Annotated in this window: 53 protein-coding genes, 1 tRNA gene and 2 pseudogenes (1 of these 56 cut by a window edge); 29 read left to right on the top strand and 27 right to left on the bottom strand. The window is 72.5% G+C overall.

What is annotated here, in order from left to right; genetic code table 11:
* On the bottom strand, positions 1–480 hold the 5' portion of the coding sequence (gene phoU / locus BM076_RS30085; RefSeq protein ID WP_093716895.1) for a phosphate signaling complex protein PhoU. The gene continues 207 nt to the left of window position 1, outside the view; only the first 480 of its 687 coding nucleotides appear in the window; it begins with the start codon at positions 478–480; its stop codon lies beyond the left edge, outside the window.
* A 182-nt stretch (positions 481–662) separates the two neighbouring features.
* On the opposite strand from phoU, the gene BM076_RS30080 reads away from it, so the two are divergent.
* Both BM076_RS30080 and BM076_RS30075 read left to right on the top strand, forming a co-directional pair.
* Entirely contained in the window at positions 663–2,048 is a 1,386-nt protein-coding gene (locus tag BM076_RS30080; protein ID WP_093716894.1) for a sensor histidine kinase, read from the top strand.
* Complete coding sequence (locus BM076_RS30075) at positions 2,045–2,725, top strand: response regulator transcription factor (RefSeq protein WP_093716893.1); 681 nt, start codon at positions 2,045–2,047, stop codon at positions 2,723–2,725. The genes BM076_RS30080 and BM076_RS30075 overlap by 4 nt, the downstream gene beginning before the upstream one ends.
* 100 nt (positions 2,726–2,825) lie before the next feature.
* Here BM076_RS30075 and BM076_RS36850 read toward each other — a convergent pair whose 3' ends face one another.
* Both BM076_RS36850 and BM076_RS36250 read right to left on the bottom strand, forming a co-directional pair.
* Entirely contained in the window at positions 2,826–3,434 is a 609-nt protein-coding gene (locus tag BM076_RS36850) for a hypothetical protein (RefSeq protein WP_093716892.1), read from the bottom strand.
* Between the two features lie 46 nt (positions 3,435–3,480).
* On the bottom strand, positions 3,481–3,702 hold the full coding sequence (locus BM076_RS36250) for a hypothetical protein (protein ID WP_143120673.1): 222 nt from the start codon (positions 3,700–3,702) through the stop codon (positions 3,481–3,483).
* Positions 3,703–4,062: 360 nt separating this feature from the next.
* Between BM076_RS36250 and BM076_RS30060 the strand changes: the two genes are divergently transcribed.
* From BM076_RS30060 to BM076_RS30035, 6 genes are all read left to right on the top strand, one after another.
* On the top strand, positions 4,063–4,545 hold the full coding sequence (locus tag BM076_RS30060) for a CarD family transcriptional regulator (RefSeq protein ID WP_031525269.1): 483 nt from the start codon (positions 4,063–4,065) through the stop codon (positions 4,543–4,545).
* Positions 4,546–4,863: 318 nt separating this feature from the next.
* Complete coding sequence (gene ispD / locus BM076_RS30055; protein ID WP_093716968.1) at positions 4,864–5,595, top strand: 2-C-methyl-D-erythritol 4-phosphate cytidylyltransferase; 732 nt, start codon at positions 4,864–4,866, stop codon at positions 5,593–5,595.
* On the top strand, positions 5,585–6,088 hold the full coding sequence (ispF, locus tag BM076_RS30050) for a 2-C-methyl-D-erythritol 2,4-cyclodiphosphate synthase (RefSeq protein WP_093716891.1): 504 nt from the start codon (positions 5,585–5,587) through the stop codon (positions 6,086–6,088). Before ispD ends, ispF begins: the two co-directional genes overlap by 11 nt.
* A 60-nt stretch (positions 6,089–6,148) precedes the next feature.
* Positions 6,149–7,540 (top strand): cysteine--tRNA ligase, encoded by a 1,392-nt coding sequence (cysS, locus tag BM076_RS30045; protein ID WP_093716890.1) that lies wholly within the window; start codon positions 6,149–6,151, stop codon positions 7,538–7,540.
* 105 nt (positions 7,541–7,645) lie between these two features.
* Positions 7,646–8,605 (top strand): 23S rRNA (guanosine(2251)-2'-O)-methyltransferase RlmB, encoded by a 960-nt coding sequence (gene rlmB, locus BM076_RS30040; RefSeq protein ID WP_093716889.1) that lies wholly within the window; start codon positions 7,646–7,648, stop codon positions 8,603–8,605.
* Positions 8,606–8,810: 205 nt separating this feature from the next.
* Entirely contained in the window at positions 8,811–10,442 is a 1,632-nt protein-coding gene (locus BM076_RS30035; protein ID WP_322936661.1) for a DoxX family protein, read from the top strand.
* Between the two features lie 134 nt (positions 10,443–10,576).
* Here the strand turns inward: BM076_RS30035 and BM076_RS30030 are convergent, their stop codons facing one another.
* The 3 genes from BM076_RS30030 to BM076_RS30020 form a co-directional block, all read right to left on the bottom strand.
* Positions 10,577–11,407 (bottom strand): nucleotidyltransferase family protein, encoded by an 831-nt coding sequence (locus tag BM076_RS30030; RefSeq protein ID WP_093716887.1) that lies wholly within the window; start codon positions 11,405–11,407, stop codon positions 10,577–10,579.
* Between the two features lie 112 nt (positions 11,408–11,519).
* Positions 11,520–11,948, bottom strand: coding sequence for a hypothetical protein (locus BM076_RS30025; RefSeq protein WP_093716886.1), 429 nt, complete (start codon positions 11,946–11,948; stop codon positions 11,520–11,522).
* 207 nt (positions 11,949–12,155) lie between these two features.
* Positions 12,156–13,283, bottom strand: coding sequence for an ABC transporter ATP-binding protein (locus BM076_RS30020; protein WP_093716885.1), 1,128 nt, complete (start codon positions 13,281–13,283; stop codon positions 12,156–12,158).
* A gap of 182 nt (positions 13,284–13,465) precedes the next feature.
* On the opposite strand from BM076_RS30020, the gene BM076_RS30015 reads away from it, so the two are divergent.
* A tRNA-Thr gene (locus BM076_RS30015) sits at positions 13,466–13,539 on the top strand.
* 366 nt (positions 13,540–13,905) lie between these two features.
* Positions 13,906–14,721 (top strand): serine/threonine-protein kinase, encoded by an 816-nt coding sequence (locus tag BM076_RS30010; protein ID WP_177246684.1) that lies wholly within the window; start codon positions 13,906–13,908, stop codon positions 14,719–14,721.
* Positions 14,722–15,103: 382 nt separating this feature from the next.
* Here BM076_RS30010 and BM076_RS30000 read toward each other — a convergent pair whose 3' ends face one another.
* A complete protein-coding gene (locus BM076_RS30000) occupies positions 15,104–16,387 on the bottom strand; it encodes a hypothetical protein (RefSeq protein WP_093716884.1) in 1,284 nt (427 codons plus the stop codon).
* Positions 16,388–16,521: 134 nt separating this feature from the next.
* The gene (locus BM076_RS29995; protein WP_093716883.1) at positions 16,522–16,992 is read right to left on the bottom strand and encodes an arsenate reductase ArsC; all 471 of its coding nucleotides are present in this window, start codon (positions 16,990–16,992) and stop codon (positions 16,522–16,524) included.
* Positions 16,993–17,156: 164 nt separating this feature from the next.
* Here BM076_RS29995 and BM076_RS37735 point away from each other — a divergent pair.
* A pseudogene (locus BM076_RS37735) lies at positions 17,157–17,327 on the top strand (aquaporin family protein); the annotation flags it as partial.
* Between the two features lie 87 nt (positions 17,328–17,414).
* On the opposite strand, the gene BM076_RS36245 reads toward BM076_RS37735, so the two are convergent.
* The 3 genes from BM076_RS36245 to BM076_RS29980 all read right to left on the bottom strand — a co-directional run bounded on the left by BM076_RS36245 (position 17,415) and on the right by BM076_RS29980 (position 19,494).
* Positions 17,415–18,065 carry a hypothetical protein gene (locus BM076_RS36245; protein WP_143120672.1) on the bottom strand — a complete coding sequence of 217 codons (651 nt, stop codon included), beginning with the start codon at positions 18,063–18,065 and terminating at the stop codon, positions 17,415–17,417.
* Positions 18,058–18,477, bottom strand: a complete 420-nt coding sequence (locus BM076_RS36240; RefSeq protein ID WP_143120671.1) for an alpha/beta hydrolase family protein — start codon at positions 18,475–18,477, stop codon at positions 18,058–18,060. Before BM076_RS36240 ends, BM076_RS36245 begins: the two co-directional genes overlap by 8 nt.
* A 99-nt stretch (positions 18,478–18,576) precedes the next feature.
* Positions 18,577–19,494 carry a LysR family transcriptional regulator gene (locus BM076_RS29980; RefSeq protein WP_093716881.1) on the bottom strand — a complete coding sequence of 306 codons (918 nt, stop codon included), beginning with the start codon at positions 19,492–19,494 and terminating at the stop codon, positions 18,577–18,579.
* A 94-nt stretch (positions 19,495–19,588) separates the two neighbouring features.
* On the opposite strand from BM076_RS29980, the gene BM076_RS29975 reads away from it, so the two are divergent.
* Positions 19,589–20,368: an SDR family oxidoreductase gene (locus BM076_RS29975; protein WP_093716880.1), complete on the top strand. Its 780-nt coding sequence runs from the start codon at positions 19,589–19,591 to the stop codon at positions 20,366–20,368.
* A 34-nt stretch (positions 20,369–20,402) separates the two neighbouring features.
* On the opposite strand, the gene BM076_RS29970 is transcribed toward BM076_RS29975, so the two are convergent.
* From BM076_RS29970 to BM076_RS29950, 5 genes are all read right to left on the bottom strand, one after another.
* On the bottom strand, positions 20,403–20,741 hold the full coding sequence (locus tag BM076_RS29970; RefSeq protein ID WP_245796515.1) for a hypothetical protein: 339 nt from the start codon (positions 20,739–20,741) through the stop codon (positions 20,403–20,405).
* Complete coding sequence (locus tag BM076_RS29965) at positions 20,738–21,802, bottom strand: aldo/keto reductase (protein WP_093716879.1); 1,065 nt, start codon at positions 21,800–21,802, stop codon at positions 20,738–20,740. The genes BM076_RS29970 and BM076_RS29965 overlap by 4 nt, the downstream gene beginning before the upstream one ends.
* A 149-nt stretch (positions 21,803–21,951) precedes the next feature.
* Positions 21,952–23,955: a LamG-like jellyroll fold domain-containing protein gene (locus BM076_RS29960; RefSeq protein WP_093716878.1), complete on the bottom strand. Its 2,004-nt coding sequence runs from the start codon at positions 23,953–23,955 to the stop codon at positions 21,952–21,954.
* 209 nt (positions 23,956–24,164) lie between these two features.
* The gene (locus BM076_RS29955; RefSeq protein ID WP_093716877.1) at positions 24,165–25,829 is read right to left on the bottom strand and encodes a beta-1,3-glucanase family protein; all 1,665 of its coding nucleotides are present in this window, start codon (positions 25,827–25,829) and stop codon (positions 24,165–24,167) included.
* 94 nt (positions 25,830–25,923) lie between these two features.
* Complete coding sequence (locus BM076_RS29950) at positions 25,924–27,285, bottom strand: ricin-type beta-trefoil lectin domain protein (protein WP_218160130.1); 1,362 nt, start codon at positions 27,283–27,285, stop codon at positions 25,924–25,926.
* Positions 27,286–27,528: 243 nt separating this feature from the next.
* Here BM076_RS29950 and BM076_RS29945 point away from each other — a divergent pair, with 243 nt between their 5' ends.
* A complete protein-coding gene (locus BM076_RS29945; protein WP_093716875.1) occupies positions 27,529–28,383 on the top strand; it encodes an inositol monophosphatase family protein in 855 nt (284 codons plus the stop codon).
* Positions 28,384–28,412: 29 nt separating this feature from the next.
* On the opposite strand, the gene BM076_RS29940 is transcribed toward BM076_RS29945, so the two are convergent.
* Positions 28,413–28,832 (bottom strand): PIN domain nuclease, encoded by a 420-nt coding sequence (locus tag BM076_RS29940; RefSeq protein ID WP_093716874.1) that lies wholly within the window; start codon positions 28,830–28,832, stop codon positions 28,413–28,415.
* Positions 28,832–29,086, bottom strand: a complete 255-nt coding sequence (locus tag BM076_RS29935; RefSeq protein WP_093716873.1) for a type II toxin-antitoxin system VapB family antitoxin — start codon at positions 29,084–29,086, stop codon at positions 28,832–28,834. Before BM076_RS29935 ends, BM076_RS29940 begins: the two co-directional genes overlap by 1 nt.
* A 132-nt stretch (positions 29,087–29,218) precedes the next feature.
* On the opposite strand from BM076_RS29935, the gene BM076_RS29930 reads away from it, so the two are divergent.
* Positions 29,219–30,079 (top strand): endonuclease/exonuclease/phosphatase family protein, encoded by an 861-nt coding sequence (locus BM076_RS29930; protein WP_093716872.1) that lies wholly within the window; start codon positions 29,219–29,221, stop codon positions 30,077–30,079.
* 60 nt (positions 30,080–30,139) lie between these two features.
* Entirely contained in the window at positions 30,140–31,297 is a 1,158-nt protein-coding gene (locus tag BM076_RS29925; RefSeq protein WP_093716871.1) for a serpin family protein, read from the top strand.
* A 731-nt stretch (positions 31,298–32,028) separates the two neighbouring features.
* Here BM076_RS29925 and BM076_RS29920 read toward each other — a convergent pair.
* From BM076_RS29920 to BM076_RS29900, 5 genes are all read right to left on the bottom strand, one after another.
* Complete coding sequence (locus tag BM076_RS29920) at positions 32,029–32,793, bottom strand: bestrophin-like domain (RefSeq protein WP_245796514.1); 765 nt, start codon at positions 32,791–32,793, stop codon at positions 32,029–32,031.
* Between the two features lie 39 nt (positions 32,794–32,832).
* Entirely contained in the window at positions 32,833–33,042 is a 210-nt protein-coding gene (locus tag BM076_RS36235) for a hypothetical protein (protein WP_143120670.1), read from the bottom strand.
* Between the two features lie 821 nt (positions 33,043–33,863).
* Positions 33,864–34,319, bottom strand: coding sequence for a tellurite resistance TerB family protein (locus BM076_RS29910; RefSeq protein ID WP_093716869.1), 456 nt, complete (start codon positions 34,317–34,319; stop codon positions 33,864–33,866).
* 151 nt (positions 34,320–34,470) lie between these two features.
* Complete coding sequence (locus BM076_RS29905) at positions 34,471–35,472, bottom strand: zinc-binding dehydrogenase (RefSeq protein WP_093716868.1); 1,002 nt, start codon at positions 35,470–35,472, stop codon at positions 34,471–34,473.
* Positions 35,473–35,578: 106 nt separating this feature from the next.
* Positions 35,579–36,067 (bottom strand): hypothetical protein, encoded by a 489-nt coding sequence (locus tag BM076_RS29900; RefSeq protein WP_093716867.1) that lies wholly within the window; start codon positions 36,065–36,067, stop codon positions 35,579–35,581.
* Between the two features lie 154 nt (positions 36,068–36,221).
* Between BM076_RS29900 and BM076_RS29895 the strand changes: the two genes are divergently transcribed.
* Positions 36,222–36,815 (top strand): Uma2 family endonuclease, encoded by a 594-nt coding sequence (locus tag BM076_RS29895; protein ID WP_407640730.1) that lies wholly within the window; start codon positions 36,222–36,224, stop codon positions 36,813–36,815.
* A gap of 94 nt (positions 36,816–36,909) precedes the next feature.
* Here the strand turns inward: BM076_RS29895 and BM076_RS29890 are convergent, their stop codons facing one another.
* Positions 36,910–37,485 (bottom strand): TerD family protein, encoded by a 576-nt coding sequence (locus BM076_RS29890; protein WP_093716865.1) that lies wholly within the window; start codon positions 37,483–37,485, stop codon positions 36,910–36,912.
* Between the two features lie 166 nt (positions 37,486–37,651).
* Here BM076_RS29890 and arfB point away from each other — a divergent pair, with 166 nt between their 5' ends.
* On the top strand, positions 37,652–38,086 hold the full coding sequence (gene arfB, locus BM076_RS29885) for an alternative ribosome rescue aminoacyl-tRNA hydrolase ArfB (protein ID WP_093716864.1): 435 nt from the start codon (positions 37,652–37,654) through the stop codon (positions 38,084–38,086).
* 53 nt (positions 38,087–38,139) lie between these two features.
* Here arfB and BM076_RS29880 read toward each other — a convergent pair whose 3' ends face one another.
* Positions 38,140–38,688, bottom strand: coding sequence for a flavin reductase family protein (locus tag BM076_RS29880; RefSeq protein WP_093716863.1), 549 nt, complete (start codon positions 38,686–38,688; stop codon positions 38,140–38,142).
* A gap of 310 nt (positions 38,689–38,998) precedes the next feature.
* On the opposite strand from BM076_RS29880, the gene cdgB reads away from it, so the two are divergent.
* The 3 genes from cdgB to BM076_RS29865 all read left to right on the top strand — a co-directional run bounded on the left by cdgB (position 38,999) and on the right by BM076_RS29865 (position 43,128).
* The gene (cdgB, locus tag BM076_RS29875; protein ID WP_093716862.1) at positions 38,999–40,678 is read left to right on the top strand and encodes a diguanylate cyclase CdgB; all 1,680 of its coding nucleotides are present in this window, start codon (positions 38,999–39,001) and stop codon (positions 40,676–40,678) included.
* A 519-nt stretch (positions 40,679–41,197) separates the two neighbouring features.
* Entirely contained in the window at positions 41,198–42,400 is a 1,203-nt protein-coding gene (locus BM076_RS29870) for a sensor histidine kinase (protein ID WP_094030737.1), read from the top strand.
* Positions 42,401–42,447: 47 nt separating this feature from the next.
* The gene (locus tag BM076_RS29865) at positions 42,448–43,128 is read left to right on the top strand and encodes a response regulator (protein WP_093716860.1); all 681 of its coding nucleotides are present in this window, start codon (positions 42,448–42,450) and stop codon (positions 43,126–43,128) included.
* Between the two features lie 11 nt (positions 43,129–43,139).
* Here BM076_RS29865 and BM076_RS29860 read toward each other — a convergent pair whose 3' ends face one another.
* Entirely contained in the window at positions 43,140–44,294 is a 1,155-nt protein-coding gene (locus BM076_RS29860) for a threonine aldolase family protein (RefSeq protein WP_093716859.1), read from the bottom strand.
* 702 nt (positions 44,295–44,996) lie between these two features.
* Between BM076_RS29860 and BM076_RS29855 the strand changes: the two genes are divergently transcribed.
* The 6 genes from BM076_RS29855 to BM076_RS29830 all read left to right on the top strand — a co-directional run bounded on the left by BM076_RS29855 (position 44,997) and on the right by BM076_RS29830 (position 51,207).
* Positions 44,997–45,911 carry a Rossmann-like and DUF2520 domain-containing protein gene (locus tag BM076_RS29855; RefSeq protein WP_093716966.1) on the top strand — a complete coding sequence of 305 codons (915 nt, stop codon included), beginning with the start codon at positions 44,997–44,999 and terminating at the stop codon, positions 45,909–45,911.
* A gap of 50 nt (positions 45,912–45,961) precedes the next feature.
* The gene (gene panC, locus BM076_RS29850) at positions 45,962–46,783 is read left to right on the top strand and encodes a pantoate--beta-alanine ligase (RefSeq protein WP_218160131.1); all 822 of its coding nucleotides are present in this window, start codon (positions 45,962–45,964) and stop codon (positions 46,781–46,783) included.
* Positions 46,780–48,591, top strand: coding sequence for an L-aspartate oxidase (locus BM076_RS29845; RefSeq protein ID WP_093716857.1), 1,812 nt, complete (start codon positions 46,780–46,782; stop codon positions 48,589–48,591). The genes panC and BM076_RS29845 overlap by 4 nt, the downstream gene beginning before the upstream one ends.
* On the top strand, positions 48,588–49,619 hold the full coding sequence (gene nadC / locus BM076_RS29840; RefSeq protein WP_093716856.1) for a carboxylating nicotinate-nucleotide diphosphorylase: 1,032 nt from the start codon (positions 48,588–48,590) through the stop codon (positions 49,617–49,619). The genes BM076_RS29845 and nadC overlap by 4 nt, the downstream gene beginning before the upstream one ends.
* A 12-nt stretch (positions 49,620–49,631) precedes the next feature.
* A complete protein-coding gene (locus tag BM076_RS29835) occupies positions 49,632–50,426 on the top strand; it encodes a type III pantothenate kinase (protein WP_093716855.1) in 795 nt (264 codons plus the stop codon).
* 121 nt (positions 50,427–50,547) lie between these two features.
* The gene (locus BM076_RS29830; protein WP_245796512.1) at positions 50,548–51,207 is read left to right on the top strand and encodes a hypothetical protein; all 660 of its coding nucleotides are present in this window, start codon (positions 50,548–50,550) and stop codon (positions 51,205–51,207) included.
* A 170-nt stretch (positions 51,208–51,377) separates the two neighbouring features.
* Here BM076_RS29830 and BM076_RS29825 read toward each other — a convergent pair whose 3' ends face one another.
* Positions 51,378–52,205 (bottom strand): hypothetical protein, encoded by an 828-nt coding sequence (locus BM076_RS29825; protein ID WP_093716853.1) that lies wholly within the window; start codon positions 52,203–52,205, stop codon positions 51,378–51,380.
* Between the two features lie 126 nt (positions 52,206–52,331).
* Between BM076_RS29825 and BM076_RS36845 the strand changes: the two genes are divergently transcribed.
* The 3 genes and pseudogenes from BM076_RS36845 to BM076_RS29815 form a co-directional block, all read left to right on the top strand.
* On the top strand, positions 52,332–52,508 hold the full coding sequence (locus tag BM076_RS36845; RefSeq protein WP_177246683.1) for a hypothetical protein: 177 nt from the start codon (positions 52,332–52,334) through the stop codon (positions 52,506–52,508).
* A 227-nt stretch (positions 52,509–52,735) separates the two neighbouring features.
* Positions 52,736–53,695: an FG-GAP repeat domain-containing protein gene (locus BM076_RS29820; protein ID WP_107416999.1), complete on the top strand. Its 960-nt coding sequence runs from the start codon at positions 52,736–52,738 to the stop codon at positions 53,693–53,695.
* 40 nt (positions 53,696–53,735) lie between these two features.
* Positions 53,736–55,072: pseudogene (locus tag BM076_RS29815) on the top strand (hypothetical protein); the annotation flags it as partial.

Here is a 55,072-nt window from a genome sequence, read left to right as displayed (position 1 = left end):
CAGCTCGTCCATGCGGTCGTCGTCCGCCTCCAGTTGCAGCGCGTCGTCGACGTCCTTGCTGATGATGACCTCGCCGGCCTTGGCGACCAGGCGCTGCGCGAGCTGGCCCATCTCCAGGATGGTGCTGTGCAGGTCGCGCGGCACGGCCGATTCCGGAAAGCGCAGGCGGGCGAGCTTGGCGACGTGCCGGGCGAGGTCGCCGGACCGCTCCAGGTCCGCGCTCATCCGCAGCGAGGTCACGACGATGCGCAGGTCGGTGGCGACCGGCTGCTGCCGGGCCAGCAGGGCGATCGCCCGGTTCTCCAGGTCCCGCTGGATCTCGTCGACCTTCTCGTCGGCGGCGATGACGCTCTCCGCGACATTGAGGTCCGCGTCGAGCAGCGCGGTGGTGGCCCGGCCGATCGCGGATCCGACGAGCCGGGCCATCTCGACCAGACCGTCACCGATCGAGTCCAGCTCCTCGTGGTATGCGTCGCGCATCGCTTTCCTTCCGTCCGAACAGAGGTTTCTCCTCCACGCTGCCACGCTGATGGCCGTACGCGTCCCGACCGCGCACCTGAAGTGAACCACTGCTCACGTGAAGGTGAACTCTTGGCAACGGGGATCCGAGAGCTCGCTCCCAGGGTTGTGGACCGCTCGATCGAGCCGCCTAACCTGGGGATATGAACGTGAACGCGGCAGTCGCCGCAGCCAGTGCGATCGCCGGTCTGCTGACCGGCGTGATCGCCGTGCTCGCGTTCCGCTGGAGCGAGCGGGAACAGGCCCGCCCGACCCGTACGGCCATGCGGCCCGACAATGTGACCGGCACACTGCCGCCGGGCGTGGACACCGTCCTGTCGGTCCTGCGCTCCTCCGCGGTCGTCCTGGACGAGGGCGACACCGTGGTCAAGGCCAGCTCGGCGGCGTACGCCCTCGGGCTGGTACGGGGCGGCCGGCTGGCCGTCGACCAGATGCTGCAGATGGCCCGCGAGACCCGGCGGGACGGGGAGATACGGCAGGTCGAACTGGACCTCCCGCGCCGGGGCGCGAGCCGCGGCGAGGGCCTGGCGGTCTCCGCCCGGGTCGCCCCGCTGGGCTCCCGGCTGGTGCTGCTGCTGGTCGAGGACCTGACAGAGGCCCGGCGGATCGAAGCGGTGCGACGCGACTTCGTGGCGAACGTCAGCCACGAACTGAAGACCCCCGTGGGGGCGCTCTCCCTGCTGTCGGAGGCCGTCATGGACGCCTCGGACGACCCCGAGGCGGTGCTCCGCTTCGCGGGCCGGATGCAGATCGAGGCCACCCGGCTGACCAGTCTGGTCCAGGAGATCATCGACCTCTCCCGGGTCCAGAACGACGACCTGCTCGACGACGCCGAGCCGGTCGCCGTGGACGACCTCGTCGCCGAGGCCGTCGACCGCTGCCGCCACCAGGCCAACACCAAACAGATCACCATGGCCACCGGAACCACCCCTGACCTGCACATATGGGGAAACCGGGGCCAGCTCGCCGCCGCCTTGGGCAATCTCGTGGAGAACGCCGTCAACTACAGTCCGGCCCGCACCCGGGTCGGCATAGCCGGGCGCAGGATCAACGCGCCCGGGGGCGACCTCATCGAGATCTCCGTCACCGACCAGGGCATCGGCATCTCCGAGAAGGACCGCGACCGGGTCTTCGAGCGCTTCTACCGGGTGGACCCGGCGCGCTCGCGGGCCACCGGCGGGACCGGGCTCGGGCTGTCCATCGTCAAGCACGTGGCCGCCTCGCACGGCGGGGAGGTCACCGTGTGGAGCGCCGAGGGTCAGGGCTCCACCTTCACCCTGCGGCTTCCCGAGGCCGGGATCGCCCGCGACCGCGCACTGCCGCCCGGCACCGATCCCGATGCCGAGGCGGACCTCGACCCCGACCTCGAACCCGACGCGGACCGCGACTCCGATTCCGAATCCGTGTCGGACCACCGCTCCGACAACGACTCCGACGCCGCGTCGATCGACGAGGTCGAGCGGCCGTCGGACGACAGGCTCTTCCGCTCTCTCCCCGAACACATCCCCGCCCCGGAGGTCCTTCCGTGACACGCGTACTCGTCGTCGAGGACGAAGAGTCCTTCAGCGACGCGCTGTCGTACATGCTCCGCAAGGAGGGCTTCGAGGTCGCCATCTCGGCGACCGGGCCCGACGCGCTGGACGAATTCGAGCGCAATGGCGCCGACCTGGTACTGCTCGACCTGATGCTGCCGGGCCTGCCCGGCACCGAGGTCTGCCGCCAGCTGCGGCTGAAGTCCAATGTCCCGGTCATCATGGTGACCGCCAAGGACAGCGAGATCGACAAGGTCGTCGGCCTGGAAATAGGCGCGGACGACTATGTGACCAAGCCGTTCTCCTCGCGGGAGCTGGTCGCCCGGATCCGCGCGGTGCTGCGGCGCCGCGGCGAGCCCGAGGAGATCTCGCCGGCCGCCCTGGAGGCCGGTCCGGTCCGGATGGACGTCGACCGGCACGTGGTCACCGTCTCCGGCGGCAAGGTGGACCTGCCGCTCAAGGAGTTCGACCTGCTGGAGATGCTGCTGCGCAACGCGGGCCGCGTGCTGACCCGTATGCAGCTCATCGACCGGGTCTGGGGCGCCGACTACGTCGGTGACACCAAGACCCTCGACGTGCACGTCAAGCGGCTGCGCGCCAAGATCGAGCCGGACCCGGGCGCCCCGCGCTACCTGGTGACGGTCCGCGGCCTGGGCTACAAGTTCGAGCCGTAAATCCCGCACGAGCCCGTACCGGCTCGTATACGTACGAAGGCCCGGTGACATGTCCGTCACCGGGCCGTTCCGCGTCGCTCAGAATGGCCTGAAAGCAGCCTCAGGAGGTCGGCGTCGCCGTACCCGTCGGGGTGGCCGTACCGGTCGGGGTCGCGGTGTCCGTGGGCGTCGCCGGCGGGGTCGTCGGGGCCTGCGTGGTGGGCAGCGAGCCGGGACCGTACTTCTTGTAGTCGCCGGTCGCCGGGATCACATTGAGCTGGATGGCCACCGGTCCCGTGGAGCTGAACTGGAAGACGGCCTTCTGCACGTCGCCGTTGCGCAGCCCCTCGGAGCCGCTGTCCACGACGGCGGAGGGGTTGCCCTTGCCACCGAGCAGGACGCTGCCGTGCGCGGGGACGCTGACGGTCTGTCCGCCGTCCTTGTCGGCGAGCGTGACATTGACCTGGCCGCCGAGCTGGACCGACTGGAGGGTCTGCGCCGAGTCGCCATTGTTGAACAGGCGGGCCGAGACGGTGGCGGGTCCGGTGCCGTTGCCGTCGGTGAGGACCACGGCGTTCTGCACCTTGATCTTGCCGACGGTCACGGAGTCGCTGTCCGGACGGACCTTCAGGGTCTGCGCGTCGTTGCCCGCGCCGCAGGCGGCGGCGAGCGGGACGATCGAGAGCGCGAAAACGGCGGCGAGGGCGCCGCGTCGGAAGCTGCGGACCACGGCGGCGGCATCTCCTTGAGCAGGTTCGGAAGATCTTCCAGCGGGCTTAGATTACCGAGCCGTTGAAGCCGCCGCGCACCGGGTGGCCCCTTGCGGCGCCGCGACTCACCCGGGCGGTGGCAGTGCTGCCCCGGCCGTTGACCGCACCGATGATCCGGCCGCGGCTTCTCACGCATTGCATTCCGGTCATTCCCGCAGCGTGATTACCCGGGCGGTTCATGCCGTGGTTCATGCCGTGGTTCATGGCCTGGTTCATGCCGGCGTTCATGATCGCTTCTGCAACGCGACCGCGCGTTTTCGAAGAGTGTTCGGCCGTTGTTCCATGACTGTGCAAAATTGGATCATCTGCCGCCGGGTTCCCGAACGGAGTAGCGAGGATCCACTCGTCCGGGAGTGACAAATGTGGACGTACTGCCCCTTGTTCGGCGCTCGATGAGCCTGTAACGGGCGCGTTTCAGCCCGCCCGTATACCCGCTCCGACCTGCGGATACCCCGCGAAGGGGGCACCCTCCAGCACGTTCCGGGGGCCCTTGTCAAGCCCTGAGATATGCTCTGACCTGCGAAAACGCCATTCAGATGAGGGCGTTCACGTGTTACCCTGGATAGCCACGGAAGGGGTACCTGTCACATGACGTTCAAGGTTGGCGACACCGTGGTCTATCCCCATCACGGGGCCGCGCTGATCGAGGCAATCGAAATTCGCCAGATCAAAGGCGTGGACAAGACCTACTTGGTGCTCAAGGTCGCCCAGGGCGACTTGACCGTACGTGTACCCGCGGACAATGCGGAGTTCGTCGGCGTACGCGACGTGGTCGGTCAGGATGGTCTGGACCGGGTCTTCGAGGTGCTGCGCGCGCCGTACACCGAGGAGCCCACGAACTGGTCCCGGCGATACAAGGCAAATCTGGAGAAGCTCGCCTCCGGCGATGTCATCAAGGTCGCAGAAGTGGTCCGCGACCTGTGGCGTCGTGAGCGCGAGCGCGGCCTGTCGGCCGGCGAGAAGCGCATGCTCGCCAAGGCCCGGCAGATCCTGGTCAGTGAACTCGCCCTCGCGGAGAACACCAACGAGGACAAGGCCGAGGCGCTGCTCGACGAGGTTCTCGCGTCCTAAGATCCTCGCGCGCGCCCACCACGTGCCATCGAGGTTCTCGTTTCCCGTCTCATCGGCGTGGCCACGCCGATCCTGAGTCGTACGGCGACGCAACCGCCCCCGGAGCTCCCCGAGGCATCCGAGGCAACTGCCGTGGCACCCGGTCGGGCATGACGACCGGGTGCTGCGGCATGCTTGTGCCCGCGCACGTTACTCACGTACGCGTCGCCCATCGGTCGTACCGGGCGCGGCACATCCCCGCGGACTTCACGGAAGGGGTCCGCGGAGAGCTGTGCCCGGCACTGCCCCTGGCCTCGCGGCCGGGGGTACTCCCAGGCGATACCCACCTCATACAAGGACACAAACCTGCGTACCGCAGCAGTCATTCCCGCCGCCGGCCGTGGACTTCGGCTCGGCCCCGGCGCGCCCAAGGCCCTGCGCACCCTGGGCGGGGTGCCGATCCTGGTGCACGCCGTCCGTGCGATGGCCCGCGCCCGCGCCGTCGACGTGATCGTGGTCGTCGCGCCCTCCGACGGCGCCGCCGAGGTCAGGTCGCTGCTCGACGCCCACGGCCTGCCGGGATCGGCCGACATAAAGGTGGTGCCGGGCGGTGACGTACGGCAGGAGTCCGTACGCCTCGGGCTCGCCGCGCTGCCCGACGACGTCGATGTGGTGCTCGTGCACGACGCGGCCCGCCCGCTGGTGCCGGTGGAGACCGTGGACGGTGTGGTCGAGGCCGTACGCGCAGGCGCGCCCGCCGTCGTCCCCGCGCTGCCGCTGGCCGACACCGTCAAGCGGATCGACCCGGGCACGGATCTGGTGACCGGCACGCCGGAACGCGCGCTGCTGCGCGCCGTCCAGACCCCGCAGGGCTTCGACCGGGCGACCCTGGTCAAGGCGCACGCCACCGTCACCCGTGACGTCACCGACGACGCGAGCATGGTCGAACAGCTCGGCGTGCCCGTCCTCGTGGTGCCGGGCCACGAGGAGGCGTTCAAGGTGACCCGCCCGCTGGACCTCGTCCTCGCCGAGGCCGTACTCGCCCGCAGGAGGGCCACCGATGCCTACTGAACCGTCACCCGTGGGGGTCGTGCTGCCCCAGGTCGGCATCGGCACCGACATCCACGCCTTCGAGGAAGGCCGCGAGCTGTGGTGCGCCGGGCTGCTGTGGGAGGGCGAGGGGCCGGGCCTGGCCGGGCACTCCGACGCCGACGTCGTCGCGCACGCGGCCTGCAACGCGCTCTTCTCGGCCGCCGGGCTCGGCGACCTCGGGGCGCACTTCGGCACCGGGCGGCCGGAGTGGGCCGGCGCCTCCGGGGTCACGCTGCTCACCGAGGCCGCGCGGATCGTCCGCGAGGCCGGTTTCGTCATCGGCAATGTCGCGGTCCAGGTCGTCGGGCAGCGCCCCAAGATCGGCCGCCGCCGCGACGAGGCCCAGCGGCTGCTGTCCGACGCGGTCGGCGCCCCCGTCTCGCTCGCCGCCGCCACCACCGACGGCCTCGGCTTCCCCGGCCGCGGCGAGGGCCTGGCCGCGATCGCGACCGCTCTGGTGGCCCGCGCCTGATCCCCGGGCGGCGGTGGGAAAGCGGCTCGGGCACGGGCGCGGGGCCACTACCCTTGAGGGGTGACCATTCGCCTGTACGACACCGACGCCCGCCAGGTCCGTGACTTCGTCCCCCTCACCGAGGGCTGTGTCTCGATCTACCTGTGCGGTGCGACCGTGCAGGCGGCCCCGCACATCGGCCACATCAGGTCGGGCCTGAACTTCGACATCATGCAGCGCTGGTTCCGCTACCGCGGCTATGACGTCACCTTCATCCGCAATGTGACCGACATCGACGACAAGATCATCACGAAGGCGGCCGACCAGGGCCGCCCGTGGTGGTCCATCGGCTACGCGAACGAGCGGGCGTTCACCAGCGGCTACGACGCGCTGGGCTGCATGCCGCCGACGTACGAGCCGCGGGCCACCGGCCATGTGCCGGAGATGATCGAGATGATGCGCGGCCTGATCGAGCGCGGCCACGCGTACGAGGCCGACGGCAACGTGTACTTCGACGTGCGCTCGTTCCCGGACTATCTGGAGCTGTCCAACCAGGAGCTGGACAATCTGCGCCAGCCCGAGGGCGAGGGCGAGACCGGCAAGCGGGACCAGCGGGACTTCGCGATGTGGAAGTCCGCCAAGCCCGGCGAGCCGTCCTGGGAGACCCCGTGGGGCCGCGGCCGGCCCGGCTGGCACCTGGAGTGCTCGGCGATGGCCCACAAGTACCTGGGCACCGTCTTCGACATCCACGGCGGCGGCATCGACCTGATCTTCCCGCACCACGAGAACGAGATCGCGCAGGCCAAGGCGTACGGCGACGAGTTCGCCCGCTACTGGGTGCACAACGCCTGGGTGACCATGAGCGGCGAGAAGATGAGCAAGTCGCTCGGCAATTCGGTGCTGGTCTCCGAGATGGTGCAGCGCTGGCGGCCGATCGTGCTGCGCTACTACCTGGGCACCCCGCACTACCGATCGATGATCGAGTACAGCGAGGACGCGCTGCGCGAGGCCGAGTCGGCGTTCGCGCGGATCGAGGGCTTCGTGCAGCGGGTCATCGAGAAGGCCGGTCCCGTCGAGCCCGCCGCCGAGGTGCCGCCGGCCTTCGCCGAGGCGATGGACGACGACCTGGGGGTGCCGCAGGCGCTGGCCGTCGTGCACACCACCGTCCGGCAGGGCAACAGCGCGCTGACCGCGGACGACAAGGAGACCGCGGTCGCGCGGCTCGCCGAAGTCCGTGCGATGCTCGGAGTGCTGGGCCTGGACCCGCTCGACGCCCACTGGACGGGCGCCGACCGCGGCGACGACCTGCACGGCGTCGTGGACTCCCTGGTCCGGCTGGTCCTCGAACAGCGGCAGTCGGCCCGCTCCCGCAAGGACTACGCGACCGCCGACGCGATCCGCGACCAGCTCGTCCAGGCCGGTCTGGAGATCGAGGACACGCCGTCGGGCGCCCGCTGGACGCTGCGCGGCTGATCCCGCACCCCGGGAGCCCTGAGCCCCCCTTTCATCCGTAACGCCGGACCGGCCGCGAGAGCCGGTCCGGCGAGCATGACCGAAGCGAAGAAGTGAGAGTGCCCCATGGCCGGGAACAGCCAGCGCAGGAACCGCCGTACGTCCAACAAGAAGGGCGCCACGGTCGGCAGCGGCGGGCAGCGGCGCAAGGGCCTGGAGGGCAAGGGCCCGACGCCGCCCGCCGAGGCGCGCAAGGGCCACAAGAAGAACCGCATCGCCAACGCGGCGGCCAAGCGGACCGTCTCCGCGCAGTCCCGCCGCCCCTCCGGGCGCGGTTCGAAGTCGACCTCCGAACTGGTCGTCGGCCGTAACCCGGTGGTCGAGGCGCTGCGCGCCGACATCCCGGCGACGGCCGTCTACGTCCAGCAGTTCATCGAGAACGACGAGCGGGTGCGCGAGGCGCTGCGGCTGGCGACCGACCGGGGCGTACCGCTGCTGGAGGCGCCGCGCCCCGAACTGGACCGGCTCACCGCGGGCCTGAACCACCAGGGCCTGGTGCTGCAGATCCCGCCGTACGAGTACGCGCACCCCGACGACCTGGCCGTGGCCGCGCAGGACGCCGGCGAGGACCCGCTGATCGTCGCGCTGGACGGCGTCACCGACCCGCGCAATCTCGGCGCGGTCGTCCGGTCGGTCGCGGCCTTCGGCGGCCACGGCGTCGTGGTGCCCGAGCGCCGCGCGGCCGGGATGACGGCCGGCGCCTGGAAGACGTCCGCGGGCACCGCCGCCCGCGTCTCGGTGGCCCGCGCCACCAACCTCACCCGCACCCTGGAGTCGTACCAGAAGGCGGGCCTCACGGTGGTCGGCCTGGCGGCCGACGGCGACGTCGAACTCCACGAGCTCGAGGTCCTGTCGGGCCCGGTCGTGATCGTCGCGGGCAGCGAGGGCAAGGGCCTGTCCCGGCTGGTGAGCGAGACCTGCGACCTGCTGGTGCGGATCCCGATGCCGGGCGGCGCGGCCGAGTCGCTGAACGCCGGTGTGGCGGCGGGTGTCGTGCTGTACGAGGCGTCGCGCCGCCGGGCCTGAACGTTCGCGCCGCCGGGCCTGAGCCGCCCGCGTCCCCGCGGACCGGCCCCCGGCCGGGGGCCGTTGACGGGTCTCGGACATCGCGGGTGCCGTGAGGCAGTGTCCTAAACGTCCGTCACTCGGTTAGATGAGTGTGGACACCAGAACACCCCGCACTCCTACGGGGGGAGGGTTGCCCGGCTTCGACGAGCCCGCTCCGTTGAGCATGGCCAGGGTGCCGAGCGATCCCGCCCAGGTCATCGTCAATCACGCGAGCTTCCGGGTGCAGCTCGGCGCGACCTCGGGCCGTGCCCTCAGCCTCGGCAGCCTCGGCGGCAGTCTCGACGACACCGCGCGCATCCCCGTAGTGACACAAGCGCAGCCCGGTACGGCCGGGCGGCGGAAGCTGTCGCCCGTGGTGTGGTCGGGCCACTCCGCGCCGGGCGACCCGGCGGCAGGCGAACTCCTCCAGGCGGTCCGCCGCGCGGGCGCGGCCGTCGGGGGCTCCGTGGGAGCCTCCGTGGGCGGCGGCGACGCCTCGGCCGGAGCGGCGACGCAGCTGCTGCCGCGGATCGGCGACGACGCGGACGGCACCGACACCACGGTGCTGCCCCCCGTGCCGACCGTCGTGGGCCAGCGCGCCGGGCAGCCGCCGACCGGCCTGCTCAGCGGCGTACGCCCGGCCACCGGCGCGTACGACGACGACCCCGACGAGCCGCGGGTCGGCTACGTCGGCGGCCCCCCGGACGCCCCGTCCGACGGCGAGCGCCGGCCGCGTACCCGCAGCGGCGAACCCGCCAAGCACGCCTGGTACCCCGACCGCCGGATGAACCTCGGCATCGTGCTGCTGCCGCTGCGGATCTTCCTCGGCTTCGTGTCGATCTACGCGGGCATGGGCAAGCTCTGCGACCCCGTCTACTTCGACGGCGGCAAGCGCGGCTCCATGGTCACGTGGCTCAACTCGCTGCACCCGTGGGCGCTGGCCGAGCCGCTGCGCGACTCCGCGCTCAACCACCCGGTGGGCGCGGGCCTGAGCATCGCGTTCCTCCAGGTGGTGGTCGGCGTGCTGACCGTCTGCGGCCTGTGGCAGCGGGTGGCGGCCTTCTTCGGCGCCGGCCTGTCGATCGCGCTGCTGGTCACGGTGAGCTGGAAGACCGTCCCGGTCTACGACGCCCCGGACTTCATCTATCTCGCCGCCTGGAGCCCGCTGGTCATCGCGGGCGCCCCCGTCTACTCCATCGACGGCCACCTGGCCGGCGACGCCTGGCGGCGGCTCGGCCCGCGCGTGACCGTGTGGGACCTGCGCCGCCGGGTGCTGCGCCGCGGCGCGGTGCTCGCCACCGTGATCGCCGGTCTGACGCTGCTGATCGGCTCGGTGCTCGGCGCGGCCGTCCGCGCCTCCAGCACGCACGACGACAAGCCGCTGCGGCCGCAGGTCGTACCGACCAACAATCTGCCCGGCTCGCCGCTGCCCGAGGTCTCCGGCGGCGACAGCTCGAAGGGCGCCTCGCCCAAGCCGTCCGCCTCGGCGTCGGCGAAGGCGAAGAAGGACCGCAAGAAGGCCCAGGAGCAGCAGCAGACGACGGCGCCCGCGGCGGGCGCCCCGTCCTCCTCCTCGTCGTCGTCCTCGCACACCGCGGGCTCGACGCCGAGCCACTCCTCGTCCTCCGGCGGTTCCTCCTCCGGCGGCTCCTCGGGCGGCGGTTCCGACGCCCCGCCGCCGTCGGCCCCGCCGTCCCAGCCGTCGGCTCCGCCGCCGTCCGCGCCGGCCGCCAAGCCGACGCAGGGCGCGATCGGTGGCCTGCTCGGGCTGCATGTGCTGGGGGAGCCGCCGGCGCCGTCACCGGCCAGCTCCTGATCATGTAGCGCTCGACATACGCCGGAGCCCCCGGAACCTGGTGAAGGTTCCGGGGGCTCTCGCGTGCCACGGGGCCCGCGGCCGGGAGGCGGGCCTGCGGCCGGGAGGCGGGCCTGCGGCCGGGCGCGGGGGACCTACGGCCGGGAGGACAGCTCCTTCGCCGCCTCCGTGAGGTCCTTCGCGGTGTCGATGGCCCGCCAGTACGCGCCCTGCGGGATCGGGAAGCCGGCCAGGCGCCGCTCGCGGGCGAGCCGCGGGAAGGTCGTACGTTCGTGGTCGCCGCGGTCCGGGAGCTGCGCCGTGAACGACGGCGCGAAGACGTACACGCCCGCGTTGATCAGGAAGGGCGAGGGCGGCGCCTCGATGAAGTCCAGCACCTGCCCGAACTCATTGGTCTCGACGGCGCCCCACGGGATGCGGGGCCGCGCCAGCGCGAGCGTGGCGGTCGCGTCCCGCTCGCGGTGGAAGGCGGCCATCTCGCGCAGCGAGAAGCGCGTCCAGATGTCGCCGTTGGTGGCGTACCAGGGCTCGTCGGCCCGCGGCAGCGACGCCGCCGCGTACTTCAGGCCGCCGCCACGGCCGAGCGGCTCGTGCTCGACGACGGTGGTCACGTTCAGCGGCAGCGGGGCGCTGTCCAGCCACTCCTGGAGCACCTCGGCGAGGTGACCGCAGGACACGACGGCGTCGGTGACGCCCTCGGCGGCGAGCCAGGCGAGCTGGTGCCCGATGATCGGGGTGCCGGTGCCGGGGATCTCGACCATCGGCTTGGGCCGGTCGTCGGTGTACGGGCGCAGCCGCGAGCCCTGTCCGCCGGCCAGCAGCACGGCCTGGGTGACCGGGGGGCCGTCGTGGTGCGGCGCTTTGGCACCGGCCGGCCGGGCGGCGGCTTTTCCTTCTGCTTCTGCTGCTTCTGCTGCTTCTGCTGCTTTTTCGGTCGCTGCGGGTGCGTGGTCGGCGCGCGTCATGCAGCGCACCTTATGCGACGGCGGCGTGCGGCCCGCACAGGGCGGGGCGCACGCCGCGGGTTCCTCCGGGACGCTCCGGACGGGTGCCGGGGACGGCCGTCGTCGGCGGGCGTCAGCCGACGGACGCGACGCCGGTCGCGAAGGCGGTGTCGCACACCGGACGCGACCACGCCTGGGCGCGCTGCGTGGCGCCGTCGTACTTGGCGACGGCGGCGCGGCCCAGCGAGCGGGCGATGGACGCGCAGTACTTGGCCAGCGACGGCTGACGGGCCATCTCGACCTGCAACTGGGTCAGGGCGGCGCCCGGGTCCTTCTCCTGGAGTTCGTCCAGCAGCTTGCGGCGCAGCACCTCCTGCGGGGCCTTCTTGGCGTCCTGTGCGGCCACTTGCTCCTTGGTCTTCGCGGATGCGGTGAGCACCTGCGCCTCGGAGGAGGAGGCCGCCCACGGGACGCGGGTGACGGCCAGCGTTCCCGACAGCACGAGAACGACCGGAAGAACGAGCGCGAATGTCTTGCCGAGACGGCGAGCTACCTGGTTCACGCATCGGATCGTAGCGAAGGGTGATGATTTGGCGACATTTAGTCACTCTGACGAGGGAGTGAAATTCCGGAAGCGGCCGTTCGGACGTTGACGAACAGACCCGAAAGGCCGGATATGCGCATGTATTTGTCGACAACGCGTACGACCCGGCCGTACGCGCGGGGTGCGCGTACGGCCGGGTCGCCGACGTGTCTTCGGGCCTTCGGCTCAGCTGTCGGTGAGGCGCTCGCCGGAGGAGGTGGCGAAGACGTGGGTCTCGCCGGCGCGCGGCACGACGTGCAGCACGGAACCCTTCTCGGGGATGGCGCGGCCGCCGACGCGGATGACGATGTCCTTGTGCTCGTCGCCGACCTTGGCGGAGCCGTACACGTAACCGTCGGCGCCCAGTTCCTCGACGACGTTCACGGTGACGGCCAGGCCCGCCGGGCCTTCCTTCGTCAGCGACTTGGACTCGTCCTCGGGGGAGACGATGTCGAAGTGCTCGGGGCGGACGCCGACGGTGACGGTGCTGTCGCCCTTGTCCGCCGCGGCCTGCACCGCGTCGCGCTGGACGTTGACCACCGCGTTGCCGAACTTCACGCCGCCGTCGATGATCGGCACCTCGATGAGGTTCATCGCGGGGGAGCCGATGAAGCCGGCCACGAAGAGGTTCGCGGGGCGGTCGTACATGTTCCGCGGGCTGTCGACCTGCTGGAGGATGCCGTCCTTGAGGACCGCGACGCGGTCGCCCATGGTCATGGCCTCGACCTGGTCGTGCGTCACGTACACGGTGGTGACGCCGAGGCGGCGCTGCAGGCTGGCGATCTGCGTACGGGTCTGCACACGGAGCTTGGCGTCGAGGTTCGACAGCGGCTCGTCCATGAGGAACACCTGCGGCTCACGCACGATCGCGCGGCCCATCGCGACACGCTGCCGCTGACCACCGGAGAGCGCCTTCGGCTTGCGCGCCAGGTACTCGGTGAGGTCCAGGATCTTCGCGGCTTCCTCGACCCGCTTGCGGATCTCGGCCTTGTTGACGCCCGCGATCTTCAGGGCGAAGCCCATGTTGTCCGCGACAGTCATGTGCGGGTACAGCGCGTAGTTCTGGAACACCATCGCGATGTCCCGGTCCTTCGGCGGCAGGTGCGTGACGTCGCGGTCACCGATCCGGATGGCGCCGGCGTTGACGTCCTCCAGACCCGCGAGCATCCGCAGGGAGGTCGACTTTCCGCAGCCCGAGGGGCCGACCAGAACCAGGAACTCGCCGTCCCCGACCTCGATGTCGAGCCCGTCCACCGCGGGCTTGTCGCCACCCGGGTAGATCCGGGTCGCCTTGTCGAACGTGACAGTAGCCATGACTGTTGCAGTCCCTTCACCGGCAGGAACGTGCCGGACGATCCGAGTAAAGGAGGATTGGTCCAGTCCACATGCGCGGACCTTCCCGTGACGCTACCTCCCCTTCCGCCCCTTGTCACCAGCCCCTGACCCCCTATTTCCCCTCCCGCCCCCCGATCCGTGCCCGCTACACTTCCCCCGTTGCCTCCTTAGCTCAGCTGGCCAGAGCACCGCTCTTGTAAAGCGGGGGTCGTCGGTTCGAACCCGACAGGGGGCTCTTCGTCAAGGCCCAGCCCGGACTCGGTCCGGGCTGGGCCTTCGCGTCCGTGGACGCGGTTGGCCCGCGCGGCGCGGGCTTGACCGGGGGCGGTGCGAGGAGCCGACTCCGGCGAGGAGTTCCCGCCAGCCCCGGTGATCTGCTGCCGAGCGAGAACACCGACCTTGTCTCTCCCGACGGGGGGAAATACCACCGCCGCGACGACGCCGACTTCGGTGAAAGCCTCCGCATCCCCCAACCGTTCGGCTTCGACCTGGAAACCGGGACGCTGCTGCCGTACTCGTGAGCCTTCCGGGGCTCTGACGGCGCGGCCGAGGGATCCTGGCATGCTCGTCCGGGCCTGGCTTTCGCGTGTGAGGGGGTCGTATGAGCGTTCTTCGGCACTCCGTGTCCGTGGTCGCGCTGAGCGCCGAGAGGTTTCAGGAGGTCACCGGGCTGGTCCTCGACCTGGCGGAGTCGTCCCGCTCCCGGGGTGAGGAGGTCCTCCTCGCGGACGGACGGCCGGTCGAGGGTCTGCGGCTGGTGGAGGGACGGCATCTGCGGCCCGGCGCGCGGTACGAACTGGTCGACGACGCCGCCGGGGACCGGGTGCTGGTGCTCGTACGCGAGTGGCGGCGCCGCAGCGCGATCGTCGTGGAGACGACGCTGACGTCGGAGGACATGACGCTGACCCTGCGGGTGGCGCTGCGCCTGCGCGCACCGGACAGGCCCCGGCTGGTTGAGGCTGAGGGGTGGGTGCGGGGCGTGGAGGGAACGGGACGGCTTCGCCGGGGTTCCGGCAAGGGGCGGTTCGACCCGGTGGCCTGGTGGGATGCGGCCGGGCCGGCGGCCAAAGCGCCGAGGACGACGCGCGCGCCGGCGACCGTACGGCTGAAGCATCTGCTGGGCGAGGCCGCGCTGCAACTGCGGCCCGAAGCGGGCGCCGAGGGGCGCTGGCAGGTCGATGTCACCGCGCGCCTGCGCGGCCGGTGGCTGCTGCGGCCGGTCGTCGCCCTGGCCCTGGCGACGACCGGGAGCCTGCTCCGGCGCAACTTCCGGACCTCGGTGGACGACGTGGCAGCCGCGTGGAATGAGGCGGTCGACCGCCTCATGACGCTCAGCCCTGACGAGTTGCGGGCCCGCCTGACCGAGGGGACCACGGGTCCCAACCTCCCGCACCCACCGGGCGATGCCGCCGGCTGAACAGCCTTGTCGTACCGACGGCGGGAAGTGCGGCGTCAGAGGGGCAGTCGGGCGCCCGGTGCGGGGGAGCAGGCGTTCGTGATGCTGCTCGGGCGGGAGAAGTTCGCGGAGTCCGCGAAGCTGCCGGTGGCCGACGCCAGGACGCACACGCCGGCGCTGTACTGCTTCGGCGTGGGGAGCCGGGCCGAGGTGGACAAGGTGGTGGAGGCCGCGCTCGGGGCCGGGGGACGGAGGCGGACGGGCCCGAGGACCACGGCTTCATGTACGCGCGCGGCTTCTACGACCTGGACGGCCACGGCTGGCAGGTCATGTGGATGGACCCGTCGGTGATGTCGGCGCAGGGTGCGGCGTCCTGAGCCGGCCGGATGACGGAACGCGTGCGTTAGGGCCGTGCCGCGTCCAGTCGTTCGAACCAGCGCAGGACGGCGGGGAGTCCGGTCAGTGCGGTGTGCTGATGGTCGAGTGCGCCGAGGTCGGTGAGGCGGGGGCGGGCGCCGGAGGTGTGCAGGGCGGCGCGGCAGTGCTCGCTGTTGAGGAAGGCGACGTCGCCGTCGGCGTGGGCGGCCCAGAGGCGGACGGGCGCGGCGGGGCGCCAGCCGGTGCAGGTCAGGTCGTTGGTGTGCAGGGCCCGGGCGAGAGTGCCGGTGGGGTGGCGCAGGCGGGCGAGGTAGGCGGGGGTGAGCATGTCGGTGACGTCGGCCGGGAGGGCCCGGTAGATCGCGGTGTAGTCGTGGGCGCCGTCGAAGACGGTGGGGATCAGGCGGGCGTAGCGGCCGCGGAACACCTCGGCGGGGGAGTCGTACAGGTGGTAGACGTGGTTCCAGGCGACGGTGAGATAGGCGAGGTAGAAGCTGACCTCGACGCCGTCGAGCTGGTCCGTGTCCAGGGCGGCGGGGAGTTCCGCGCCGGCCACGTCGTACGGTCCGCTGACGGCGCCGATCGCGGTGACCGAGGTGCCGCGCACCGGGTGTTCGCGCAGGGTCTTGCCGAGGTCGAGCGCGGCGGCCGCGCCCTGGGAGAAGCCGGCGATCCGGATGCCGGGGGCGAGGCGGCGGCCCTCGCGGGCGGTCAGGGTGCGGGCGGCGGTGAGCAGGTCGAGGGCCGAGGTCGTCTCGGCGGCGTGCACCATGTACGGGTGCGGGCCGGGGCCCGAGCCGAGCCCGAGGTAGTCCGGTGCCACCCCCGCGTAGCCGGCCGCGGCGAACATCGGGCCCGCCGCCGCGTCGTAGTTGTCCCCGGTGGCGCTGGCCACCGCGTCCTTGGGCACGGTCGTGCCGTGCAGGTACACGACCGGTGCGAGCGGCGTACGTCGTCCGGTGTCCGGCAGCGCGAGGACGCCGCTTGCGGTGGTGGGACGGCCCGCGGGGTCGACCGTACGGTACGTGACGCGGTATTCGGTGAAGCCGTGGCGGGCGGCGGGGGAGCCGAAGCCCTGGTCGGTGAGCCAGGTGGCGGCCTGCGCGCGGTCCAGGGTGCGCAGCGTCGTGACGCCGAGGAGGGTGCCGCGGCCACCGGAAGCCGGGGGAGCGGGAGTTGGGGCCGAACCGGTCGTGGACGTCGTCGCGGAGGCGGGCGAGGACGCGGCCGTGGTCGTACCGGCCAGGAGTGCCGTCACCACGGCCGCGGCGGCCAGGGGCGCCGCGCGCCGTGCGGAGAGGATTCTCATGCCTCCGACGCTAGGGAGCGGCCGCTCGGAACGGCATCCGGCGCGCACCACACCCGCGGTGGGGTTATCCCTACGAGCCCCGGTGAGGGCGCCAACCGGCTTGTGGTGGAACGGAGTTGCCGCGGCGCCGGTCGTTACGGAGCGGGCTCCGGCGCGATCTCCGCGATCAACTCCTCGACGAGCACCTTGATCGCGTCACGGATGGGCCGTACGGCCGCGACGTCCTGTCCCGCCGGGTCGTCCAGCGTCCAGTCCAGGTAGCGCTTGCCGGGGAAGACCGGGCAGGTGTCGCCGCAGCCCATCGTGACGCACACGTCGGACTCGCGTACCGCGTCCACGGTGAGCACCTTCGGCACCTCGGCAGCGATGTCGATCCCGACCTCGCGCATGGCCGCCACGGCGGCCGGATTCACCGCGTCCCCGGGCCGCGACCCGGCGGAACGCACCTCGACGCGGTCGCCCGCGAGGTGCGTGAGCCAGGCGGCGGCCATCTGGGACCGGCCGGCGTTGTGCACGCAGACGAAGAGCACGGATGGCCGGGGCTTCGGGGGCTGCGCGGGCCGCGGGGACTTCGCGGGCGACGGTACGGGCGGCTTGTCGGGCATGGTGCTCCGCGGCTCTCTGCTCGGGGGAGGCGGGAAGGGACGGGAAGGCGGGGGCTGGTGGCGGGCTCCGCCGATGTGAAGGTACTGGAGGGGCCGGCCGGGTCCTTCGCCGAACTGGCCGCCGCCGCACGGCGAACGGCGGCCGGTGACGTCAAGCGGTCCTGCCCGTAGCCGCCGCCGAATTCGTCAGCACCGCCTACTGGTTCACCTCCTCCACCAGCTTCGCCAATCCGGCGGTCACCGTCGGCCGCGCCTTCACCGACACCTTCGCCGGGATTGCCACAGGCTCGCTCCTCGGCTTCGTCGCGGCTCAACTGAACGGTGTGGCGGTGGGCGGAGGCCACCCCCCGACGGCCCCCGCACCGTCCGCACCGACCTCACCCCGCGCCCGCCGAGAGAGGAACGTGCGCCGGAGATCCCGACTACTTCCCGTCGGGTATTTCCGCCCACAAGGCGCGTGTCTTTGCGAACTCGGACTCGGCGAGCGCACGCGCGGCATGAATCCGGTCGGCAGCTTGCTTGCCGATCACCAGGAATCCGAGCAGCCCTGCCATGAACCCCGCCACGCCGGAACTGAACCTTGCGATGCGGACGAAGGTTCTCGCATACCGGAGATTCAGGACAGCCGCTGCCCGCTGTCCCTGGGCCCACCGTTTCATCGCCGAGTCGGCAGCATTGGCCGTGCCCGCGGCGCAGACCTCCGTGACAGTGAGAAAGACGAATCCCGACGCCAGCGTCCCTCCACTGGCAAGGAGCACGGCGGCGACGAGTTCGCCGGGGATTGACTGCGGATCCCCGAGGAAAGTTTTCACAATGCAGTAGCCGGACGCGCCGAACGTCAAGAAGGTGACCCACGCCCATCCCAGCAGCGCCAGGCCGGACCTCGTCCCCATCGCTCCACCGGGGCGTTTTCCGTAGCGGATCGGGCGTCCCTGGTAGGCCATTGGTCCGGCAGGTGGCCACGGGTTGGCAGGGGGCGTCTGGTGATTGTTGATGTCCCCGTACACATCTCCGGCGATGAACACTCCGGGCCCGTGGTTGTGCTGTTGGCCCGGTACGTGGGGATCAGCCATGTCTGGTTCGTGCTGCGCCGACGTTGATGGTCACGCCGCCTTCGACATTTCCATTGATGAAGGTGCCTTCGCCGTGGTTGTGCTGGTTGACGACGGAGGAAGCAGCATTCTGGCGGGCCAGGGCCAACAGTTCCGCGTACACCGCGGGTTCCGACGCCGCGAGGCGATCGAGTACCGGCGCCCACGCGAGAGCGGCAGCCTGCAAGACGGTGTCGCGATCACCGGCCGGGGCATGCGTCACGGCGACCCGATGCCGGTCCAGACGTTCGAGCTGAGGCACTGTCCCGGGAGGCTGATCGCTGCGTCGGATCAGTCGGCCGACGGCGTCACGGACCCTCTCGTAGACCTCCTCCGTTGCCCGAGTAAGAAAGGTTGCGGCCACGGTGGTCGCCGCCAATGTCACTTCGTCCACTGAACTTCCCCCCAACTGGTCGCAGTACTGTATCCGCGCGTTCGGCAGGGTGCAGTCGGAACGGCTCGAATCCCCTCGGCCGGGAGTCGGTCAACTTGGCTACCTGTCATGGGTGTTGGCGAGGGGCTCGGCTTCTCGCCGGACGGCGGGCGGGCAGAGGCGGGTTGCCGTGGCGATCAGGGTGGCCAGGGGGAGGGAGTGGGAGTGGGCGGGCCAGGCGATGTGGGTGGTGACTTGGGGGGCATCGGAGAGGGGGACGGCGGTGTGGGCGGGCCAGAGCCAGGCGCGGGCGGAGTCGGGGAAGACGGCCATGGTGCGGCCGAGGGCGATGAGGTGGGCGAGCTGGGTCTGGTCGCGGATCTCGGGGCCGGGCCCCGGCGCGTAGGTGCCGTGGCGCGGCCAGCGGGCGGGCGGGAGGCCGGGGATGTCGGTGACCTCGGCGAGGGTCAGGGAGGCGCGGGCGGCCAGCGGATGGCCGGCCGGGAGGATCGCGATCTGGCCCTCGGTCATCAGCGGCTCGCTGTCGAAGCCGGCCAGGGAGTTGAAGGGCGCGTGCATGAGAGCGGCGTCCGCGCGCCCGTCGCGGAGCAGCTCCTCCTGCTCGCACAGCCCGCAGGGCAGCACCTCGACCTCGACGGCGCCGGGCTCCGCCGCGTACGCGTCGAGCAGCTTGCGCAGCATCTCGTGGACGGCGGCGGCCTTGACCGCCAGCACCAGGCGCGGCCGGCCGGCGCCCGGCCGGTCGGCGCCCGCGGCGCGGCGGGTGCGGCGCGCGGCGGCGGCCGTCGCGTCGAGGGCCGCGCGGCCCTCGTGCAGCAGCACCTCACCCGCACCGGTCAGGGCGACCCCGCGCCGGTTCCGTACGAGCAGCGTGACGCCGAGCCGCCGTTCGAGCCGCTGGATCGCCCGGGACAGCGGCGGCTGGGCCATGCCGAGGCGTTCGGCGGCCCGGCCGAAGTGCAGTTCCTCGGCGACGGCCACGAAATAGCGCAGTTCACGGGTGTCCGGAGCGTCCACGGTCCCAGCGTACGTCGGCTGATACCCGCCGAGTATCACAGCGCACCGGATCGGTGTTGGCCGCGCCTCCCGGGCCCGGGCGAGCATCGGCGGCATGAGCGAGAACGAGACCGAGAACGAGACCGAGAACGTAAAAGACCGCGGGCCGCGCGTCGCCCTCGTGACCGGCGCCAACAAAGGCATCGGCTACGAGATCGCCGCCGGCCTCGGCGCCCTCGGCCACCGCGTGGGCGTCGGCGCCCGGGACGACGCCCGCCGCGAGACCGCCGTCGCAAAGCTGCGCGCCGCCGGCGTGGACGCCTTCGGCGTACCGCTGGACGTGACCGACGACCGGAGCGTCGCGGAAGCCGCCCGCCTGGTCGAGCGGCGCGAGGGCCGACTGGACGTGCTGGTCAACAACGCGGGCATCTCCGGCGAGACCGGCCCCGGCTGGGTGCAGGACCCGACCGCGCTCGACCTGGACGCGGTCCGCGCCGTCGTGGACACCAATGTCCTCGGCGTCATCCGCGTCACCAACGCACTGCTCCCGCTGCTGCGCCGCGCCCCCGCGCCCCGCGTCGTCAACGTCTCCAGCGCCGTCGCGTCCCTGACCCGGCAGGCGGACCCGGCGGTCGAGGTCGGCCCGGTCATGGCGGTCTACGCGCCGACGAAGTCGTTCCTCAACGCCGTCACCGTGCAGTACGCCCGGCACCTCGCCGGTACGGGCATCCTGATCAACGCGGCCTGCCCCGGCCTGGTCGCCACCGACTTCACCGGCTTCCAGGCGCCCCGCACCCCGCGGCAGGGCGCGGCCACCCCCATCCGCCTGGCCACCCTTCCCGACGACGGCCCGACCGGCGGCTTCTTCGAGGACGCGGGCGTCGTGCCCTGGTAGACGTGCCCAGGCAAAGCAGCGCCTGCCGGAGCCGTCACCCGATCCCGTACGCGAGCGGACTCACCGCCGTGTCCGCGATCGTGTCCTCCAGGGGGCGGGCCCGCCGGCCCAGGACCCGTTCCGCCGTGGCGCCCGTCGCGTCGAGGTCACGTCCCAACTGGCGCCTGGGCAGCCGGAGTTCGGGATTGACAGTGGCCAGGGCACGGGTGGCCCGCACCGGGAGTTCCCGGGTCGGGGCCTTGACGGCCCGCTCACCCAGTCGGTCGCGCAGGATCCGCGCGATCCCCACGACCCGGACGCCGTGCCCGGCGACGGCGAGGAAGCGCTCGCCGGCCGCCGCCGGTGACCAGGACGGCTGGCACGGCCGGCTCACCGTTCCCTTCGATAGACGGGAGCGCCGACGCCGTTGATCTCGGTGCCGCCCTGCTGGAGCGGTGTGGCGATGGTCGCGAGCCACGGGTAGGGGTAGTTCAGGTCGGGCGCGCTGACCTCGTCCAGTTCGCGCAGCACCTCGGCCGGCAGGGTGACGTCGAGGGAGGCGAGGTTCGCGGCGAGCTGGCCCGGGCTGCGGACGCCGAGGATCGTGGCGGTGGTGGCGGGCTGCTGCCGTACCCACGCCAGGGCCGCCGCCGCGACGTCGCAGCCGAGGGCGCCGGCGGCGCGGTGCAGGACGTCGAGGATCGCGAAGGTCCGCTCGCCGAGCTGGGCCTCGGCCAGCGCGCCCCGGCCCGAGCCCTCCGGGCGGCGCAGCTCGCGCGAGTACTTCCCGGACAGCACACCGCTGGCGAGCGGGCTGTACGCGAGCGTGCCGAGGCCCAACTCACGGGCGGCGCCGAAGAGTTCGCCCTCGACAGTGCGGCGCACCAGCGAGTACTCGACCTGGAGGGCGACGATCGGCGACCAGGAGCGGAATTCGGCGACGGTCGCCATCCGGGCGACGGCCCAGGCGGGCGTGTTGGACAGCCCGATGTAGCGGATCTTCCCGGCTGTGACCAGGTCGTTCAGGGCGGCGAGGGTCTCCTCCAGCGGGGTGTGCCGGTCCCAGCAGTGCTGCCAGTACAGGTCGATGTGGTCGGTGCCGAGGCGCGTCAGGGACGCGTCGACCTGCTGGAGGACGGCCTTGCGGCCGGCGCCACCGCCGTTGGGGTCGCCGGGGAACATGCCGCGGGCGAACTTGGTGGAGATCACCAGCCGGTCGCGCAGCCCGGGGCGGTCCTTCAGATACGCGCCGACGATCCGTTCCGACGCACCCTCGGTGTAGCCGTTGGCGGTGTCGATCAGATTGCCGCCGCCTTCGACGTAGGCCGAGATCAGGGCGGCGGAGGTCGCTTCGTCCGAGCCCCAGGCGGGATCGCCGAACGCCATGGTGCCGAGCGCCAGCGGGCTGACGCGCAGTCCGGAGCGCCCGAGGGTGCGGTAGGAGTCGAGTCGCATGGGTGGTGCCGTGCCCTTCGGTGCGCTGCGCGTCGATGACGCTGACGTGCGAGGATGCTAAACGGAGATCTCTCCGTCTCCCTGTGGGACGATAATGGAGAGTTCTCCGTTTAGCAACCGGACGGCTTCGCCCAGGGGCACCCGGAACGTCACTTCGCCGTCAGGAAATCCTTCAGGCCGAGGGGCCGGTTCACGATGCGGATGTCGCCGACATTGCCGTGGAAGACGATGTCGATGGCGCCCGCGTACTCGTGTGCGCCCAGCAGCCAGGGGAGGCCGAGGGAGGTGAGGCCGACGGAGAGGCGGGAGGGGTTGTCGACGACGGGGGCGCCCTCGACGTAAAGGCGGGTGTGACGGCCGTCGTTGACGACGGCGAGGTGCCACCACTTCAGCTCGACCATGCCGTGGCCCCAATTGGTGGTGGGGTACGTGTCGTTGAGCGGGTAGTGGTTGAACTGCGCCTCGCGGCCGTTGTTGGTGACGGCGAACTGCGCCAACGGCTCGTTCGGATCGGTGTTCTTGCCGTGCTTGCCCGCGGCGGCGGCCGAACCGCGGCGGCTGAGGAAGGACGCGTTGCCGTTCTTCCCCGCGTCCCAGTCCAGCGGCAGCCGCACGAACGCCTCGATGGTGTAACCGCCCCTGAACGTCTCGGTGTTCAGCGGCGCCGTCGCCGCGGTCGTGAGGTACGAGCCGTGCACGGGATCGCGCCCGCCGACGAACTTCAGGCTGGCGTGGCCCGGTTGGTCGGGGTGGTGGTCGTCGGACCAGGTGAGCGCGTCGGCGGCGGTGCCGGGGACGGTCATGACGGTGAGGTCGTTCCCCTTGCCCGACAGATCGCGGACGGTCCGGCCCGCGGTGAGCGCGGTGCCGGGCGCGCCCTGGCCGTCGAACCGCCAGTAGGCGACCGTGCCCCGCACCAGCTCCTGGCTCGCGGGCCGCGCGGGCCGCACCGGCACCGGGATGAAGCCCGAGAAGCGCTTGTCGAAGTCGATCGGGACGGAGAAGTTGTCGACCGGGCCGGTGATCCGGGCGTGCTCGGCGGCCAGTTCGGTGCGCGACTCCGGATCCTGCGCCAGGATCCACGGGTTGATCGTCTCGACGTCGATCGTGTCGCGGGCCAGGTCGAAGTGGTAGAGCCGGATCATGGCGCCGCCGCCGAAATACCGGTTCTGGTAGTTGGTGATGTGCATGTGCACGTCGTTGCCGGCGGCGTTCTTCCTGGTCGTCCGCCCGGGCGGCCAGTAGTGGCCGTTGAGCGTGAGGAAGATCTGATCGTTGTCCTCGATCAGCTTGTCCCACATGTTCTGACCGTTGTCGACGAGGATCGCGTTGTTCTCGGGGTCGCCGGACTCGTACGGGAAAACGTTGTCATCGTACGGCGAGGCCACGATGTCGTGCGAGGTGAGGATGACCGGGGTCTTCGGGTGGGCCTTGATGACCTCGTTCGCCCACGCGTAGCCCTGGTCGGTGGTGCGCCAGTCCAGCGCGAGCACCAGCCACGAGCGGCCTGCGGCCTGGAAGATGTGCGCGGTGTTGTAGCCGGTGGGGTCGGACCCGACGAAGGTCTTGGCGCGCTTGAAGCGCCTCGGGCCCATCGTCCGCAGGTACGGGGTGTCGCCGCGGCTGTCGTCACCGCTCACGTCGTGGTTGCCGGCCAGCACGCTGTAGGCGGCGCCGTGCCGGTCGAGCAGTGCGAACGCCTTGTCGACCTCCTCGAAGGACGAGGGGTCGGCGTCCTGGGTGAGGTCGCCGAGGTGCGCCATGAAGACGATGTTGCTGTCCGGGTCGCCGCTGTGCTCGATGATGTAGCGGAACGACTCCTCCTGCGGCGTCCGGTCGACGCTGTCCTGGCTGCCCCAGTAGAGGAACTGCGTGTCGGGCATGACCGCGAGGGTGAACCGCTGGGCGGTCGGGTCCGGGCGCCAGGTGCCCGTACGGCCGTGGCTCGTCGAGGAGTTGGCGGATTTCGCGGCCGGCGAGGCGGTCGAGGGGTCCGCCGCGACGGCGGGTGCGCCCGCGAGCATCGGCGCGCCGACGCCCACGGCGGCGGCGCCCGCACCGGCCAGCGCCGCGTTCCGCAGGAAGCCGCGCCTGCTGTGGCCGCTGTGCGCGCTCTCGTCGTCGTGTGACGGACTGTCACCGTGTGTGCACATGGGGGTCCTTCCGGGGGTGGTGGCGCGGACGTCGTCCGACGCCCACCAGCAGCCGACCTCACCCGGGCAGACACGAGGTGACGGGCGTCGATCGCGCGGCTGACGACGGCGGGACGCCCATGGAGCACGGCATGGAGCACGGCAAGGAGCACGAGCATGGCGCGACGACAGCGGGGACCCGGTTCCGGATCCCCGCTGTCACGGTGCGGTCACTTCGTGAAGGTGAACCAGTTGATGTTGACGAAGTCGGCGCCACTGCCGGAGGAGAACACCAGGTACACGTCGTGCTTCCCGGTGACCGAGCCGGTGACATTGGCCGGGACCGTCTGCCAGTTCTGCCAGCCACCGTTGTTGCCGAAGTCGATCTCGGCGATCTTGGTGCCGCCGGTGCCGTCGATCCGCACCTGGATCGCGCCGCTGACCCCGGCCGCCGCACCGGACGCCAGCCGTGCCACGAACTGCGCGGGCGACGACGAACCGAAGTCGACACCGCTGTACTTGAGCCAGTCCCCGCCGGAGATGTAGCCGACGTCCTGGCCGCCGCCGGAGTCGGTGCAGCTCTCGGTCTGCGTCCCGCTCTGCGCGCTGTACGACTCCGCCTGGATCGTGCCGTACGCGCCCGTCCCGCCGCCGCCCGGCGGCGGAGTGGTGCCCGAGCCCGCGCCGGGCCCGAGCGCGATCGTCCAGGAGGTGGGCGCGCCGTCCTGGATGTGCCCGTCGACCGGGGCGGCGCCGGTCGGGCCGACGTCGTCGTACGGGAAGGCGTAGCCGATCGACGCGTACTTGTGGACCAGCCGCGAGTAGTGGTTGGTCGTCGCGTCGGTGTAGTACGCGGACGGCTGCACCCCGTCGGGCTGGTTGTTGCCGCCGCCGACCAGCAGCGAACTGCGGTTGAGGGCCGCGGCCAGCCGGGCGGCGACCGCGCCGCGCGCGTCACCGCCGGAGTTGTAGAGCGGGCCGCTCGCGCAGCCGAAGATGTCGACGGCGCTGGGCTTGGTGAAGGGCACACCGTTGGTGTTCAGACCGGAGAAGACCAGGGTGTTGCCGGAGACGGTGCCGGAGTACGAGCCGATGCTGCCCTGGCCGTTGATGGTCAGGGTGTGCGACTGGTAGTAACTCCACACCCGGTCGAGGTAGTTGTTCCAGTAGCCGCCGAAGTCGACCGGCGAGTGGCCGGGCGCGAGGATGCGCAGCGCGGTGCCCGAGGAGTCGGTGGCGACCAGCCGGTCCCACGGGGCGCCGTCGGCGGCGTGCTGGGCCTGGAGCCCGGAGGCGATCGAGGCGAGCGCGCCCGACGGCAGCGGGCTGACCGACTGCGAACCGCCGCTGCCCGTACTGGCCATGGAGACCGGCAGCGCGACCATGTCGACGTAGGAGATGTTCGCGTACAGATTGGCGCTGTTGTACGTGAACTCGCAGAAGGTCCAGTTGGTCAGCCAGTTGGGGTCGCTGCTGGTGAACCCGGGCTGGACCAGGCCGGGTACGGCGCCGGGGTTCACGAAGAACTGGATCTTCTTGCCGACCGAGAACCAGACCCGGCCGCCGATCACGTAGTCCTGGAGCGTGAAGTTGGTGGGCGCCGAGCCCGAGGCGCCGAGCGGGATCGAGAAGTCGGCGACCGGGGTGAGCACCGACGAGGGGCTCGGCAGCCGCTGGAAGTGCCCGGAGGTGGTGACGAATCCGGGCCAGCCGCTGGTGTCGGAGCCGCTGATGTAGGCGTAGACGGTGCCGCTGCCGGAGTTGTTCTTCAGCGAGATGGGCAGCGAGGGACCGGCCGCCGAGGCGCGGGAGGCCAGGCTGCGCGACCAGAGCGGGGAACTGGCCGCGACGGCGCCGGCGCCGACCGCGGCCACGAAGGAACGTCGGGAGACCACGTATTCCTCCTCGGAGGTGTGGGGGAGCGGGGCGCCGCCGGGGCGGTGCGGCCGGGGCGGCGGCCCGCGGGTGGGGGGAGGGCCTGACGGTACGTCAGGAGGGCAGGTGCCAGACCTGGTTGGCGCCGCCGGTGCAGTCCCAGATCTCCACCTGGGTGCCGGGCGTGGTCGACCAGCCCGTGTCGTCCAGGCACTTGTTGGACTGCGGGTTGTACAGCGACCCGTTGGACTGCGGTATCCACACCTGTGAACCGGTGTTGTTGCAGTCGTAGATGTCGACGAGCGTGCCGTTGGCCGTACCGCCGCCGTTGACGTCCAGGCACTTGCCCAGCACGTGCAGGGTGCTGCCGGCCTCGACCACCGTCCACTGCTGCGCGCCGGTGCCGTTGCAGGTGTAGACCTGCACGGGGTTGTAGTTCGCGCTGTTGGAGGAGCGGTCGTCCAGGCACAGGCCGCCGTAGCCGGTGATGGCCTTGCCGCCGGACGGCGGCGGGTTGGTGCCGCCGCCACCGCCGGTGGTGTACGCGGCCACGTATCCGACGCTCATCGTCCCGCCGGACGTCGTGCCCCCGTCGGGCGAGGTGCAGCCGCACACGCCGTTCGGGAAGCCGCCGCCCATCGCGAGGTCGAAGATGATGTTGAGGTTGTGGTCGTACGCCGCCTGCCAGGTGGACGCGCCGACCTGTCCCTCGGTGACGGTGAAGTACGCGGCGCCGTCGAGGTAGAAGGTGATCGACTCGTTGGACGTGTTCGTCCGGTCGAGGATCATCGAGTACGTGTGGAAGCCGGTCTGGCAGCCCGAACAGGCGCGCAGGCCGCTGCCGATGCCGTTGCCCTCGTTGCAGACGCCGCCGGGGTAGGTGCCGCAGTGGATCGTGCCGGCCACCTGGGAACGCGCGTTGACGTCCTCCATGATGTCGATCTCGCCGTTCTCCGGCCACTGGCCGGGGCCCAGCATCCAGAACGCGGGCCAGTAGCCGAGGCCGTTGGCCGGGTTGGGCTGCTGGATCGACGCGGTGACCTGCAATTTGCCGCCGGCCGGCGCGCCCGCCACGGCGGTCGGGGTGTGGATGCGGCCGGACGTCCAGTTGCTGCCGCTGCCGAGCGCGGTGATGTTGAGGTGACCGTTGCCGTCCAGGTGGACGTTGTTGGTCGAGTTGGTCATCGTCTCGATCTCGCCGGTCCCGAAGTTGGAGCCGGGGCCGGTGTCGTACGTCCACTTCGAGCCGTTCGGCGCGCTGCCGGCCGGGCCCGCGAAGTCGTCGCTGAACACGGTGGTCCAGCCGGCCGGGGCGCCGGGCACGGTGACGGCGCCCGCCGTCGGGGTGCCCGTGGTGAGCGAGGCGAAGACGGCGAGCGCGCCGAGCGCGGTGGCCACGCCGAGGCGGCGGAAGGCGCGCCGGGGTCTCGCCGAGGATCTGCCGTGGGGGGTGCGGGGGGATCTGCGGTGGATCACGAGAAACTCCTGACGGTCCGTCAGCCGACGGACGGGATGGGGGTGCCAGGGAAACGCGCGGGAGGGAATTGCGAGGAGGTACGGCGGGGGCCGTTGGTATAGACCTGATCGATAATGATTGAACCCGTGTACATCCGTCGCCGTCAAGATGCGTGAGAGCGCTCTCGGGGCGGTTTTCCGGTGGTTGTGGCGGGTTGTGACGGGGCTGGGCGGGGGCCGGGGGGACGTCGGTACGCTGCCCGCATGATCGATTCAGCAGCGGGGTCGGCCGGGCCGGGCGAGGGTGGCGTACCGGGGGCAGGTCCGGACTCGTCGGGCTCCTCGGGCTCCTCGGACGTCGAGGTGGCGGTCGCCGCCGCCCGCGCCGGGGCGGACATCGTGCGCGAGCTGTACGGCGGGCGCCTGGAGCGGGTCGACAAGGGCGGCGGGGACTTCGCGACCGCCGCGGACCTCGCGGCCGAGCGGGCGATCCTCGACGTCCTGCGGGCCGCCCGGCCCGGCGACGCGGTGCTCGGCGAGGAGGGAGGGCGGCGGGGCGCCGCCGACGCCGACCGGCTGTGGCTGGTCGACCCCCTGTGCGGCACCCTCAACTACGCCGTCGGCACCATGCTCGTGGCCGTCAACGTCGCCCTGCGCGACGGCGCCGCCGCCGTGGCCGACCCCTTCAGCGGCGAGGTCTTCCACACCGACGGCGCCACCGCCCACGTACGGGCCGGCGGCGCCGACACCCCGCTCGTCCCGAGCGCCGCCTCCGCCCTGGTCGACATCAACCTCGACCCGCCGCTGCCCGCCGCCCGCCTGCTCACCGACCCCGCCTTCGGCACCCGCTTCCGGGCCCGCGTCGGCTCCACCACCCTCGCCCTTGCCTGGGTCGCCGCCGGCAAGCGCGCCGCCTACGTCACCGACGGCGGCGACCTCACCGCCAGCCTCCACTTCGCCGCCGGCATCGCCCTCTGCCGCGCCGCCGGCTGCACCCTCACCGACCTCACCGGCGCCCCCCTCGGCCCCGCCGCCCGCGGCCTGATCGCCGCGGCGGACCCGGCAACGCACGCCCAACTCCTCGCCCTGGCAAGGGACTCGGCAATCGGTGACCGATGACGTCCGCCGAAGTGGTGGTGGACCCGCGCTCAGCTGTCCGCGGTACCCGGGGGGACGACACATTCGGCGGGTTGGCCGGTGAGGGAGGCGATCATGTCGAAGTCGCCGTCGTAATGGAGAACGGTGCGCCGGTGGGCCTCGGCTGTCGCGGCGATCAGGAGGTCGGCGAGAGACAGGGCGCGATGGACGCCGGCGTTGAGGGCGTGGCGCTGGACTTCCAGGGCGCGGGCGAAGGCGTCGTCATCCGTGGGGAGGTAGTCGAAGGCGCGCAACCAGGTGCTGATCCGGGTGGCTTCCGCGCTGTCGCGGGCCGAGTGGACCATCTCGTACTCGGTGGGCGGGCAGACGGCGAGGAGGTAGCGCTCGTGCAGGGGCCGGAGTACGTCCTTGACGGCTGGTTTGGTCCAGCGGGCGAGCGCGGACTTGTCGATCAGATAGCGGTCCTGCATCAGGCGGCGCGTCCTCCGTCGTGACCGTTGCCGCGCTTGAGGGTGCCGTCGGTGTGGCGGGGGCCGGTCTGTTCCACGATCTCGCTGAAGTCGAGTTCACCGGAGTCCATGGCGTCGAAGAACTCCTGGCGCAGGTGTCGCTTGACGGCGTCCTCCATGGCGAGGCGTACGGCCTTCGCCTTGGTCTTCGTGTCGAAGATGCGCATGGCCTCGGCCACCATCTCGTCGTCGAGGTCGATCACGGTTCTCGTCATGCTGGTGATTCCTCCTCGGTGGCGCGTAGCAGCGGAAGAGAAACGATACCATTATCTCCGCACAGTCGATATCGTTTCGCTGCCATTCCGGTCGGAGGGCGTGAGGGGCGGGGAGTCGTTATCGTCGGGTGCGTGCGATTTGTGACGTTCAATGTGCTGCACGGGCAGGTCATGGCGGGTGGGCGGCCCGTCGCGGGGGCGGTCGGGGGGCCGGGGGAGTCGGGGGCGTTGGGGGAGGTGGTGGGCGGACTCGGGGCCGATGTCGTGGCGTTGCAGGAGGTGGACCGGGGGCAGGAGCGGTCCGGGCGGGTGGACCAGGCGCGGGCGGCGGCGGAGGCCGGGGGATTCGGGGAGTGGCGGTACGGGGCCGCCGTGCACGGGCGGTCGGTGCCGGGGGAGGGCTGGGCGCTCGACCCGGGAGCGCCGGAGTTGGGGGTGTACGGGCCGGGGGACGCGGGCGGGCCGCCCGCGCATGGGGTGGTGCTGATGAGCCGGCTGCCCGTACGGCGGTGGCGGGCGCGGCGGTTGCCGCCCGCGCCGGTCGGGCTGCCGCTGCGGGTGGCCGGGCGGCGGGGCCTGGTCCCCGTACGGGACCAGCCGCGGGCGGCGCTGGCCGCCGTACTGGCGGGCGGGCAGGGGCCGTTCACCGTGGTCGCGCTGCACCTGTCCTTCGTACCGGGCTGGAACGTCCGCCAACTGCGCGCCGTACGGCGCTGGATCGCCGATCTGCCGCGCCCGCACCTGCTGCTCGGCGACTTCAATCTGATCGGCGCCGCGCCGCGGGCGGTGCTCAACGGGCCGCGCGGCGCCGGGCCTTGGCGCGACCTGGCCCGTACCGCGACCTATCCCGCGCACCGTCCGCGCGTGCAGTTCGACCATGTCCTGGCGGCCGGGCTGCCGGCCGCCACCGTACGGGCCGCCGTACGCGGCGCCCACGCGCCCGCCGTGCCGGTGTCCGACCACCGGCCGCTGGTGGTCGACCTCGACGTGTGAGGAACCGGGCGGGACGGCCGCGGCGTCCTGTCCAGCAGGTTTGAGGGGGGTTGAACTGCCATGGCGCAGACGGCACTTGAGAAGTACGTCCCGGCGATCCGCGCGCTCGCCGGGCGGTGGGCGGCGGAGGTGGCCGCCGACCGCGAGGCCGCGCCGGACGGCGACTTCGTCTGCTCGCCCGCCGGGATGTGGCTCGCGCTGACGGCGGTCGCGGCGGGCACGCGCGGCGCCACGGCGCGGGAGTTGCGTACGGTGCTCGGCGTCGCGGGGCCGGAGGCGGCGGCGCTCGCCACGGCGGCGGGCCGCGCGCTGGGGCCGGCGGACGGGGTGGCCGTCGCCACGGCGGCCTGGGCGCGTACGCCGGTCCACCGGGCGTTCCGGGAGTCGCTCCCGGACGTCGCTTTCGGCCATCTGCCGTCCGCCGCCGAGGCGGTTGACGGCCGAGCGGAGGCGCCGGTCGATCCGGCGCTGCTCGACGCGTGGGTACGGCGGGCGACCGGCGGACGGGTCGCGGGACTGCCCGGCCGGCCAGGTCCGAGGACGCTGCTCGTCCTCGTCAACTCCCTTGCCCTCAAAGCGGAGTGGGCCACGCCCTTCGTGCGGAGCCGCACCCGGGATCTGCCCTTCACCGACGCGTCGGGCGTCGCGCGGCCCGTGCCGACGATGACCACGAAGCTGCCGCGCCCCACGCACGCGTGGACCGCGCCGGGCGCGGACGGCGCCCCGGTCGAGGTCGTGGCGCTGCGCTGCGCGGCGGTCCAGGTCAGCTTTGTGCTCGGCGCCCCCGGGAGCGGCGCCGCCGACGTCCTGCCCGCCGCGTGGGCGGACCAGCGCGACCGGCGGCCGGTCGCCGAGGACGCGGTGACCATCGCCCTGCCCCGGCTCTCGCTGCGCACCCGCCTCGACGCGACCGCCCACCTGGAGCGCCTGGGCGCCCCCTCGGCCGTCGCCGAGGACGCGGACTTCTCCGCGATGTCCCCGGAGGAGCTGACGATCAGCCGCCTCGTCCAGGACGCCCGGCTGACGGTCGACGAGGAAGGCGTCGAGGCTCTCGTCGTCACCGACATCGACGTCCGCCACGTCCTGAGCGCCCCGACCCGCGCCCCCCGCACCCGCCACATCGCCTTCAACCGCCCCTTCGGCACCGTCATCTTCCACACCCCCACCGGCACCCCCCTCTTCACCGCCTGGCAAGCGACGGCCCCTCGGCCCGAATAGCCCCACCGACTCGCGCCCACGCCCACGGCGCCCGAGGGGGTCGGCCCGGCCCGACGGCGGGACCCCTCGCGCGTTCTGCGGGCGCCCCCACCCCGCGTCGGTGATCACCGGACGGCCTGCGCTCCCCGCCGATGATCCGCAGCGCCCGGCCGCGCGCATGCGCCCCGGCCGGACGCCGATCGTGGGCTGTTCGCTCGGAGATCGCTCCGTTCCGTTATCGGTTCAACGCGCCCTCGCCGTGGGGGCGTTCAGGTCGGACGGCGGCTGTTGGCCGCGTGTGCCCGGCGGGCGGGGGTGTCGTCGCGCCGTGTGCGCGTTGCTGTGCCGGACGGTCGCCGCGAGCCGTGGGCGTGGCTTCCGTTGCCCGGCGCAACGCGCCCTCGCCGTGCGGGCGTTCTGACCGGATGCCGGATGCTTGGTCGCCGATCGCGCCGTGCTGGACGGTCGCCGCAGACGTAGCGTTGGTTGCCCGGCGCAACGCACCCCAGTCGTGCGGGCGTTCAGGTCGGATGGCGGCTGTTGGCCGCGTGTGCCCGGCGGGCGGGGGTGTCGTCGCGCCGTGTGCGCGCTGCCGTGCCGCCGCACGTCGCAGGGGGCTTCCATTCCCCGGGCGCATCTGGTCGCCCGCCCCACCCGGCGGGGCGGGCCGTGTGGGCGCCGCAGGCGTGCCAGGTGTGCCCCCCCCCGGCGCCGGGAGGCGGTCGGTTGTGGGCTAGCTGTCCGCAGGGACGTCAGCCGTCCATTTGGTGGAAGCGGGACTCGGCGAAGGTGAAGGCGGTGTCGCGGACGCCGAAGGGGTGTTGGAAGGCGTGGTTGAGCTGGGCGGTGAGGCAGATGGCGAAGGCGATGGCGGCGCCGACGAAGCAGAGGGCGACCAGGTGGCGGGCGGTGGCGGTGAGGCCGAGGACCGGGGGGAAGGCGACGAGGAAGCCGCCCGCGACGAGGAGGGCGATCCAGGTGATGCGGGGCATGCCGCCCTTGACCTCGGCCGCGCGGTCGGTGCGGGTCTCGTAGACGGTGGCGAGGGCCGTGGTGGCGGCCGACTTGGCGCTCTGGTGGCTTGGCGCGGGAGCGGCGGCGCCGACCGCCGCGCGCACCCGGTCCAGGGCGCGCCACGCCTCGGGGCTGGTGTGCCCGTGCGCGAGGTCGGGGAATTCGACGGTCCTGACGTCCGCGGTGTACTGCCGCAGCAGCGCCCGCACCTTGACGCGGTCGGCGTCCGCGAGCCCGCCCGCCGCCCAGTACGTGTCACCCAGCGCCCTGGCCTCGTCGTACGTGCGGGACCGCGCCGTGCTCAGCGCCGACCAGGCGCCGGCCACCTGGAAACCGGTCAGCAGGATGAACGAACTCAGCAGCACACCGCCGATCAGCGACAGTGCCTGGCCGTTGAACTCCACGCTCGCCAGCCGCTGTTCCTGGCCGAGGAACCGGCCGAGCAAGGCCGCGAAGGCGACACCGCCGAGGACGGACAGCAGCGAGACCACATACATGGACATGCGACTCCTGGACGGGGAAGAGGGGGGAGCGAGCGGGAGTCAGCCGGGGCGGTGCGTCAGTCGCGGCAGCGCCGCGAGCGCGGCCGGGAGCAGCACCGCGAGCATCGACAGCAGCCACCAGCGCGCGACGCCGTCACCGGGGTCGGGCGAGGCCGGGGCGGCCTGCCCGTCGAACGGCTCGACCGACGGACGCCCGCCCGCCGCCCCCGGCTTCCCGTCGTCGGAGGCGGACGCCGAGGCGGCGGACACGGGATCGGATACGGACGCGGCGACGGGCGACAGCGCGGGCGAGGGCGAAGGTGACGGCGATGGTGACGGCGAGCCCGCGGGGGACCCGCCCGGACGTACGGCGCCCCGATCCGCGGGCGTACGGGAAGCCGGCGGCGGCGTCGGCGGTACGGACACGGGCCCGGGCCCGGAAGGCGGCGGCACCGTCCGCGTGGGCGTGACGGACGGCGTCGGAGTGGTCGGCGGCGGCTGCGTCGGAGGCTCCTGCGTCGGAGGCTCCTGCGTCGGCGTACTCCCGCCGGACGGCGTCCGGCCCCCGCACGGCTCGCCGACCCGTACCGTCAGCCCGCCCACGGGAAGCAGCGGCAAGGCCACGTCCAGGCGCACCAGGCGCCGCACGATCCGGCCGTCCACACAGACGGCGACACCGATGCCGCCGCCCTCGGCGGACGCGACCACGCGTCCCGCTTCTGGTGCGGCCGAGGCTCGGCCCGCTCCGAGCGCAACCCCCGCCACGGCCAGCAGTGGTACGGCGAGCGCCACCCCTCCCACCCGTCCCGTACGGCGTGCGGAACCCCCCAGCGGCACGGCCAGCACCTCACTTCCCCAGGAGTCGGCCGGTGGCGCACAGTGCTGTACCGGTAGCAGGTCGTAACAGCACGACGATATGAGGACAGAGAAGTCCATGTCATTCGAACAGCCCAATATGGCCAAAAATGCGCACACGGCACATGCCGGGGGCGCCGCCCACCGGACAGGCGGACGGCGCCCCGAGGAGAAGACCGCGGCGAGGGGCCCGGAACCGGAGCACGGAACCCGAGCCCGGAGCCCGTAGGCGGCGCTTAGAGGTCGAACTCCGCCGGGTTCAGCCCCACAGCGAAGCACGCCTCGCGCACGATCGCCTGCTCGGTCTTGTCGAAGTCGCCGTCGGCGCCGCCGATGACGATGCCGATCTGGATGACGGCACGCGCCTCGGTCGGCTTCTTCTGCACCTTGGCGATCTCCTGGAGGATCGCCACCTTGCCGAAGTCGAAGTCCGAGGTCAGCTTGGCGAGGTAGTCGTCGAAACGGCGCTGGAGGTCGAGCGCCGGGAAATTCTGCAGCACCTCATTGGTGCCGATCAGGGTGGCGACGCGCTGCCGCTCGGAGGGGTCGACGGAGCCGTCGGCGGCGGCCACGAGGGCGCACATCGCCATGCTGGCGTCGCGGAAGGCCCCGCTCTTCAGGTCGTTCTTCTTCGCGTTGAGCTGGGTCTGCATCGTCTTGGTGGAGTCTTTCAAGCGGTCCCACAGGGCCATGAGCTGCTCTCTCCTCGGGCGGGGTCGTGACAGGACCGGCACGGTGTCCGGTGCACGGTCCGATAACTCTCGGGGAGCGTAAAGGAGTTCCCAAGCCGGGGCGACGGCGGCCCGTACGGCCGGTTCCGTACGGGCCGCCGGGCCCCCGCGGCTACGGCACGAGGACGACCTTGCCCATCGTCGCCCGCGACTCCAGCGCCCGGTGCGCGCCGGCCGCGTCGGCCAGCGGGAAGAGCTGAACGGCGGGCCGCAGACGGCCGGTTGCGGCCGCTTCCAGGGCCTCGGACTCCAGCGCGCGCAGCCCCTCGGGGGTGCCGGTGAGCCTGAGCAGGGCCGGGCCGACGAGGGTCTGCGAGGTGATGCCGCGCTCGGCGAGTTCGCTGTCGGCGAAATGCGGTGGCTCGCCCGCGGACCAGCCGTAGACGAGGTGCCGGCCGCCCGGGGCGAGCAGGCCGATCGCGGCGCGGGCGAGGCCGCCGCCCACCGGGTCGAGGACGACGCTCGCGCCCGCGCGCCCGGTCGCGCCCAGGAAGTCCCGGACTTCGGCCGTCCACTCCCGTTGCCCGTAGTCGACGGCCAGGCTCGCGCCCAGCTCCCGTACCCGCGCGGTCTTCGCGGCGCCGCCCGCCGCGCCGACGACGGTGGCGCCGAGCCGCCGCGCCTCCTGCACCAGCAGCGTGCCGATGCCGCCGGCCGCGGCCAGCACCACCACCGTGTCGTCCGCCCGCAGGCCCGCCAGCCGCAGGATGCCCACCGTCGTACGGCCGGTGCCGATCATCGCGACGGCCGCCGCGTCGTCCAGCCCGTCAGGGAGCGCGTGCAGCCGGGCGGCGTCGGTGACGGCCAGTTCGGCGTAGCCGCCGGGTACCATGCCCAGGTGGGCGACGACCCGGCGGCCGAGCCAGGCCGGGTCGGTGCCGTCGCCGAGCGCGTCCACGGTGCCCGCGACCTCGCGCCCGGGAATCGTCGGCAGCTCCGGCGGCTCGATCGGGCCGCCACCGTACGAACCCGCCCGCAGCGTGGTGTCCACCAGGTGCACCCCGGCCGCCGTGACCGCGATCCGCACCTGCCCGGGCCCCGGCACCGGGTCCGGCACCTCCTCCAGGCGCAGATTCTCCGGCGGGCCGAAAGCGTGCAGACGTACGGCGTGCATGGCGGTTCTCCTGTCGGCGGTGGGAGGCTGGGGTCACCGCCAGCCAACAACCTCAAGGGGACTTGACCACAAGCCGGACGATGGACCTAGGCCGCCCGACCGGACCTCACACCCGCGGGAAACGCGCCAGCAGGTCCCAGATCACCGGATTGCCGTCCAGCCCGTCGTGCATGTCGGTGAGGTCGGCCACCACGTCGTGCAGGAAGTCCCGCGCCTCCCGCCGCAGCTCCGCGTGGTGCAGCGACAGCGGCGGCTCGTCCGGCTCCCAGTCCGCGGTCACCTCCACGTGCCCGAAGCGCCGTACGAAGCGCAGCCGGTCCGCCGACTCCGTGAAGTCGAACTCCGCGTACTGCGGCCGCGCCGCCCGGCTCCCAGCCGGGTCCCGGTCCAGCTCCTCCACGATGTCGCACAGCGCCCACGCGAAGTCCAGCACGGGCACCCATCCCCACCCTGTGGACAACTCCCGCTCATCCTCGGCGACATACACGTCCCCGCAGAACAGATCGTGCCGCAGCGCCCGTACGTCCGCCGCCCGGTAGTCCGTCTGCGGCGGATCGGGAAAACGGCGCGAAAGGGCGTACCCGAGGTCGGTCACCCCCCGATGGTGTCACCTGCGCGGTGGACGGCGCCGAAAGGGGGTGGGCACGCAGAAACGTTTTACGTACACCTGTTCGAGTGATGTATCGGCGACCGCGCGCGGGTGTTCGCCCTACTCTGAAACCGTCGCCCTCGTACGAAGGAGGCCAGCTGTGGCAGTAACCGCTCCCGAGCGTGAGCCCGAGGTCGCTATGAACAAGCGCAATGCGGTGGCGAGCGTGGAAGAGGCCTTCGACGCGATCGACGCGTCCCTCCCCGAGGGATGGCGCGTGGAGCTGATCGAGGGAGAGATCCACGTGGTACCCCCCGCCAATGGCGAGCACGAAGAGATCGTTTCCGAAATCACGGGACAGTTCCGTGATCATCGTAAGGATCTTGCCAGGTACACCGGGATCGGGCTCCGCCTCCCCGGCGGTTCGTCGGGCAACAGGGTCATTCCCGACGTGGCGATCGCCCCCAAGGGCTCGTTCGCCGACGACCAGGAATTTCACGCGCCCACGGGCGTGCTCCTCGTCGCCGAGATCACCTCCCGCTCCACCGGCGACAGCGACCGTAAGGGCAAGCTGCGCGGCTATGCGCGGGCGGGCATCCCGCACTACTTGCTGATCGACCGGGAGGCCGACACGGCGACGCTCTTCTCCGAGCCGGAGGGCGAGGCGTACGTGCGGCGGGTCTCGGTCAAGCTCTCGGGGAAGCTGGAGCTTCCCGAGCCGCTGGGATTCGTGCTGGACACCGGCGAGTTCTGAGACAGCGACTGGTCGCGGGGGCGAACCGGAACGCCGACGGCCCCCGCGCGCCGGATCGGGTCGGGGCGGCGGGGGCCGGGGGAGGGAGGGTGCGTCAGAGGGTGACGCCGAAGTCGGTGGCGATGCCGACCAGGCCGGAGGCGTAGCCCTGGCCGACGGCGCGGAACTTCCACTCGGCGCCGTTGCGGTACAGCTCGCCGAAGACCATGGCGGTCTCGGTGGCCGCGTCCTCGCTCAGGTCGTAGCGGGCGATCTCGGTGCCGCCGGCCTGGTTGACGATGCGGATGTAGGCGTTGCGGACCTGGCCGAAGTTCTGGCTGCGGGCCTCGGCGTCGTAGATGGAGACCGGGAAGACGATCTTCTCGATGTCGGCGGGCAGGCCCGCCAGGTTGACGTTGATCGCCTCGTCGTCGCCCTCGCCCTCACCGGTGCGGTTGTCGCCGGTGTGGACGATCGTCTGGTCCGGGGTCTGCTTGTTGTTGAAGAAGACGAAGTGGCCGTCCGAGTAGACCTTGCCGTCCGCCTTCACGGCGATCGCGCTGGCGTCCAGGTCGAAGTCGGTGCCCGTGGTCGTGCGCACGTCCCAGCCGAGGCCGACCGTCACGGCCGTCAGGCCGGGCGCCTCTTTGGTGAGTGAGACGTTGCCGCCCTTGGAGAGGCTTACAGCCATGAGGAGTCCCCTTTAGTGGTCTGTCGTAGGTGCTGCCGTACTGCCGACGAAACTACCGTCATTCGTCAAAACGCGGTCACAGGATCGTACGGTTCCGTCATCCGGCCACCGATCTGCCGTTCGACCGTCGAAAACCCTGTGACGTACCGCCCCGGGACGCGGGATCATGGGTCACATGTCCGGGCCACTCCTCATCCGCGGTTCGGTCTCCGTGCCGGAGGCCGAGCTTCTGTGGCGTTTCTCGCGTTCGTCCGGCCCCGGCGGCCAGCATGTGAACACCTCGGACTCCCAGGTGGAGTTGCGCTTCGACCTGGCGCGTACGCAGGCGCTGCCGCCGGTGTGGAAGGAGCGCGCGCTGGAACGGCTCGCGGGCCGGCTGACCGGCGGCGTGCTGACGGTGAAGGCGTCCGAGCACCGCTCGCAGTGGCGCAACCGGGAGACGGCGCTGGCCAGGATGGCCGCGCTGCTCGGCCAGGCGACCGCACCGCCGCCCAAGGCCCGCCGCCCGACCCGTATCCCGCGCGGGATCAATGAGCGGCGGCTGCGCGTGAAGAAGCAGCGGAGCGAGACCAAGCGGGGCCGCAGCGGCGGCTGGGACTGAGGACTGACCCCTTCTGTACGTGTACGGCTCTTCTGTACGTGTACGGCTCGGGTTCAGCGCAGGTAGCGGTACCGGCCCCGGAAGTACGTCAGCGGGCCGCCGTCCGCGCTCGGTGTCCTCGCGGTGAGCACCCGCCCGACGATCAGCGTGTGGTCGCCCGCCCGCACCCGCTGCTCCGTCTCGCACTCGAGTATCGCCAGCGCCCCGCCGAGCACGGGCGCGCCGGACGCCTCGCCCCGGTAGTACGAGATGTCCTCGAACAGCAGCCGGTCGCTGATCCGGCCGCGCAGCGCGAAACGGCCCGCGATGTGCCGCTGGCTCTCGCTGAGGACCGAGGCCGCCCAGCGCGGCTGCCGCTCCAGCAGTTCGTCCATCCGGGAGCCCTCGCGCACGCTCACCAGCACCAGCGGCGGTTCCAGGGACACGGACAGGAAGGCGGTGGCGGTCATGCCGATGTCCTCGCCGCGCGGCTCGTCGTCCGCGTCGTGCGCGGTGATGAGCACGACGCCCGCCGCGAGGCGGGACATCGCGGCGCGGAAGTCGTCGACGTCGACGGGCTCGGTCGCGGGTTCGGGCTCGGGTTCGGGTTCGGGCACGGTCATGGTGGTCCCAGCATGCCGCCCGGGTGAAGGTTCAAGCACACCGGCCACGTTACGGGTCGGTAGGAAACGTGCGCATCGGGCTGCGGTCGTAGTCGGCGGCCGGCCGGTCCTAGGACTCGCCCGTCGTCCCGGCCCCGGGCCGTGCTCTACGTTGTGTGTTCAACCGCTTACACGTTGATGTGACTTGAGTCACAAGGGCAAGGAATTGTTGACCCTGTGTACCCGGGGCACAGCTCGCTGTGATTCAGTGGCTCGTGTAACCGTAGCTTTGAAATTATCAGGAGTTGCTGTCGAAGGCGCGGAGAGAGGCATGGACACCGAGTCGGAGCCGTATGTCCGTCTCGCGACCCTGCGTCAGCTGCACCAGGTCGTGGCGGACCTCAATACGGCGCGGAGTCTCGCGGACACCCTTCAGGCCGTGGCCCAGGGCGTGGTCAAAGGGCTGAACTACGAGCTGGCCGCCGTCAATCTGGTGCGCCCGGACGGCGACCTCATCGTGGCCGCCCTCGCGGGCAGCGCCGCCGCCGAGGCACTGATGGCCGGCCGGATCGGCTCGCGCACCTCCTGGGAGCGACGGCTCTCGATGGGCGAGCGCTGGGGCACCCTGCGCTTCATCCCGCACACCGAGGGCTGGGTCCTCATCGACGACGACGTGCCGCAGTGGCACACCGAAGGGCCGCTGCCCCGCTTCACCGACGAGTGGCACCCCGGCGACCGCCTCTACGCGCCCATGTACTCCTCGCAGACCGTCGGCGGCGAACTCATCGGCGTCATCTCCGTCGACAAGCCCACCAGCGGCCGGCACCCCGGGCCCTGGGGGTGCGAGGCGCTCCAGATGTACGCCTTCCAGGCCGGCATAGCGATCAGCAACGCCCGGCTGCGCGCCAACATGCAGCGCGCCCTCGTCCGCCTCGAACGCGACCAGCAGGCGCTGCGCGCCAGCGAGGAGAGCTTCCGGCAGGCGTTCGAGTACGCGCCCAGCGGCATGGCCATCGCCGAGATGGGCGGCGACCAGCACGGCAAGCTGCTGCGCGCCAACGACGCGCTGTGCCGGCTGCTCGGCCGCTCCGCCTCCACCATGCGGCGCTACTCCTTCTCCGACCTCGTGCACCCCGAGGACGTCGGGCTGCTGCTGCGCACCTCCGCCGAGGGCGGCCGGGCCGAGCTGCGGCTCGCGCGGCGCGACGGCAGCTACGTCTGGGTCTCGCTGCGCAATTCGGTGGTCGCCGACACCGCCGACGGGCCGCGCTTCCTGCTCACCCACGTCGAGGACATCGAGGAGCGCAAGGGGCGCGAGCTGCAGCTCGCGCACCGGGCCAGCCACGACTCGCTCACCGGGCTGCCCAACAGCGCGGAGCTGCGGTCCCGTCTTTCCGCCCGGCTCTGTTCGCGGCCCCAGGACGCGCAGACCGCCTCCGCCGCCTCCTCCTCCGACGCCCTCGCCCTCCCGGACGGCGAGGGGCCGGACGAATTCGCCTTCAGCTACGGCTACGGACCCGACGAGCTGGCCGCGCCCCTCGGGGCGCTCGGCTACGACGCCCACCGGCACGTCGTCGCGCCCGACGAGGGCGACCCGGAGAACGCGGGCAAGGGGCTCGCCGTCCTCTTCTGCGACCTCGACGGCTTCAAGTCCATCAACGACCGGTTCGGGCACCACACCGGGGACGCCGTCCTCATCGAGGTCGCCCGCCGGCTCACCGGCGCCGTCCGCGACGGCGACACCGTCGCCCGGCTCGGCGGTGACGAATTCGTCGTCCTCGCCGACGGTTTGGCTCCCGCCGACGCTTCCGATCTCTCGGTGCGGCTGCGCAACGCCATCATTCCGCCGATCCGCGTCGACGGGCGCGCCGTCCGCGTCGGCGCGAGCTTCGGGATCGGGTGGGCCGCTTGCGGGATGACCACCGAGGAAGTCCTTCACTCCGCGGATCAACGTATGTACGTCGAGAAGCGCAGCCGCTCCCGCGGCCCGGGCCACCGCCGCGCCGGCTGACCCTCCCCCCGGGGGAGTGCGGTGCCCGATTCTCCTTGCGGAGGAGGGATGCCCCGTCGGGGGCGCGGGGACGCGGCGCTGCGCAGGCGGAGTGCGGTAACCCTCAGGGGCGCGGGGAACTGCGCGCCCAGCCCGCGCGCGCCTTCAGACAAAAAACCGCCCCCAGCGGGGCAGACGCTGTTGTTTTTGCGACCACCGGCCGGTGGGGGCGGGCCGCGCAGTTCCCCGCGCCCCTAAAAGACCTCGCTCGCCGTCAGGCGAGAAGGCGCCGCACTCCGCAGGAGACCTCACGCACCCCGCCCCGGAGGGGCACCGCACTCCGCAGGAGATCACGTACCCCCGGCCAGGGGATCACGCGCCGCACTCCGCAGGAGGGGGCCGGCCTCGGGCGGGGAGGGGTCCGGGTCTTCCCGGGGGAGTGGGGTCGGGTGACCCGCCGGGAGGGTCCACCTTGGGGAGTAGGGGAGATCGCTCCAGCGGCTGACCCCGGCACGGGTTCCAATGCCTACGCTGGGTTATGTGCAGCGCATCTACGACTTCCTCCGCAGACACCCGACGTGGGTCGACGGCTTCTGGGCCCTCGTCCTGCTCGTGGTGTGCGCGGTGTGGGTGCTGGAAGTCCCCGACCTCTCCCAAGTGGAACGCCTCTTCGCCGTCCCCCTCTCCGCCGCCCTCGCCGTCGTGGTGGCGCTGCGCCGCCGCGCCCCGGAGAAGATGCTGCTGCTCGCGATCGGCGTCGGCCTGGCCCAGCTCGCGCTGAGCGTGCAGACCAACCCCGGCGACGCCGCGATGCTCGCGATCATCTACACCTGCGCGTCCAACGGCGAGCGCTGGTCGTCCCGGCTGGCGCTGCTCGCGGGCCTGGCGGCGGCGCCGCTGTCGATGGTGCGCTGGCCGCCGCACGACGAATATTCGACCATCTGGACGACGCTGCTCCAGACCTTCTTCCTGACGGTGATCTTCGCCCTGTCGTGGGTGGTCGGCGACCGGCTCCGCACCCGCCGCGCGTACTACGCGGAGCTGGAGGAACGGGCGGCCCGGCTGCACCGGGAGCGCGAGGCGCAGTCCAAGGCGGCGGTGGCCGCCGAGCGGGCCCGTATTGCCCGCGAGCTGCACGACGTCGTGGCGCACAACGTCTCGGTGATGGTCGTCCAGGCGGACGGCGCCGCGTACGTCCTGGACGCGGCGCCCGATCAGGCCAAGCAGGCGCTGTCGACGATCTCGACCACCGGCCGGCAGGCGCTGGCCGAGATGCGGCGGCTGCTCGGCCTGCTGCGGGCGGGGGACGACGCGGGCGGCGAGTACGTACCGCAGCCGGGCGTGGACCAGCTGGCCGATCTGATCGACCAGGTACGGGGCGCGGGCCTGCCGGTGCGGTTCGAGGTGGCGGGCGAGGCGCGCCCGCTGTCCAGCGGCGTCGAGCTGACCGCGTACCGCATCGTGCAGGAGGCGCTGACCAATGTCCGCAAGCACGGCGGCGACGGCGCGAGCGCCAGCGTGCTGCTGGGCTTCGGCGACGCGGCGCTCGACCTGCTGATCGAGGACGACGGGCGCGGCGCCCGGCACGAGCTGTACGAGCAGGGCGGCCGGGACGGCCTCGGCCAGGGCCTGATCGGCATGCGCGAACGGATAGGCATGGTCGGCGGCACCCTGGACGCGGGACCGCGCCCGGGCGGCGGCTTCCGGATCAGCGCCGTGCTCCCGCTGCGTACGGGCCGCTGAGGCCCCGGCCACCACACCACACACCCACACACCGAGAGGCAGGACTCATGGCGATCCGCGTCATGCTCGTCGACGACCAGGTGCTGCTGCGCACCGGTTTCCGGATGGTGCTCGCCGCCCAGCCGGACATGGAGGTCGTGGCCGAGGCGGGCGACGGCGCCGAGGCGCTGGAGGTGCTCCGCTCCACCCGGGTGGACGTGGTGCTGATGGACGTCCGCATGCCCCGTCTGGACGGGGTGGAGGCCACCCGGCAGATCTGCGGCGGCGAAGAGGGCGGCCGGGACGGCGAGGGCCCGCGCGTACTGATCCTCACCACCTTCGACCTGGACGAGTACGCGTTCGCCGCGCTCAAGGCGGGCGCCAGCGGCTTCATGCTCAAGGACGTGCCGCCGGACGAGCTGCTCGGCGCGATCCGGGCGGTGCACAGCGGTGACGCGGTGGTGGCGCCGAGCACGACACGGCGGCTGCTCGACCGCTTCACCCCGATGCTGCCGTCCTCGTCGGCGCCGGAGCGGCGGGAGGTCGACAAGCTCACCGACCGCGAGCGCGAGGTGCTGCTGCTGGTCGCCCAGGGCCTGTCCAACGGCGAGATCGCCGCGAAGCTCGTCCTCTCCGAGGCGACGGTCAAGACGCACGTCGGCCGTATCCTCACCAAGCTGGGCCTGCGCGACCGCGTCCAGGCGGTGGTACTGGCGTACGAGACGGGCCTGGTACGGGCGGGCGGCTGACGTTTCCGCTCCTAGGGTTCCAGGGCTTCCAGGCCGGGGAGGCGGCGGGCGAAGTCGGCCGCCGCGTCCCTGACGTCCTGCTCCGACCACTCCAGGGCGGGGCCCGCGACGGTCACCTCCGTCATGGACAGGCCGGGCAGGCCCGGCTCGTGGAAGGTGGTGCGGCCGAACAGGGAGGTCCCGGTCTCCTCGGCCTGCCGCAGCACCGCCTCGTCCAGGACGTCCGCCGGATACGGCAGCCACAGCTGGAACTGGTGCGTGTGCGGCTCCTGCGGGTGCACCCGCAGCCACGGCACGCCCGCCTCCGCCAGGCCCTCGCGCAGCGCCCGCGCGACCGGCTTGGCGTGCGCGACGTACGAGGGCAGCCGCGGCAGGACGGTGTGCAGCCCGGCGAGGGCCGCGAGGGCGGCAGGGAACTGCTGGAAGAGCAGGCCGCCGTAGCGGTGCCGCCAGGTCTTCGCCTCCGCGACGACATCGGCGGGGGCGGCCAGGGCGGCGCCCGAGATGCCTTCCAGGGACTTGTAGAAGCTCACGTAGACGCTGTCGGCCAGGCCCGCGATCTCCGGCAGCGGGCGGCCGAAGTGCGGGGTGCACTCCCACAGGCGGGCGCCGTCGAAGTGCACGACCGCGTCCCGCTCGCGGGCCGCGGCCACCGTGTCGGACAGCTCGTCCCAGGTCGGCAGGACGAAGCCGGGGTCGCGGAGCGGCAGCTCGATCATCAGGGTGCCGAACGGTTCCTCGAAGTCCCGCACCTCGTCCGGGGTCGGCAGCCGGGGCGCGGTCGTCGGGTGCACTGTGCGCAGGCCGCTCACCACCTTGACGGCGTCCCGCTCGTGCACCTCCGGGTGGGCCTGCGGGTGCAGCGCCACCGTGGGGTTGCCGGTCCGGCCCGCCCAGGTGCGCAGGGCCACCTGCTGGGCCATCGTGCCCGTCGGGAAGAAGGCCGCCGCTTCCGTGCCGAGCAGGTCCGCGACGCGGTCCTCCAGGGCGGCGACGACGCCGTCGCCGTAGATGTCCACCGGCTCCGTCACGTCGTACGCGGCCGCGCCCTCCGCCACCAGCCGTGCCAGCCGCTCCCCGACGCCCGTTTGCGGCCCGCGCGTGAGAACGCGTTCGCACGCCGCGACCGCCGCTGCCAATCGCTCCCGCTTCGTGTCATCACCCATCCCCCGATCCTCCCCCTGCGGGGAGCTCCCGACCACCACATAACCCCGGCCCCCACCGGACCTGGGGGTGCTTTCGGCACCGCCGGGTGCCACCGCTGTGGCTGAGCGCCGTTGCGGCGGGTTCGAGGGGCTGGCCTCGGACCAGGGCTCCGAGGCCCTGGGCGGGGCCCCGGGCCCCGGAGCCCCCGGGGCGCGGTCTCGGGGCTGCGCCCCGGACTTGGCCCCTGTGCGGCCCCGCACCCTTCGTCCGCCGCGACGGCGCTTCGCTGGCGCGGCGCGATTCGGCGGTGCCCGCCGGGCCTGAGCCGGGTTCGGCACCGCCGGGTGCCGCCGTCGTGGCTGAGCGCCGCTGCGGCGGGTTCGAGGGGCTGGCCTCGGACCAGAGACCAGGGCTGGGGCCCCGTCCAGGGTCCCGGGCGGGGATCGCGGTCTCGGGCCGCGCGCCCGGACCTGGCCCCCTGTGCGGCCCGCACCCTCCATCCGCCGCGATGGCGCTTCGCCAGCGCGGCGCTCTCCGGCGGTGCCCGCCGGGCCTCAGGTCCCCGCAGGGGCGGGCCCGGCGCGGGCAGTGCGCACCCTCCCGCGGGGGCGGGGTGTGCTGGAGGTCTCGGGGTTGGGGGGAGTGGGCGGGTCCTCCCCGGAGGGGGATTCGCGTAGGATTGACGAGAAGTGGAGCGGAAGGGCTCGGTGCGCGTGGACGAGATGGGTAAGGCGGAGGGGCGGCCCGCCCGGCTGAGCGTGGGGGTCGTGGGGGCCGGCCGGGTCGGCCCGGCACTGGCGGCGGCGCTGCGGATGGCCGGCCACCGCCCGGTCGCCGCGTCCGGCGTGTCCGAGGCGTCCCGCAGAAGAGCGGCGGCGCTGCTTCCCGACGTACCCCTGATGGAGCCGGCCGCGGTCCTGGCGAAAGCCGACCTCGTCCTGCTGACCGTCCCCGACGACACCCTGCCCGGCCTGGTGAAGGGCCTGGCCGAGACCGGCGCCGTACGCCCAGGCCAGCTGCTGGTGCACACCTCGGGCCGGTACGGCACCGCCGTGCTCGACCCGGCCCTGCGGGCCGGCGCGCTGCCGCTCGCCCTGCACCCGGTGATGACCTTCTCCGGCACCCCCGTGGACGTGCAGCGCCTGGCGGGCTGCTCCTTCGGCGTCACCGCCCCCGGCGAGCTCCGGCTGGCCGCCGAGGCCCTCGTGATCGAGATGGGCGGCGAGCCCGAGTGGATCGAGGAGGCCGCCCGTCCCCTCTACCACGCGGCCCTCGCGATCGGCGCCAACCACCTGGTCACCCTCGTCGCCCAGTCGATGGACCTGCTCAGGGCCTCCGGCGTCACCGAGCCGGGCCGGATGCTCGGCCCGCTGCTGGGCGCCGCCCTGGACAACGCCCTGCGCTCCGGCGACACCGCCCTGACCGGCCCCGTCGCCCGCGGCGACGCCGGCACCGTCGCCGCCCACCTGGACGAACTGCGCGCGCACGCGCCGGAGACGGTCGCCTCGTACGTGGCGATGGCCCGCGCCACCGCGGACCGCGCGCTCGCCAACGGAATGCTGAAGCCGGAGTTCGCCGAGGCGCTGCTGGGCGCCCTCGCCGACGGAGCCGGCCGAGCCGACGGAGGAACCCCGTGACCGAGCTGGTGCACACCGCCGCGGACCTGCCCCCGGCGACCGCCGTCGTGATGACGATGGGCGCGCTGCACGAGGGCCACGCCGCCCTGATCCGCGCCGCCCGCGCCCACGCGGACCGCACCGGAGCGGGCGGCGGCGCCGGAGCGGGCGACGGCACACGCGGCACCGTCACCGTCACCGTCTTCGTCAACCCCCTCCAGTTCGGCCCGAACGAGGACCTCGACCGCTACCCCCGCACCCTCGACGCCGACCTGAAGCTCGCCGAACAGGCCGGCGCCGACCGCGTCTTCGCCCCGTCCGCCGACGAGGTCTACCCCGGCGGGCAGCCGCAGGTGCGGATCTCCGCGGGCCCGATGGGCGAGCGCTACGAGGGCGCGGCCCGCCCCGGCCACTTCGACGGCATGCTCACCGTCGTGGCGAAGCTGCTGCACCTCACGCGTCCGGAGGCCGCCTTCTTCGGCGAGAAGGACGCCCAGCAGCTCGCCCTGATCCGCCGCATGGCCACCGACCTGAACTTCCCGGTCGAGATCATCGGCGTCCCCACCGTCCGCGAGGCCGACCGCCTCGCCCTGTCCAGCCGCAACCGCTACCTGAGCGAGCAGGACCGCGGTCACGCCCTCGCCCTGTCCCGTGCCCTGTTCGCGGGCCGCGACGCGGTGGCCGGCGGACCGGACGCCGTACGGAAGGCGGCCGGGCGGGTCCTGGAGGCCGCCGACGGCCTCGCCGTCGACTACCTCGCCCTCATCGACCCGGCCGACTTCACCGACGCCCCGCCCGGCCACACCGGCCCCGCGGTCCTGGCCGTCGCCGCGAAGGTCGGCACGACCCGGCTGATCGACAACATCCCGCTGGAGTTCGGAGCCCCCGAATGAACGGAAACCGAGGTACGGGCAGCGGTCCGCGCCTGTACGCCCCCGCGCCCGGCTGGACGCTGACCTCCGACGTGGTCGTGGTCGGTTCCGGCGTCGCCGGGCTGACCGTGGCGCTGCGCTGCGCCGCCGCGGGCGCGAAGGTCACCGTGGTGACCAAGGCGCAGCTCGACGACGGCTCCACGCGCTGGGCGCAGGGCGGCATAGCCGCCGCCCTCGGCGAGGGCGACACCCCCGAGCAGCACCTGGCCGACACCCTGGTCGCGGGCGCGGGCCTGTGCGACGAGCCGGCCGTACGGGCCCTGGTCACCGAGGGTCCGGGCGCGGTGCGCCGGCTGATCACGACCGGCGCGCATTTCGACGCCGACGAGGACAGCGGCGAGATCCTGCTGGGCCGCGAGGGCGGCCACCACCGCAACCGCATCGTGCACGCCGGCGGCGACGCGACCGGCGCCGAGGTCTCCCGCGCCCTGATCGAGGCGGTCAGGGCGGCCCGTATCGAGTTCGTCGAGAACGCCCTGGTGCTCGACCTGCTGACGGACGCCGAGGGCCGTGCCGCGGGCGTCACGCTGCATGTGATGGGCGAGGGCCGGCGCGACGGCGTCGGCGCCGTACGCGCCCGGGCGGTGGTGCTGGCCACCGGCGGCATGGGCCAGGTGTTCTCCGCGACCACCAATCCGCACGTGTCCACCGGCGACGGCGTGGCCCTGGCGCTGCGCGCCGGGGCCGAGGTCAGCGACCTGGAATTCGTGCAGTTCCACCCCACCGTGCTGTGGCTGGGCCCGGACGCCGAGGGCCAGCAGCCGCTGGTGTCGGAGGCCGTCCGCGGCGAGGGCGCGCATCTGGTGGACGCCGACGGGGTCCGCTTCATGGTCGGCCGGCACGAACTGGCCGAGCTGGCGCCGCGCGACATCGTCGCCAAGGCGATCACCCGGCGGATGCAGGAGACCGGCACCGAGCACATGTTCCTGGACGGCCGGCACTTCGGCGCCGCCATGTGGGAGCGCCGCTTCCCCACGATCCTGGCCGCCTGCCGGGCGCACGGCATCGACCCGGTGACGCAGCCCGTCCCGGTCGCGCCCGCCGCGCACTACGCCTCCGGCGGCGTCCGTACCGACCTGCGCGGCCGTACGACCGTGCCGGGCCTGTACGCGTGCGGTGAGGTCGCCTGCACCGGCGTGCACGGCGCCAACCGCCTCGCCTCCAACTCGCTGCTTGAGGGCCTGGTCTTCGCCGAGCGGATCGCCGCCGACATCGCCGCGGAACCGGCGGCCCCGGGCGAGCCGGTGATCCCCGAGCCCGCGCCCGCCCCGCTGCTGGCGTCCGAGGCGCGCTACGAGGTGCAGCGGATCATGACGGCGGGCGCGGGCGTGCTGCGCAGCGCCGAGAGCCTGGCGACGGCCGCGGGCGCGCTGGAACGGCTGCGCACCGCGTCCGTCGAGGCGTACGACCGGGACGGCAAGACCGCGGAGCCGTGCGTGGAGACCTGGGAGGCGACCAACCTCGCGCTGGTCGCCCGGGTGCTGGTGGCCGCCGCCCGGCGCCGCGAGGAGACCCGCGGCTGCCACTGGCGCGAGGACCGGCCCGACCGCGACGACCAGCGGTGGGGCCGGCATCTGGTGGTCCGGCTGACCCCGCACCGCACCCTGGAGGTCCGCACCACCGAGAGCGCGGACTTCCCCCCGACCCGGGGCGGGGACCGGGACACCGCCCCGATCGTGGATGATGGGGCGGCGCCGTACGGTCCCGCGTCGCACGGTCCCGCGCCCGACCGCACCGCCTCGCACGCCGTCCCGAAGGAGTCCTTGTGAGCACCCCCGACCGCCCCGGGCCCGTCGCCCTCCCGCTGCCGCAGATCGGCCCGCCGAGCGAGACCGCGGGCGGCGGCTGCGGTGACGGCTGCGGCTGCGGCGACGGACACGACGACGCGTACGGCCTCGACCCGCTGGAGTGCGGGCTCGACCCGGACCTGGCGCAGCTGCTGATGGACGCGGGCCTCGACCCGATCCAGGTCGAGGACGTCGCGCACCTGGCGATCGAGGAGGATCTCGACCAGGGCGTGGACGTCACCACGGTGGCGACCGTGCCCGAGGACGCCTTCTCCACCGGTGACTTCACCGCCCGCGAGGCGGGCACCGTCGCGGGCCTGCGGGTCACCGAGGCGGTGCTGTCGGTGGTGTGCACCGACGAGTTCGAGGTCGAGCGGCACGTGGAGGACGGCGACCGGGTCGCGGCCGGGCAGAAGCTGCTCACCGTACGCACCCGCACCCGCGACCTGCTGACCGCCGAGCGCAGCGCGCTCAATCTGCTGTGCCGGCTGTCCGGCATCGCGACCGCCACCCGCGCCTGGGCCGACGTGCTGGAGGGCACGAAGGCCAAGGTCCGCGACACCCGCAAGACGACGCCGGGCCTGCGGATGCTGGAGAAGTACGCGGTGCGCTGCGGCGGCGGCGTCAACCACCGGATGTCGCTGTCGGACGCGGCTCTGGTCAAGGACAACCACGTGGTCGCGGCGGGCGGTGTCGCGCAGGCGTTCAAGCTGGTCCGCGACGAATTCCCGGACCTGGCGATCGAGGTCGAGGTCGACACGATGCACCAGGTCCGCGAGGTGCTGGACGCGGGCGCCGACCTGATCCTGCTGGACAACTTCACGCCCGAGGAGACCGCGGAGGCCGTCGCGCTGGTCGCCGGGCGCGCGATCCTGGAGTCCTCGGGCCGGCTCACCCTGGACAGCGCCCGCGCCTACGCCGAGACCGGCGTGGACTTTCTGTCGGTGGGCGGGCTCACCCACTCCTCCCCGATCCTGGACATCGGCCTGGATCTGCGAGCGGAAGCGTAGGGGTAGCGGGCGATGCTGCTCACCATTGACGTCGGCAACACCCACACCGTCCTCGGGCTGTTCGACGGGGAGGAGATCGTCGAGCACTGGCGGATCTCCACCGACCCGCGCCGTACCGCCGACGAACTGGCGGTGCTGCTCCAGGGTCTGATGGGCATGCATCCGCTCCTCGGCGACCTGGGCGACGGCATCGACGGCATCGCGATCTGCTCGACGGTGCCGTCGGTGCTGCACGAGCTGCGCGAGGTGACCCGCCGCTACTACGGCGACGTCCCGTCGATCCTGGTCGAGCCGGGCGTCAAGACGGGGGTGCCGATCCTGGTCGACCACCCCAAGGAGGTCGGCTCCGACCGGATCATCAACTCCCTTGCCGCCGTGCATCTCTACGGCGGCCCGTGCATCGTCGTGGACTTCGGCACGGCGACCACCTTCGACGCGGTGTCGGCGCGCGGGGAGTACCTGGGCGGGGCGATCGCGCCCGGCATCGAGATCTCGGTGGACGCGCTCGGGGTGCGCGGCGCGCAGCTGCGCAAGATCGAGCTGGCCCGGCCGCGCAGCGTCATCGGCAAGAACACCATCGAGGCGATGCAGTCGGGCATCCTCTACGGTTTCGCCGGCCAGGCCGACGGGATCGCCGAGCGGATGGCCCGCGAGCTGGCCGACGACCCGGACGACGTGACCGTGATCGCCACCGGCGGCCTGGCGCCGCTGGTGCTGGGCGAGGCGTCGATCATCGACGAGCACGAGCCGTGGCTGACGCTGATCGGGCTGCGGCTGGTCTACGAGCGGAACGTGCAGACGTCGTAGGGCTTCGCGTCGATCTCCCGGGTGCGGGCGCGACGCACCCGGGAGTACGCGGTTACGGGTGATTTGTCCGGTTAAAGACTAATCTTTCGCTATGCCCACGCCACACGGAAACCGAGGCGGCATGGCGTTCAGCGCGGACGAACTGCGCGTGCTGCGCCGCGCCCTGGCGGAAGCCCTCTACTCGGGCCAGGCCGCCGCAGACTCCGGGTTCGCCCCGCGCCCGGCCGAGCACGTGCGGGAGTACCTCCGGCTGGTGGACGCCGTCGACGAGGCGGCCGCCGAGGCCGGCCGGCTGCGGTCGTTCCTGCTGGACGAGCTGGGCCGGTACCGGCAGGCGCTGCCCGGCGCCGCGGGCGGCTATCTGGAACGCCTCACCGCCGCGCTCGCCACCGGCTACGTCCCCGGCGCCGACGACCTGGCCGCGCTGCGCGGCCTGCGCGCCCTGCCGTGCGCGAGCCCGGAGCACCGCAGGCGTACGGCATTGCTGCGCCGCTGCGAAATCCTCGCAGAGAACGACGTACGACTCCGTCTGGAGGCCCATATGACCACGTCGCGCCGCCTGCTCACGCTGCCGGGCGCCCGTACCGCAGCGGAATCGGCCGCCGCCGAGCCGGCCGAGAAGAAGCCGGCCCCGGCTCCGTCGCCCGCGCCCGCGTCCCCCGCGGGTCCCGGCTCTCCCGCGCCCGCCGCCCCCAAGCGCCCGCCGACGCCCGCCGAGATCTGGCCCCCGCACCGCAAGCCCGCCGCCCCCAAGCCCCCCGGCGAGGCCCGCTCAGCCTGACAGCCGGCCCGAGGGGCGATTCGGCCCTGCGGTCCGGCGGACCGGCGGCCCTGCGGCCCCGAGGGCCCCGAGGCCGTTCGGACCGGCGGCCCGCTCGGCCTGACGGCTGGCCCCGCGGCCCGTTCTGCCCGACCCCGGACGCCGCCGCCCGCCCGTATCGTCCGACGCCCTCAGCGTCCGCGACCGCGGCGGCCGGTGGCCAGGACCGCGGCCGTCGCCGTACCGAACAGCACGAAACCCGCGCCGGCCGCGATCGGGCGGCTGATCCGGCCCAGCGACGCCCTGTCGCCGAGCACCGGGTCGAGCCGGCCGCCCGGGTCGTAGACGACGGTCACGGACCTGCCCTCCTCCGAGGCGCAGGTCCGGTCGTTGCGGTCCACCCGGCGCACCGCGCCGCCGGGCAGCCGCACCCGGCAGTAGGTGGCGGGGCTGCCGTGCGACCAGCCGCGCAGCGGCGCGACGACGGTGGCGGTGACCTGACGGCCGCGGGCGGCGAGATACCACTCCGGCGCGTTCAGGAACGCGGTGAACAGCAGCACCGCGGACGCGCCGAGCGCCACCAGGACGGCGGCCTCCCGGCCCCGGGTGCCGGGCGCCATCAGCAGCAGCACGACCAGCACGATCCACACCGCCCCCGCCACCGCGAGCCCCAGCACCCGCGCGACCAGGACGGACGCGGTGAGCGTGGCCGCCAGGCCGAGGACCGCGCAGAGCAGCGCGGCCGACCAGTACGCGGCCACCCGCCCGGTCCCGGCCGGTGTCCCCGCGCCCGCCGCGAGCGCGCCGAAGCCCCGCCGTATCCGGTGCGCGGCGCGGTGCCACCAGGGCACCCGGCCGAACTGCCCGACGATGTGCCGCACCTGGCGGGCGCCCTCGTCGGTCCTGCCCAGGTGCCGCAGCAGCCCCATCTCGAAGCCCGCCTCGGCCAGCACCCCCACGGTCCGCGGCGACAGCCCGTCAAGGAACTCACCGATCCCCGCCTCGCCCCGCGCCGCCATCGACGCCGCCCTTCCCTCGCCCGCGCCCTCCCGGTCCTGTCCCCGGCCGGCCCCGGACCTACCCCGGCCGGCCGCCGGCCATGCCCCGGCGCGGGGGCCGCCGGGGCCGTGGCTACGCTGGACGGCATGGACTACGTATCCGCGATCGTGCCGCCGCTGGTGATGGCGATCCTCTTCATCGCCGTCATCGTGACGATCATCAAGAACCAGGGCGGGGCCAACAAGGCCAAGGAGGACGCGGCCGTGGACGCCGCCTTCGCCCGCGCCGAGGCCGCCCGCCAGGCCACCGGCGAGGACCACTGACCCACCGCTCGACCCGCCCCGGCCGGTCGTTCGGGTATACCCGAACGTTCCAGGTCAGCGCGGTGTCCCCCGCGTTGTGGATCTTCACAGGAAACCCACTGCCGACCTATAGTCACTGTGCCCGTCCACCGGACGGGCGTGTGCCATCCGTGGGGGGATAGCAGGACGGTTTGGCATGCCTTCACGCGTGCGCGCACAAGTGCGTTGTGTGTGGGGGTTCCTCGCAGATGAGCTTCACTCTCAGACGGTCCGTGCGCCGGGTGGCGCTGCGGACCGCGGGCTGGTCGGCGGCCGCGGCACTGGCCGCGCTCGCCGCCGTGATCGCGCCGAGCGCGCACGCGGACCATTCCGCCGCGTCGAGCGCGTCGTCCGACGCGTCCGCCCCGGCCGCCCCGTTCAGGTCCCATGGCGCGGCCGGCGGCGCCGACGTCCGTACGGTGGCCGGCTCCGCGCCGATGCTGCCGCTGTTCGCCCGCACCACCTCGGGACAGCTGCGCGCGTACGAGCCCAAGGGCACCGGCGGCTTCCAGCCGTATGCCGACCTGGGCACCGGATACTCCACCGCGACCGCCCTGTTCCGGATGCCGCTCTCCGGCAACGGCGGCGCGCAGGATCTCTACCTCCGGATGAACAACGCGCTCTACTACACCGCCGAGCGCGGCACCGAGACCAAGCTCATCGGCACCGGCTGGGACCAGTTCAATCTGCTGATGTCCCCCGGGAACATGGGCGGCGCCGCCCAGCCCGACGTCATTGCGCGGGACACCGCGGGCGCCCTGTGGCTCTACCAGGGCAAGACCGACGGCACCTTCCTCACCCGCGTCCAGGCGGGTACGGGCTGGAGCGGTATGGATGTGCTGGCGGGTTACGGCGATTACACCGGGGACGGGAAGAACGATCTGCTGGCGCGTACGCCGGCGGGGACGCTCTACCTGTACCCGGGCACGGGCAGTGTGACGGCCAACGCGATCCTCGGCACCCGGGTCACAGTGGGCACGGGCTGGAACGCGTACAAGACGCTGGTGTCCACCGGTGACAACGACGGGGACGGCAAGCCGGATCTGATCGCCTCGGACAGCGCGGGCGCGCTGTGGCTGTTCAAGGGCACGGGCAAGGCGTCGGCGCCGTTCGCGGCGCGGGTGCAGATCGGCACGAGCGGATGGGCGGGGTTCAATGCGTTCTTCTGACCTGGCCCGCGGCCCGCGCCGCAGGGGGAGATGGTCGCGGGTGCTGTCCGCGACCGCGGTGGCGACGGCAACGGCCGTCCTGATGGCGGGTTCCGCCACGGTGGCCGCGGCCAATACCGCGCCGGTGGCCACCGACACGACCGGTGACTACGACCTGGACGCCGCCGCCAAGATCCGCGCCGCGCAATGCACGCTGACGACAGTACAGCGCAAGGGCGGACAAGCCCTGAAGGCCGTGGCCCGGACCGGCTTCAATGGGTCGGACGCCGATCTGCTGGCCGCCGCCGACACCGATTTCAGCCATGACGTCAAGCCGCCGCTGGACGGCGCATACACCAGCGACAAGAGTCGTTCGTTGGCGAAGCTCGATGAGCTCAACGACCGTCACAAAGAGTGGGAGAAATCCCTCAACGTCATTGAGCCGCCGCCGTACAACCCCACTACCTTCGGCTGGATCACCGACGCCCAGAATCCGTTCAACGCTACGGGTCTGTCGGGTTGGATAGCCGACCAGTTCTGGCAGACCGGCGGCGACCTTTTCGATATCGATCAGACGCCGTTGGCGAGTAAGGAGTCGGTGGACGCGGTCAACGCGATCGCGAAGGCCCGCTACACCGACGAGTCGCGGGACTACGACGACCTGCGGGCGCTGGACGACATGACGTTCATGCACCCGATGTACGCCGATGACGCGCGGATCTTCCTGCAGAACGGCGGTTTCCCGACCACCGCGCCGGCCCCGGACACCATGGAGTTCCGGCTGGACGTGGAGGCGCTGAAGGCGCGGTTCGCGTCGTGCAGCACCGAGAACCCACCGGACCCGCACCATGTGCTGGACGCCGAACTCGTCACCGCCTCCACCGAGTGGCAGGCCGAGATCAACGGCCAGAAGACGCAGCGCGACACCATCCTGGGCGCCGAGGCAGCCGCCAACGCCGACCTCCAGGTCGCCACCCAGGCCCTCGGCGAATCGCTGGGGCAGTCGATCATCGCCAGTCGCCTGGCGGACTGGCAGGCCTACTGGCTGAAGCAGACCCCGCAGAGTGCCGGTCTGGACTACCCAGACGCGAGTGTCTTTGCGAAAGTGAAGGCGGATATCGTCAAGGCGCAGGCGATGGCGCTGGGCGAGCTGTTCGTGGCGTCGCGGGCCGCGCAGGACGCGCGGGCGCAGGCCGCCAAGGCCGACACCGCCCAGCAGGCCGCGTACGCCATCGCCGACAACGCCGGGCAGCCGCGCGGCCGCGGCCTGCTCTACGGCCAGCAGGCCGCGCAGGTCACCAAGGCGTCCGCCGCCGCCGCGACCGCGGTCGCCAAGGCCACCGAGACCGCCTCCAACGCCACCCGCGCCTCGGCCGCCGACAGCAAGACCCAGATGGC

It is taken from the genome of Actinacidiphila alni (assembly GCF_900112845.1).
GTDB lineage: Bacteria > Actinomycetota > Actinomycetes > Streptomycetales > Streptomycetaceae > Actinacidiphila > Actinacidiphila alni.
The sequence above is the reverse complement of the archived record's forward strand: the minus strand, read 5'-3'. Positions and strand labels throughout refer to the sequence as shown.

Excerpts from the sequence above, each read along its gene's own strand:
- BM076_RS36845 (WP_177246683.1), top strand. The coding sequence starts at position 52,332 with ATGGACTACGTATCCGCGATCGTGCCGCCGCTGGTGATGGCGATCCTC.
- BM076_RS29825 (WP_093716853.1), bottom strand. The coding sequence starts at position 52,205 with ATGGCGGCGCGGGGCGAGGCGGGGATCGGTGAGTTCCTTGACGGGCTG.
- BM076_RS30035 (WP_322936661.1), top strand. The coding sequence starts at position 8,811 with ATGGCCAGGGTGCCGAGCGATCCCGCCCAGGTCATCGTCAATCACGCG.
- cdgB (WP_093716862.1), top strand. The coding sequence starts at position 38,999 with ATGGACACCGAGTCGGAGCCGTATGTCCGTCTCGCGACCCTGCGTCAG.
- BM076_RS30020 (WP_093716885.1), bottom strand. The coding sequence starts at position 13,283 with ATGGCTACTGTCACGTTCGACAAGGCGACCCGGATCTACCCGGGTGGC.
- panC (WP_218160131.1), top strand. The coding sequence starts at position 45,962 with ATGACGATGGGCGCGCTGCACGAGGGCCACGCCGCCCTGATCCGCGCC.
- rlmB (WP_093716889.1), top strand. The coding sequence starts at position 7,646 with ATGGCCGGGAACAGCCAGCGCAGGAACCGCCGTACGTCCAACAAGAAG.
- BM076_RS29905 (WP_093716868.1), bottom strand. The coding sequence starts at position 35,472 with ATGCACGCCGTACGTCTGCACGCTTTCGGCCCGCCGGAGAATCTGCGC.
- BM076_RS29960 (WP_093716878.1), bottom strand. The coding sequence starts at position 23,955 with ATGTGCACACACGGTGACAGTCCGTCACACGACGACGAGAGCGCGCAC.
- BM076_RS29855 (WP_093716966.1), top strand. The coding sequence starts at position 44,997 with ATGGGTAAGGCGGAGGGGCGGCCCGCCCGGCTGAGCGTGGGGGTCGTG.
- BM076_RS29965 (WP_093716879.1), bottom strand. The coding sequence starts at position 21,802 with ATGCGACTCGACTCCTACCGCACCCTCGGGCGCTCCGGACTGCGCGTC.
- BM076_RS29975 (WP_093716880.1), top strand. The coding sequence starts at position 19,589 with ATGAGCGAGAACGAGACCGAGAACGAGACCGAGAACGTAAAAGACCGC.
- BM076_RS29845 (WP_093716857.1), top strand. The coding sequence starts at position 46,780 with ATGAACGGAAACCGAGGTACGGGCAGCGGTCCGCGCCTGTACGCCCCC.
- BM076_RS29945 (WP_093716875.1), top strand. The coding sequence starts at position 27,529 with ATGATCGATTCAGCAGCGGGGTCGGCCGGGCCGGGCGAGGGTGGCGTA.
- BM076_RS30030 (WP_093716887.1), bottom strand. The coding sequence starts at position 11,407 with ATGACGCGCGCCGACCACGCACCCGCAGCGACCGAAAAAGCAGCAGAA.
- arfB (WP_093716864.1), top strand. The coding sequence starts at position 37,652 with ATGGGTCACATGTCCGGGCCACTCCTCATCCGCGGTTCGGTCTCCGTG.
- BM076_RS30000 (WP_093716884.1), bottom strand. The coding sequence starts at position 16,387 with ATGAGAATCCTCTCCGCACGGCGCGCGGCGCCCCTGGCCGCCGCGGCC.
- BM076_RS29835 (WP_093716855.1), top strand. The coding sequence starts at position 49,632 with ATGCTGCTCACCATTGACGTCGGCAACACCCACACCGTCCTCGGGCTG.
- BM076_RS29920 (WP_245796514.1), bottom strand. The coding sequence starts at position 32,793 with ATGTCCATGTATGTGGTCTCGCTGCTGTCCGTCCTCGGCGGTGTCGCC.
- BM076_RS29910 (WP_093716869.1), bottom strand. The coding sequence starts at position 34,319 with ATGGCCCTGTGGGACCGCTTGAAAGACTCCACCAAGACGATGCAGACC.
- BM076_RS29925 (WP_093716871.1), top strand. The coding sequence starts at position 30,140 with ATGGCGCAGACGGCACTTGAGAAGTACGTCCCGGCGATCCGCGCGCTC.
- BM076_RS30080 (WP_093716894.1), top strand. The coding sequence starts at position 663 with ATGAACGTGAACGCGGCAGTCGCCGCAGCCAGTGCGATCGCCGGTCTG.
- BM076_RS36245 (WP_143120672.1), bottom strand. The coding sequence starts at position 18,065 with ATGGCTGATCCCCACGTACCGGGCCAACAGCACAACCACGGGCCCGGA.
- BM076_RS29940 (WP_093716874.1), bottom strand. The coding sequence starts at position 28,832 with ATGCAGGACCGCTATCTGATCGACAAGTCCGCGCTCGCCCGCTGGACC.
- BM076_RS30010 (WP_177246684.1), top strand. The coding sequence starts at position 13,906 with ATGAGCGTTCTTCGGCACTCCGTGTCCGTGGTCGCGCTGAGCGCCGAG.
- BM076_RS30060 (WP_031525269.1), top strand. The coding sequence starts at position 4,063 with ATGACGTTCAAGGTTGGCGACACCGTGGTCTATCCCCATCACGGGGCC.
- BM076_RS29880 (WP_093716863.1), bottom strand. The coding sequence starts at position 38,688 with ATGACCGTGCCCGAACCCGAACCCGAGCCCGAACCCGCGACCGAGCCC.
- BM076_RS29995 (WP_093716883.1), bottom strand. The coding sequence starts at position 16,992 with ATGCCCGACAAGCCGCCCGTACCGTCGCCCGCGAAGTCCCCGCGGCCC.
- BM076_RS29830 (WP_245796512.1), top strand. The coding sequence starts at position 50,548 with ATGGCGTTCAGCGCGGACGAACTGCGCGTGCTGCGCCGCGCCCTGGCG.
- ispF (WP_093716891.1), top strand. The coding sequence starts at position 5,585 with ATGCCTACTGAACCGTCACCCGTGGGGGTCGTGCTGCCCCAGGTCGGC.
- BM076_RS29865 (WP_093716860.1), top strand. The coding sequence starts at position 42,448 with ATGGCGATCCGCGTCATGCTCGTCGACGACCAGGTGCTGCTGCGCACC.
- BM076_RS29935 (WP_093716873.1), bottom strand. The coding sequence starts at position 29,086 with ATGACGAGAACCGTGATCGACCTCGACGACGAGATGGTGGCCGAGGCC.
- BM076_RS29890 (WP_093716865.1), bottom strand. The coding sequence starts at position 37,485 with ATGGCTGTAAGCCTCTCCAAGGGCGGCAACGTCTCACTCACCAAAGAG.
- BM076_RS29820 (WP_107416999.1), top strand. The coding sequence starts at position 52,736 with ATGAGCTTCACTCTCAGACGGTCCGTGCGCCGGGTGGCGCTGCGGACC.
- BM076_RS36250 (WP_143120673.1), bottom strand. The coding sequence starts at position 3,702 with ATGAACGCCGGCATGAACCAGGCCATGAACCACGGCATGAACCACGGC.
- BM076_RS29860 (WP_093716859.1), bottom strand. The coding sequence starts at position 44,294 with ATGGGTGATGACACGAAGCGGGAGCGATTGGCAGCGGCGGTCGCGGCG.